This is a genomic window from Streptococcus sp. XMC (assembly GCF_021341835.1).
Lineage (GTDB): Bacteria > Bacillota > Bacilli > Lactobacillales > Streptococcaceae > Streptococcus.
Genome location: NZ_JAJTNQ010000002.1, coordinates 1 through 57,671 on the forward strand (window position 1 = coordinate 1; position 57,671 = coordinate 57,671).

Sequence of the window (57,671 nt, forward strand, 5' to 3'; positions counted from 1 at the left end):
CAATTAATAATTGCATGTCAATATTTGTATTGTGAAACTAGTTTCAGAAATATATAGTCTTAAAGTATGTCCACTGCCAATGGTTTTTTCAATATTTAAAAGGAGAGAACCAATTTGGTCCTCTCCAGGGTATAATTTTCCATCAACCCACTACAGTTGACAAAGAGCCGTTATTCTCAAATGAGACAACTCCTTTTAGTTTTTATAACCTCAGCTTCTCGGTCTCTTACCTACTTTTAATAGAAAGACTACGAAGGACGATTCTTAAAGTAGTCAGATTGTGCAATATCGAAAGATTAGATGGGCTTAACCAATTTAACAACCCAAATCCAATTAAACTTCCATTTATTACAACTGTTTCTTGAATATTTCTTTGAATTAATTTCTGCAACGATTCAGATAAAGAATTCAATTCCTCGAAGAAATCTAAACGATTATCTAATAATAAAATATCACTCATCTGCTTAGAAATATCAGCACTTTCATTCATCACAACCCCAATATCTGCAAGCGTCAAGGCAGCAGAGTCGTTTAACCCGTCTCCAACCATCAAAATAGTTCGGCCAGCTTTCTGTAATTCCTGAACCAACTGAAACTTACCATCTGGTTTTAAATCAGTATAAACGTTGTCAAATGGCAGATCTTTAACCAACTCTTCTGTTCTAGCCAACGTATCACCAGTTGCCAGAATCAGTTTTTTCCCTTGGCGCTTTAGCTTTTTCAATGCAACTTTCGCCTCGCTTCTCAAGGGAGTGTGGATACAAAACATCCCAATTAATTCTTTCTTATAAGCCAAAAACAATAAATTGTAATGAGTCTTATATTGCTCAATCAAGGCCAGCTGCTCAGAACTAATTCTTACCTGTTCGTCTTGCATTAGTACATAATTTCCAATGACAACCGATTGACCATCAATTTGCGATTTAATCCCTTTGCTTGCAACATACTGAAGCTTGCCATGCATTTCTTCGTGTTCAATGCCTTCAATTTCAGCTTGTTTAACAATTGCATTGGCAATAGGATGATAGATATGTTCCTCCAAACATGCACTTATTCTTAAAATATCTTTCTCAGTATAATCTCCGAAAGGAAGAACCTTTTCAACCAAAGGATAACTCGTCGTGATGGTACCCGTTTTATCAAACAAGAAAGTATCCACTTCCAGATATTTTTCTAATACATCACCATCTTTAATAACCATTTCTCGATTTAGACCTTCCTTTATGGCCGTAAGGTAGGCTACAGGTGTGGATATTTTTAGAGCACATGAAAAATCCACCAATAAAAAGGAAATGGCTTTTGAAAACGAACCTGTTAACAGATAAGTCAAACCAGCACCTAAGAAGTTATATTTTACAACCTTGTCTGCCATCCTAATAAAATGACGTTGTTTTGTCTTCTTACTCTCTTCAGATTTTTTCATCAGATTGATGAGTTGCAAAATACGACTGTTTATCTGATTATCAGTCACACGAATTCTTAACTCTCCTGTTTCCAAAACAGTATTCGCACATACAGAATCTCCCTCTTTCTTTTCAACAGGGAAGCTCTCTCCAGTCAAGGAACTCTCATTGACCATGCCTAATCCTGAAACCACTTGGCCGTCAAACAAGATTTCATTCCCTTGGGAGACAACTAATACATCACCTACTTGAACATCAGAACTCTTGATGCTGATGACCATGTCTCCCCGCACTAAGAAAACATCACTTTCTTTAGCAAGAAGGCTTTGTTCCAAATCTGTTGCTGTTTTTTTTAAAGACCACTGATCCAGATGATTACCCAAATCAAGCATAAACATGATGTTGCTAGCTGTCTTGGATTGGTTCATAAACAAGGACAACAAAATGGCCGAACAGTCCAAGACCTCCATGGTTAGTTCCTTGCGCGCTAAAGTTTGATAGGCTTCTTTGACATAACCCAAAGCCTGATAACAAGTCCAAATATAACGAATAGGGTAGGGTACAAAACTTCGAAACAGCAAACGCTTAATCGCTGCACCCGATACAATTGAATAAGCACTCTCTTCTCTACGAATGGGAAGAGTCATCAAGTCCGAAACTTTCCCCTTGTCAATTTTTTTTAAAAAGGCCTCTGCATTTTCTAATACAGAGAAGCCTTCTTTCATACGTAGAGTAAAGTGCTGCTGATCCATATAAAACTGAATAGAGTCGATCCCTTTTTCATCTTTAGCCAAGGAACGAAGATAATCTTGAATATCCAAGGTCAGTGAAAACGAGGACGATAATCGGATATGTTGATATCCTCTGTGTAGCACTTTAAAAGACATATTATTCACCTGTCAGGCTATCTAATTGTTCTTCTTTCTTTTCCTGTTCGTATAAATATTTAGCGTCTTGTAAAACATCATCACCGTGTTGTTTTACAACAGAAACAGATGCATCCAGTCCATCTTTCAATTTGTAAGCTTTAGCCAAGGCCTTAGAATAGCCTTTCTTAGCTTCTTTACTTGCTAAGACTTTCAAGCCAAGCGTCCCAAATGCTACCCCTCCTAAGAAGAGAGATGATTTTTTCGCAACTTTTGCGACGTTTAATACTTCTTTTAACATGTTTATTTCCTCCTTGTAACTATTGTAGCGAAAAATGACAGCAAAAGCAATTGCTGATATCTGATATATAGATAAAATTCTCTATACTGATATTTAATTATATTATGATGAAAACAATATACTTTATTTTTTGATACTGTCAATAATTATGTGTAAACACTTAAGTAGAGTTACGGAGTGTTAATTAAATAAGCTTTCAAGTGTATCAGAACATTGACCAAACCCTTTATGGATTCGTTGACTTTGCTTGAAATTATAATCTTCAAACAACGTAACTAAGTAACGTTCCAGAGCCTCCTCATTAGGAAAAAGAACCTTCTTTTTCGTTTGATGTTTGATTTCTTTGTTAAGAGACTCAATGAGGTTTGTCGAATACATGCTGTGCCAAATCTGGTAGGGAAACTGATAAAAAGTTAAAAGATTATCCGTCTTCTCCAGACTTTCCATGACTTTCCTATACTTTGGTTTCCATTCGGCGAGAAAGTCCTCTAAAGCTTGTCCTGCCATTTCTAAATTTTCAGCACGATAAATCATTATAAATTGCCCCAGAATAACCGCTCTATCTGCTCGTTTCACTTTACTAGCTAGATTTCGACTAATATGAATTAAGCAACATTGTTGTTTAGCTAATGGGTGAGCCTGACTGATAATCTGCTCAAGCCCCTTAAAGCCATCTGTAACTACAAGAGAAATCTGTTGGATTCCTTGGTTTTGAAGCTTGTCTAACAGGGTGGACCAAGAAGCATTGTTTTCTTGAGGCAACTGTGCATAGCATATCTCTATGCGACTAAAGTCGCTAGAGCTATCCTAATTGCGCACCGCCAGTTCTCATAGAAAAAAACACCTTGCAAGATGCAAAGTGTTTTCGTTTGTATTCTGCTGTCCAGTAACGAATTAACGTTTACTAAATTGTGATGCTTTACGGGCCTTTTTCAAGCCTGGTTTGGAAAGTATGAATTTCAGTTGGACTAAAAACAGCGTAATATCAAGACTTTTCTCCGCTTTTATAAAAGCTTTTTTCCAATCAAATTCAACTAATTTTATCCGAATGGTGTGGATTTTACCCCCAAAATTACAGAGAATGGAGCTGATAAACACTAAACGTTCACACCATTAGTTAAATGATTTTTTGTTCATCATTTTTCTTAGATGATAGAACTTCTAATTTATTTCTTATTCAAGCAAAAACAATCTGCTATAAGTAAGAAAGAGGAAGATACAAGAAAAACACGGCGTAAAAACCGATTCAGTTCATTGTCCTCAATCCTTGTCTGCTTCATTTTCTTTTACGAGATCGTTTTGTGAATCTTTTTCAGAGAGTTTTTGATCAATATACTTGTCAATGTTTTCATAAAATTCCTTGGTCGCTTCACTATCTAATGTTGGCGAGTTCTGAACTTGATTCACTTTCAATTGAACAGATTGAATACCGTAAGAGGCTTGTTTTTGGTGGAGTGTTTCTAATTCTTCTTCTGAAATCGGATCTCCAACAACCGTCAAGACCAATTCATTGTTACTTGACTTGTAGACTTGATTAATAACCGTATAATTGGCGAACTCTTTTCCTACAAACTGTTTGATCCCTTCTTTGCGCGCTTGTTCTATTGTCAGAGTAACTGCCGAATAGCTAGCTGGAAGAATCAACAATACAATCAAAGATATCAAGCCAATTCTCATTTTAATGCTCAGCTCTTTAAATGAAGTTAAAGGAGATTTTCTCATCAAAATTCTTGTTCCAACAATGTTGGCTAGCATGATAAAGACACAGTTGATCAAGAAAAGATAGAGAGCCCCCAATAAAAATCGTACATTCCCATTAGCTAAACCATAGCCAGCAGTACAGATAGGCGGCATCAGAGCTGTAGCAATGGCTACTCCTGGCACGATATTGTTTGCTTCTTTTTTCCTTGAACCGATCACACCAGCAATCCCACCAGCAATAGCAATGAGGACATCCCAAATGGTTGGAGAGGTTCGTGCAATCAACTCGCTACTTGCATAAGACAAGGGAGAAATCCAGAAATACAGAGTCGAGACAAGCAAACTGACCAACACTTGAGTCAATAAAACCTCTAGAGATTGCTTGATTAAACGCGTATCAAAAATAGCTAAACCGAATCCCAGTCCAACAATCGGTGTCATGAGAGGTGAAATCAACATGGCTCCTATAATGACAGCTGTTGAATTCATATTTAGTCCGATAGAGGCAATAAAAATTGCACACATCAAAATCGCTGTATCTCTCAATCGAACATGAAGGTCATCGTATAATTTCTCACGGTATTCCCGTGTTGAATAATTGGCAGTCATTTGTCCTCTCCTCTTTCCTTATTTAAATTGGTATAATAATTAAAAATAACAGCTGATAAACAGCCAAAAAATATGAGCCCATAAATCGTCAAGAAGACACTGGTAATCCTTCCAATCAAGGTCACAGCTAGGAGATCCCCGTAGCCGACAGTCGTCGAAGTCACAAAAGCATACCAAAGACCGTCTCCGTAATTTGTGATAGCAGGTTCAACTAGGAAAAGCACGCCTCCTGACCCAAAAACAAAGGTCACAAAACTCAGAGCAAACCGAGTAAAACCCGTAACCTGCATAATATGCCATAACATTTTTAAACGTTTCATTTGTTCTCCTTATTCATACTAGCTCCTGACCGAGCCGTTTTTTTCCAATAATCAAAGTGAAGATAGGACATGATCTCCATCAGAGAAAGATAGACAAACTGATAGATCTGATTTAAGCTGATTATCAACTGATATTGTTTGAAAAATGACTGGAAGAAAGACCAGATATGACTGTCTTGAATCAGTCCCTTCTTAATATCAGACAGGATATTAGCTAAAGCTCCCAAGGACTGAAACGGTAAATCCTTGACATTTATATAGATCCGGTCCACCACATCATTCAGACTGGTATCTTGGATGGCATGAAATTCTCCAAAGAGAACTCCTGCCGCTCCAAGAGTAGAAACAAATTCCACCAAATAATTTCTGAGGAAATTTTCTCAACCTTTTCCCATAATGTGTTTAGTGCCATCCATAACGATCCCAACCAGAAAAAGGAAAGAAAACAAGCAAAGAAATTTTGCCGTAAATCCCAAAAAGCTTCAAGACTTGGTGTTGTTGGTTTTTCTAACTCTAAAACCAAGATGGTCATAATAATTGCTAGAACAGCATCTGTCAATACAATTAATCTGTCTTTCTTCATCGGATTGCATCCCCTTTCTTTTTTGTAACATTCTATCTTATCGCATAATATTGGATATTCTTTCATAATCCGACTACAAACAAAAATAAACCAAAAAGTATGTCCCTATTATACTATATTTAACTCTAGAAGTATTCATCCATCTAATTAATAAATATATCATATTTCACAATAAGTGAATACTATCAAAGATTCATCCCCTTTCACTTCATCATGTAGTGTTGCTTAGATTTATCAAAAACAACCAAATTTGTATTAATTTCAAGTATCACCTAGTTACAAAAATTTGGGGTGAACAGAAAAAGCATCCCGTATTTTTGATACGAAATGCTTTCAATAAGTTTAAATAAGTTTTAACGTTTACTAAATTGTGATGCTTTACGAGCTTTTTTCAAGCCTGGTTTCTTACGTTCAACCTTACGTGAGTCACGTGTAAGAAGTCCTGCGCGTTTCAATGAATCGCGGAAGTCTGGGTCTACTTGAAGAAGGGCACGAGCGATACCATGACGGATTGCTCCTGCTTGACCAGCGTATCCACCACCTACAACGTTAACGAAAACGTCGTATGAACCTGCAGTTGAAGTAACTGCGAATGGTTGGTTGATTACAAGACGAAGGTCAGCGTGTGGGATGTACTCTTCAACATCTTTTTTGTTAACAGTGATTTTACCAGTTCCTGGAACAAGGCGAACGCGTGCAACAGCGTTTTTACGACGTCCAGTACCTGCATATTGTGCTTGTGACATACTTTATTGTTCCTTTCCTTAGATAAGTCCTGAAATATCAAGAACTTCTGGTTGTTGTGCAGCGTGAGTGTGCTCAGCTCCAACGAATACTTTCAATTTCATACCTTGAGCGCGGCCAAGAGTATTGTGTGGAAGCATACCTTTAACTGATTTCTCGATCAAACGAACTGCATTTTTAGAACGAAGTTCACCAGCAGAGATTGATTTCAATCCACCTGGGTGGTTTGAGTGAGTGTAGTAGATCTTATCAGTTGCTTTTTTACCAGTCAATTTAACTTTTTCAGCATTGATAACGATTACGAAGTCACCTGTATCAGTGTGTGGTGTGAATGTTGGTTTGTTTTTTCCGCGAAGCACGCTAGCAACAACTGCTGAAAGGCGTCCAAGAGGTACATCAGTTGCGTCAACAACGTACCATTTGCGTTCTACTTGGCCTGGTTTAGCCATGAATGTAGTTTTGTTCATGATTTCTCCTATTATGAATATCGTTTTTGTTTACAGGGCGGATGTTCCGGTCCGCAAGTTATTTGAAAGGTTCCGGGGCCTTACAAATGGGGTAAACAATACCGCCTACTATTGTATCAAATTTTTCAAATAAAAGTCAACCGATTTGAAAAATTATTTGCGATTTTCTTTTCCTATAACAAAGCCGATGAGAGAATTAGGACCGACGTGGGCAGCAATGACGGGACCTAGTGGCATGATCAAGACTTGGGAAATAGCCGGATTCTCCAACAATTGAGCCTTGAGCTCTTCTGCTCCTGTCAAATCATCTGTATAGGATACCAAAGCTGTGCTGTGACCGATATCTTCCTGTATGAGTGAGAGCATTTCCCGCATGGCTTTTTTACGTCCACGTACCTTAGCGATTGGAGCTAACTTGCCTTCTTCATCAATCCAAAGAAGGGGTTTGATGTTGACCAAGCTTCCGACGATGGCTGAACTCTTAGAGAGGCGTCCCCCGCGCATAAGATGGTAGAGATCATCCACCAAGAAATAGGTCCGCAACTTAGGAGCCACTTCCAGCAGTTCTTCCTTAACCTGATCCAAACTCTTACCGGCATCACGCGCCTCAACTGCTAGCATAGACAAGTAGCCTTCTCCAATCCCTGCTGCTTTTGGATCGATGATTTCAATCACAGCTTCTGGGTAGTCTTCAAGGACCAAGTCTCTTGCCATGACCGCACTCTGGTAGGTCCCTGACAAGACTGAAGAAAAGGCAATATAGAGGAGATCTTCCTTGCCTTGAGCGTAGCCTTTGAAAATCTCTTGGAACTGCCCAACATTGACCTGACTGGTCGTTGGTTTAGCACCCTTTTGCATCTCTGCTAATAATTGGGGGCTGGTGAGTTTGTCTGGACCTACTGTCTCATAATGAGTCCCATCAATTTGGATCGACAAACCGACGATCTCTACATCATGCTCCTTTGCCCATGTTTCATCTAAATCTGCAGTTGAATCTGTTAAAATTTTAAAGGTCATTTACTTGCTCCCATCTCTTTTTGTAGTTGACGTAGGCCCTCTTGGTCAAAAGGCCGTATCGGTGGTTTTTGATCGTTAACGACTCCTCGCGCTTGGTTCAAGTCGGCTTTGACAACGGCAACCCGTTTCTCCAACTCCCGCGCTGAGACACGAAGTGCTCCTTGAGCAAAGACCGTCCATTGCTCATTCAAGTCACTCGTCGCGACTGATACTTGGTGGAGGGGTGTATTGAGCTCTGCTGCCAAGCGTTCAATGTAGTCATCGGCGGTCTCCTCCTCAGCAGTGAAGACCACTTGGACCTGAAATTCTTCATAGGTCTGGCGAATCCCTGGCATGTATTGGGCATCAAAGACACAAATCACGCGAATGCCTTCAAAGCTAGCATAGTGACTTAGCTTCTCTAGGAGGATCGTTCGTGCAGCATCGAGCTCACTCTTCTTAAAGAGCTGGCGGGTCTCCTGCCAGAAGGCAATCATGTTGTAGCCATCCACTAGCAAAATCTTTTCTTTCATGGATTGCCCCCTTCCTCTGATTTCTTCTATTATAATTTATTGCGAAAGACCTCATACATGAGGATCGCTGCTGCGACACTGGCATTCAGACTTTGGACATGGCCCTGCATGGGAATAGTAATCATTTCATCCACTTGCTTTTTAATATTGGCCGAAATGCCCTTGCCTTCGTTGCCAATAATGAGGGCTAGCTTCCCACTGGTATTCCATTTGTGAGAGGGCGTTCCATTCATATCGGTTCCAAAGATCCAAAAACCTGCTTCTTTGAGCTTGTCCAAGGTTTGGCTAAGGTTGGTCACTCGAGCAATAGGGACATGCTCCACTGCCCCAGTTGAGGTCTTAGCGACAACGGGTGTTACCCCAACAGCACGGTGCTTGGGAATGATGACTCCTGCTACCTGAGTAGCATCGGCTGTTCGCAGGATGGATCCCAAGTTATGCGGATCGGTCAAGCCATCCAAAATCAAGAGCAAGGGATTGTCTTGATTAGCTACCTGGGTCAAGATCTCAGTCAAGTCCGTATAGGCAAATTCCGAAACCCGTAAGACAAAACCTTGGTGGACAGCTCCTTCTGTCATTTCTTGCAAGGTCTTCTTAGGGGTCCAAGAAATGGAGACCTTTTTTTCCGCTGCTAGATCTTTGATTTTTTCTACATTTTTTCCACGCAAATCATCCTGAATATACAATTTATTTCCTGTATTTGCGACTAGTGCCTCTGTAACGGCATGAACGCCATAAACAATATCGTTTTTTTCCATGAAACTAGTATAACACAATTGCCATATCTGGTGAAACATTTGGAGTAGGCCACTTTGCTTGTGGTATAATGAAACTAGTTTAGAAAAAGGAAAGAATCAGCATTATGCCACTTATTCACCGAACCATCAAGATGGTTCTCGCCACCTGTTTGGCCATCTTGCTTGCAGAGTTTTTGGGTCTGTCCTACGCCACCTCTGCGGGGATCATTGCCATTCTCAGCATTAGCGATACCCGTAGAAGTACCGCCAAACTAGCCTATAATCGCTTTATGTCCATGCTTCTTGCTCTCCTCCTTGGAAGCTTAGCCTTTCAGATTCTCGGCTTCAATCTCTGGGCCCTTGGTTTTTATCTGGCCACCTATGTGCCCCTTGCTTTCCTACAAGGCTGGGAAATTGGTATCACGCCCAGCTCTGTCCTGGTTACCCATCTCCTGCTAGAAAAATCCACTTCACTTTCTTTATTGGGAAATGAAGTAGCTATTTTCCTAATCGGAACCAGCTTTGCCCTCCTAGCCAATCTCTATATGCCTTCTCGACAGGAAGAAATTGATCGCTATCATGAAATTGTCGAGGAGCAACTCAAGAAAATTCTCTATCGCTTTGCAGAGTTTCTAGGAAAAGGAGATGGGAGCAACGATGCTAGCTTGATTCGTGAGCTAGATACCATCTTAAAAGAAGCTCTCGATTTAGTCTATTTAGACCACTCCAATCACCTCTTCCATCAGACCAACTACCATATCCACTATTTTGAGATGCGCAAGCGCCAAAATAATATCCTGCGGGACATGGCCAATAATGTAAACAACTGCCAATTAGCTGCGAGCGAGAGTCTTATTTTGGCCCAACTCTTTGCTAAAACAGCCAGCCAGCTCAGTCAGGAAAATCCAGCCCAATTCCTACTTGACGAAATCAACCGCTATCTAGCAGTCTTCCGCGAGCGACCTCTCCCTCGATCTCGTCAAGAATTTGAAACCCGAGCGACCCTTCTGCAGCTCCTCCGGGATCTTGAAACCTTTATCTCCATCAAGGTGGAATTCTATCAAACCTACCAGAAGGAACTGCAAGCATAAACCCTTCTTTAGAGACTGGGAAGATTTTCCCAGCTCTTTTTCTTTGCCATCAATCTGTAACGAATTTCAAGAGAAAAACTTCCATATATATTGAAAGCGCTGTCATAAAGTGTTATGATAGGGATATAGCAAATCAATAGGAGGTCATCACGATGAATTCTTCATACAAGAGACGTTTATACACAAACGCCCTCAGTCTCTCTACCGCCGTCCTTTTAGCCTTCCTAGCTCAGGGACAGGTAGCCGCAGATACTGTCGAGACAGCAAATCCTAGCTCGCCAGTAGAAAGTGTTCTCAAACCAGAGGCATCAAGTGCTAGTCCGGCAAGCAGTACAGAGGCCACCAGTCCTGCTCCTGCAGCAGATACGCTTGCTAGTCCTGCTAGCCCAGAAGCAAGCTCTTCTACTGCTTCAGACACTACTAGCCCTAGTGCTAAACCAGAAAACACAGGAACAGAGCGAGCAGCAAACGCAGAGCCATCTATCAGCCTTAGTGATAGTCCTGTTTACATGTCTGAAAAAGAAACGCTGACGGATACCGTTAAGGATCAAGCTCAGGCTGCTGGCAAGATTAGCTGGACTTTGGACGACAAACCACTGGAAGAGTGGAAAACTTGGGACATGGAGAAAGGAACTCTATCCAAAGATCCCTTCATCACAATTGAAGAGAACAAAAACGGAAACGATTTGGATCTGACCTTTACGGTCAAGGAACTCTTTGGCGAAGATTTAAGCCTTCGGACTCCTAATAATATCCGTCGGACCTATCGGAACTATATCGGTGACCACACTTTGGTTGGAACCAGCGCTGATCTTGGCCTAACCATTCGCAAGAATCTAACATTCCGTCCATATAAAGATTTCCATACCCACGAGGAAATGCTAGCTTCCATTGAGCAGACAAGGGCAGAAGCCAAAACAGACCGTCTAGTTCAGATTGAAACTCTGGGCAAGAGTGCCCAAGGACGGGATATGAAGATGGGAATTGTAAGTAAGGACCAAGCAAGTATTGACCATTACCTCTCATCTACCAATCCAACAGCTCTTACCAAACCAAGTGAAATGCTGGCAGCTCTAAAGGACAAGACCTTGGATTACAAACTGCCTGTCCTGGTTCATAATACGCATGCGGATGAACAACCTGGGATTGATATCATCACCGGTCTCTTCCGTACCTTCGCCACAGAAAATCAAGTCACTTTTAAAACGACAGACGAAGCTGGTAACGTCAAGAATGTGACCCTGGACATCCCAACTCTTTTAAACAAATTTATCTTCTTGTTTGACTTCACGGAAAACCCTGACGGGGATGCCCTTAACCTACGCGCTTTGGCCAATGGACTGGATCCAAACCGGGATGCTAGTTACCAAACCAACCCTGAAGTCCGCACTGTCATCCAAATGATTAACAAGTGGAATCCAATTGCTCTCTATGATATCCATGGATTTGTCAAAGAATTCTTGATTGAGCCTGCAACACCTCCACATGATCCGAACTTTGAATACGACCTCATGTCCAATCTCATGCTGGAAAATGCTCATCATATGGGACGAGCTGGAGTTGCCAATTCCAAATACGACAGCTACATCATTCCAAAACTGGATTGGGGAGATGGCTGGGATGATTCCTTCTCTGGTTATACAGGTGTCTATGCCGTTTACCACGGTATTTTAGGACATACCATCGAAATTCCAGAATCCAACCAAGAGTCCTACTATGCTGGACGCAATGCTGTCCTTGGTGGAATTGACTTCCTCAGCCAAGATCCAGACAAGCTTCTTGAGATGCGCCTCAACTTCTACCTACGTGGCCTCAACAAGATTGAAGATCCAAAAGCAGAGAACGAACTAGTTGGACCAACTGGTGAAGTTGTCGGTCGTGTGAAGAATGGTCGTCCGAAATTCTTCCCTGACTACTACGTTATCCCAATGGGCTTGGACAAGGACAATGATGCGCAAGAAGCCTTCAATATGATTGACTACTTCAAACGCAATGGTGTCCTCGTCAAAGAACTCAAAGAAGATACAGGCACCTACAAAAAAGGAGACCTAGTCATTGACATGGCTCAAGCCAAACGGGGCTATGCCAACCATATCCTTTACAAAGGTTCTAATGAATCCGCCTGGGCTGCCATGTATGCGGAACTTCTCGTTAACTTCCCTGATATGAAAGGCTTCAAGGCAGAGCCTGTGTTCAATGATGGCCTCTTTGCTGGAAAACTTGGAGAAGTCACCACCACTCGCGCGACTAGAACCTCTGAGATAGATCCAAAAGCACCTTACTACGTCATTGCCAATACCTCGGCCAGCGCGGTTCAAGCAGTAAACAAGGCGATTTCCCAAGGTAAATCTGTCTACCTAACAGATGATGGCTACATCGTTGACCGCGATACTTTTGCATCGCTCCTGCCAAACTACGCTATCTACGGCGAAGCCCTCTACAAGGTACCAAACGGTCCAACCTTGAAACCATTGAAGATCTATTCTCCAAACTATCACTACGATTGGACTGGCGTAGATGCGCCTGCTCATACTAGTTTGGTCCTCGAAAAATTAGGTTTCCAAATCGTCGATACTCCTGACGAAGCAGATGTCATTGTGCTTGAAAATAATCGCTTTGATGCCTCCATCTTCGGCAAGAAACCAACTCTCGTCATCGGCGGGGAAGCCATGCAGAAACTGGAAAAATTGGGAGTTCTTTCAGGTTTTGACGCTGAAAAACTTAAAGGTGGCAGTGACTACGAAGGCTTGATGAAAGCCATTATCGATGATCAGGATCCACTGACCAGCGGCTACAAGAAGAACGCCCTCTTCTACTCCAACTCAGGAAACTGGATTGAAAAAGTTCCAAACAACTTCAAGACCTTGATGAGCATCGCTTCAAGCGACTACTACATTGCTGGCTGGTGGCCAAAAAATGAAGTCTTAGCCAATAAGGTTATGGCCATTTCTGGAGAACTGATGGGACAACCGCTCTTTGTCTATGCCGGAAATCCAACCAACCGCCAACACCCTGTCCACTTCTTCCGCTGGGTGACCAATGCGATCTTCGGTAGCGAGTTGGCGACCTTGACAGACTACGTTCCACCGAAAGATCCAGATCGTGTAGGGGTACCAATTCATAATCAAACTCTTGTGCAAGCTGTCAACTACCAAGCTAGCCCAGCTGTCCAAGAACAAGCAAAAGCAGAACTTCTCCCAGAAACAGGAGAAAGCTCATCTGCACACTTCGTTCTTTCAAGCTTCTTACTAGCCGTAAGCGGAGGCTTCCTCCTCTTGAAAAAGAAAGAAGTTGAGTAAGTTCCAGGTGTAGACTTGGATGACATGAAAAGAACCTTCGCAGACGCGAAGGTTCTTTTTGGAGATAAAATATTTTTCAAAACTTTCCTTAGGTGAGTACGGACGTTAGGTGAAATTATCCAGTGGATGATTTCAGCAATCCAGGAAGTTCCATGACTAAATCAAGATACAAAGGGCGTCTGCGGATACAGTCAAAATAGGAAGTTTGACGCAGAATCTTTTGATTCTAGGAAAACTTATCTTTTTGACACAATCCGCAGCCCGTGTTCAATTCGTTTTGGACCCCTTCGCTTTTTAATTTTTAGGCTCAGGCTAAAACAGTTCCCCGAACTGTTTTACTCCCAAAACTCCCGAGTGCTTGAAACAATAATGTTTCAAGCACTTTTCTCACGGCGGAAAGTTTCAGTTTATACTTGACTGATTCTAAAGTATAGAAAACTTTTATAAATTTCCCCAGAATATTTAATGAAAATACTATTCTACATTAATTTCTAACACTGATGCAAAGTTTCTCCTTATTCCACCAATTCCAACACAACCGTTTGGTAAGGGGTCAATTCTAATACTTGGTCTCCTTCTTGGAATAGTCCTGCGACATTGTTTAAAATAACCGTTTTAATCGGAGCTGGCAGCTCCAAGGTGGCCTGGCGATTTTGGAAATTGCTGATCACCCAGAGACGCTTGTCCCCACGGCGTTCAAAGGCGATGATGTTCTCTCGGTCACGATAAGCTGGAATCATATCTCCAAACCGGATGGTATTTCCATAAAGGGGATGGCGATACAAGGCCGTCAACTGGCGGTAATAATTCAAGATGGAATTTGGATCCTTTTCCTGGTCTTCCACATTGATGGCAACATTTGGTTTGGGACTGATCAACCAGGCTGGCCCATCACTAAAGCCCAGACCTGGCTCTGCTGACCATTGCATGGGTGTCCGCGCATTGTCCCGGCTGTATTTGGCAATCGCTGCTAAGGCTTCTTCCTCGCTCAAATCAGCTTCTTTAGCGACATGGTAGCCATTGATGGTCGCGATATCATCAAAATCCTCCACTGATTCAAAGACTTGGTTTTCCATCCCAATTTCTTGGCCTTGGTAGATAAAAGGTATTCCCTTGCGCAAAACCTGAATGGTTCCTAGGGCTTTTTTACTGGTATCGTTTACTGGACCTTCTGCAATATAATGGGACACCCCACGAGGCTCATCGTGATTTTCGATAATGGTCGAGAGGACCCCAATACTATCTGCACGCTCATGGGCTTGGAAAATACTTTCCTTGAGTTCATCTGCTGTCGGAAGACTATGGTCAAACCAGCCTTTTCCTTCTTGCCCCAGCATGGTTTGTTTGAAGTCAAAGATGGAAGAGAAGACACCGTCTTTTCCAATAAAGAAGTGCAACTCTTCATCGGTTTCATTGAAAACTTCCCCTACAGTGAAGGCATTGTACTTGGCAAAAGTACGCTCCTTTAACTCTCGCAAGAAAGGTTCAATCGGTTGGGCATTGACCAGCGATTCCGGCACTGGGACCAGGCCATTGTCACGATCGGAAGGAAGCGAACGCCATTCTAAATCCTTTTTGATATTGATAATGGCGTCAATCCGGAAGCCTGCAATTCCCTTGTCCAACCACCAATTGATCATCTTGTAAATCTCTTCACGCAAGATAGGATTTTGCCAATTGAGATCCGGCTGATCCTTGTGGAAAGAATGGAGATAGTATTTGTTGGTGCCAGGAACCGGTTCCCAGACACTACCTCCAAAGTAACTTTCCCAGTTGTTGGGTTCCTTGTCACTTTCGATGAAGTAAAAGTAGTCTGCATAAGGGCCGTCTGGATCCGCTAAAGCTTTTTGGAACCATTCGTGATGACTGGAGCAATGATTGACCACCAGGTCCATGATGATGGAAATGCCTCGCTTCTTGCCTTCCGCAATCAACTCTTCCATGTCTTCCATGGTCCCAAAAAGAGGATCAATGGCATAATAGTCAGAAATATCATAACCCTGGTCAATAAAAGGACTCTTGTAAACAGGAGATAGCCAGAGGATATCAATCCCCAAGTCTTGAAGGTAATCGAGTTTCTCCGTGATCCCTTTTAAGTCCCCAACACCATCTCCATTGCTGTCTTTGAAGCTTTTTGGGTAGATCTGATAAGCGACCTTCCCCTTCCACCAGTCTTTTTCCATGTTTTGTCTCCTTAAAATGAAAGAGACCGAGACACATTGTCTCAGTCTCTATAGCGTCAGTAGATATTAGTATACTGTCTTTTCAGTTTCTTTGTCGAAGAAGTGAGCTTTGTTCAAGTCAAAACCAAGCTCGATGGTTTCACCAGTTCCAAGATAGTCACGCGCATCCACTTTTGCGATGAATTCGTTGTCACCAACTTGGCAGTACAAGTGAGATTCTGAACCGAGCAACTCAGATACAGAGATGGTAGCTTTTACGACTGATTCAGGGAAAGTTTCAAGGAAAGCAGCTTCTGTATTCACGTCTTCTGGACGGATACCAAAGATCAATTCTTTACCATCATAGCCTTTTTCTTTCAAGACTTTCAAAGCACCTTCTGGAACTTTCAAATTCAAGCCGTTAGTAACGATGTGGCCACCTTCCAACTTCACGTTGATGAAGTTCATGGCAGGACTTCCGATGAATCCAGCTACGAATTTGTTAACAGGGTTCTTGTACACTTCTTGCGGAGAACCAATTTGTTCCACACGTCCAATTGTACCAGTACCAGCTGGGTTTTTAGTAGCTGACATGATAACGATACGGTCAGCCAATGTCATCGCTTCTGTTTGGTCGTGAGTTACGTAGATTGTTGTAGCTCCGATACGGCGGTGGATTTTCGCGATTTCAGCACGCATGGATACACGAAGTTTCGCATCCAAGTTTGACAAAGGTTCGTCCATCAAGAACACTTTTGCATCACGGACAATGGCACGTCCCATAGCCACACGTTGACGTTGACCACCAGAAAGGTCAGCTGGTTTACGATCCAAGAATTCTTTCAAGCCAAGGATTTCAGCTGCTTCTTGTACACGTTTGTCGATATCTTCTTTGCTGTATTTACGCAATTTCAAACCGAATGCCATGTTATCGTAAACAGTCATGTGTGGGTAAAGAGCGTAGTTTTGGAATACCATGGCGATGTCACGGTCTTTAGGTGCTACGTTATTTACAACAGTACCATCGATGGAACATTCACCTTCTGTGATATCTTCAAGACCAGCGATCATACGAAGAGTAGTTGATTTACCACATCCTGAAGGACCTACGAAAACGATAAACTCTTTGTCTTTGATGTCCAAGTTGAAGTCTTCAACTGAATAGTGTTCGCTGTTTGGATATTTTTTGTAAATATTTTTAAGATTTAATTCTACCATGATGGTACTCCTTTGATTTTTATAGTTCTATTGTAAATGAAAACGCTTTACAAAGCTACGGCAAGTCTCACAAAAAATAAAAAGAGTTTTGTGCAAGTTGCACAAAACTCTCAATTCATTCCGTTAAATCACATCTTGTAAGACCAAATGGTAACAAAGGGCTAGATCGGTCAGATTTTTTAACTGGAGACCCGTCAGCTCTTCCCATTTGTCCATCTTGTATTGAAGGGAATTGCGATGGAGATAAAGTTGCTGGGCCGCCTTGGTTACAACTGCCCCATTTTCCCAGAGGGCGACAATGATGTCCTGCAACTGGTCTTGACTTCCAATCAACTGATGCAAACGTTCTTTGATAGGATGGAGATCCAAATCTACCTGCTCGATTCCCCACAGGTAGAGTTGAGAAAAGCGGTAAACACCTTGATGTCCTTCTCGGATCCAGGCTCGAAAGGCTACCCGTTCTGCTCGGATGACAGGAGATACTTTCCCAGCTTTTGACTCGGTCCATACCTGCCCGACCATGATGGATAAACGAATGTTAAAATCATACTCCATGGCAGAGACGGTATCTTTTAAGATATCAGCCACAGCCAGCGACTGCTCTTGATCTAGAATGAGTACATAGTCCTGTCCACTCAGTTGCAAGACTGCCCGAAAGTTGGGCAAAAGCGTCTGCATCATCTCTAACCAGGAAGCCGTTCCTTCCGCTGTCGAGTGCGAGAGGTGGCAATAGACAAGTTGCATTTTTTGGATAACTTGAGGGGCTTCTCCCTTTCCATCGATCAGGTATTGGTACCAAGGATTGGGAACAAGATCTTCCTCACTAGCCAACCAGGCAATCAATTGTTTTTCTCGCTCGGTTAGCTCTTCTTCCCTCAGTAGCAACCATTGCTGGGCCTGCAGGGGAATGGCTACATAACCAACTGGTGGATTGGGGTGATCCGTCACCTCTGCCTGAGGGAACCACTCTCTGATATTTTTCACTATTTTGTTCCTTCTTCCACTTTTTGGATACACCAAGCTACCAATTCCTCTAAGCGATTGATTTCATCTGTCAGATGCAGGTAACCCATGACCGCTTCAAAACCCGTCGATATGCGATAGGTCACGACATCCGCATTTTTGGCCTTGGTATGGCTATTGGTATTGCGACCGCGCTTATAGATCTCGACTTCTTTCTCTGTCAAAAGCTCTTCTTCCAACATCATCGCAATCAGACTAGCCTGAGCCTTGGCAGAGACGTAGCGGGTAGCTGCCTGATGAAGTTTATTGGGCTTGGTCATCCCTTGCAAAATCAGGTGCTTGCGAATATACATAGAATAGACCGCATCTCCCTCAAAGGCCAGGGCAATCCCATTGATTAGATTGACATCAATCACGAGTCCACCTTACACCTTCTTTTGTATCCAAGAGCTTGATTCCTTGCGTAGCCAATTCATCGCGAATGGCATCTGCTCTCGCAAAATCTTTCTTAGCCCGCGCTTCCTGGCGTTCAGCGATCAAGGCTTCAATATCTGCATCCAAGACTTCTTCGACAAAGACCACTCCAAAGACTTCTAACATCTTGGTCAAGGCATCCTTGACGTCTTGATTGTAGTGACCTGAATTGATCCATTTAGCCAATTCAAAGACGACAGTAATTCCGTTCGCTGCATTGATATCTTCATCCATCGCCGAGATAAACTTGTCCACAAAGCCTTGCAAGTCTGCTGGATCCACTTCTCCTGTGAACGGTTGCTCATAGGTATTTTTCAAATACTTGAGGTTGGTCTCCGCATCGCGTACCGCTTTTTCTGTGAAGTTAATGGGCTTGCGGTAGTGCTGGGTCGCAAAGAAGAAGCGAAGGACTTGGCCGTCGATGGTCTTCAATGCATCATGCACAGTAATGAAGTTACCTAAGGACTTGGACATCTTGACATTGTCGATATTGACAAAGCCATTGTGCATCCAGTAGTTGGCAAAAGTTTTGCCTGTTTTGGCTTCAGACTGGGCAATTTCATTGGTATGGTGTGGAAACTCAAGATCGGCTCCACCACCGTGGATATCAATGGTATCGCCTAAAATCCCCGTTGACATGACCGAACACTCGATGTGCCAACCAGGACGACCAGGACCCCAAGGACTGTCCCAAGAAACTTCACCCGGCTTCGCAGCTTTCCAAAGGGCAAAGTCGACTGGATTTTCCTTGCGGGCAGTCTCTTCATCTGTCCGACCAGAAGCACCTAACTCCAAGTCTTCTAGAGTTTTGTTGGCTAACTTAGCATAGTTGTGGGATTTTTCCACACGGAAATAAACATCCCCTTGGCTCTCGTAGGCATAGCCTTTTTCGATCAAATCAGCGACAAAACGGATGATATCGTCCATAAACTCGACCACACGAGGGTGGCGAGTTGCAGGTTTCACGCCGAGAGCCGTCACATCCTCACGAAAGGCTGCAATGTACTTGTCTGCCACTTCCTGAGGAGTAATACCTTCTTCTTTAGCACGGTTGATAATCTTATCATCCACATCTGTAAAGTTGGAAATATAGTTAACCTCGTAGCCACGATACTCAAAATAGCGACGAATCGTGTCAAAGGCTACCGTTGAACGGGCATTCCCTACGTGGATATAGTTGTATACTGTTGGCCCACAAACATACATGCGGACCTTTCCTTCTTCGATTGGGACAAATTCTCGCAAATCACGAGACATGGTGTCATAAATTTTAATCATGTGGTCCACTCCCTTCTCTATTTCTGACTTTTTCGGCTGAAAACCAGCTCTGCAAAAGGGCCAAATTGTCTGAGACTATCCAGTTGATAAAAGCGCTGCCCTTCCTCTTGGGTAAAGAGGGGAACCCCCTTTCCTAGGATAAGAGGCGCTATCTGAATAATGAGGTGGTCGAAAAGATCCGCATCCAAGAGCGGTCCTACCAAGGAATTACCACCAATCACAAAGACATTTTTGCCTTTGTCAATCTGGCGAACAAAGTCCACCACATCCCCAGCTACTGGCTGGTAATTGCTGACAGGCAGGTGCCTATCATGCGTAAAGACATAGTTTTCCGTAGCTTGATAAAAACTTTCTACATCTTGCAAATCTTGGATTTCCTCAAAGGTCCGCTTGCCCATGATGGTGATATCCATTTGCCTGTAAAAGTCATCATAGCCTGTATCCTCTACAGAACCAAGCTGATGCAGCCAGTCTATCCTGTGCTGGCTGTCTGCCAAGTAGCCATCCATGGTGATACAGCCGTAAAAATAAACTGCCATTCTTGTAGTTACCTTTCTAGTTCCTTTGCTATTGTCAAAGCGATAGTGAAAAAAGTCATGGCATCAGCTGTCCGCTCTTCATGGCGGGCACCCCAGGTTCGGTTATGATGATCTACATAGTCAGCTGTATAGAAGAACTGATAGACTTTACTCTTGCGAAATTGACTCCAAGCCTTCTTTCAGTTCAAGGACTACCTGGTTCAAAATAGCATCTGATAAATATGACAGGTCGGTTCCTCCTGTCATATTTCACTTCGATAACTTTGCCAACCTTTTCTAAAGACTTGATGAATGGTGACTGGCTTCCTTGGCGTGCTCCATCTTATTCACATAGTATTCACGCTTTTCTTCTTCCTGGTGAATGACCGGTTCATCTTTTCGACCGTGCACCCGAACAATCTTGGCAGGAACACCGACAACGGTCACATCACTCGGTACATCGGAGACAACGACCGCCCCCGCTCCTACTTTGGCCTTGGCTCCAATCTCAATCGGACCGATGACCTGAGCATGAGCGGAGACCAAAGCTCCCTCACGAACCGTTGGATGGCGCTTCCCTGTATCCTTTCCAGTTCCACCGAGCGTCACCCCATGGTAGAGCATGACGCCTTTTTCAACAATAGCTGTTTCCCCAATAACGAGGCCCGCTCCATGGTCGATAAAGACACCCGAAGCAATTGTCGCACCTGGATGGATTTCGATCTGGGTCCAAAAGCGCCAGAACTGACTGTGCATCCGAGCTAGAAGCTTAAAGCCATGATTCCACAAAAAGTGAGAAACACGGTGAGCAGCTAACGCTTTAACGCCTGGATAGGTCAAGAGGACCTCCAGCGAGGTACGTGCTGCTGGGTCATTTTCTTTTACAATATCAATGGTTTCACGCCACCATCCCATACCGTGCTCCTTTCTTTTAAATGCTTATTCTTTCGTTGCTTGACCTGCATCTTTGGCAAAGTCTTTTCTAGGTTTGTGGTGACGAGGACGATCGCCATGATGATGCCCCTTATCACCTTTTTCTTCTGCATGTTCCGGTTTTGGCGGACGAGGAAGAAGTGCCTTCATAGAAGCATCGACACGACCTTTTTCATCGATCTTGATAATCTTCACATCGACTTCATCACCGATAGCTACCAAGTCTTCGACACGGTTGGTACGAGTCCAAGCCATTTCAGAGATGTGTACGAGGGCATCTGTCTTGTCAAAGAGGTTGACAAAGGCACCAAATTTCTCGATCCGAACCACTTTGGCATGGTAAACTTCGTCCACTTTTGCTTCACGAACCAAAGCAGCAATGATTTCCTTAGCACGGTTAATAGCCGCTTGGTCGCTCGAGTAGATCGATACGTTCCCTTCTTCGTCGATATCAATCTTAACACCTGTTTCAGCAATGATCTTATCGATGGTTTCTCCACCCTTACCGATAACAATCTTAATCTTGTCGACATCAATCTTGATGGTATCAATTTTCGGAGCAGTTGGCGCCAATTCTGGACGGACTTCTGGAATGGTTGCTTCGATGACATCAAGGATTTCAAAACGAGCTTTCTTGGCTTGGGCAAGCGCTTCTGTCAAGATTTCCGCAGTAATCCCTTGGATCTTGATATCCATTTGAAGGGCTGTAATCCCATCACGCGTACCTGCAACCTTAAAGTCCATGTCTCCAAAGTGGTCTTCCAAACCTTGGATATCTGTCAATACGGTGTAGTTGTTTCCATCTGAGATAAGACCCATGGCAATACCAGCTACTGGTGCCTTGATTGGTACACCACCAGCCATAAGGGCAAGCGTTCCCGCACAGATAGATGCTTGAGATGAAGAACCGTTTGATTCCAATACTTCTGCTACCAAACGGATGGCATATGGGAATTCTTCCAAGCTTGGCAAGACTTGAGCAAGGGCACGCTCACCGAGAGCACCGTGACCAATTTCACGACGACCAGGTGCACCGTAACGACCTGTTTCCCCTACAGAATATTGTGGGAAGTTATAGTGGTGCATGAAGCGTTTCTTGTACTCTGGATCCAAACCATCGATGATTTGCGTTTCACCCATTGGTGCTAAGGTCAAGACAGAAAGGGCTTGCGTTTGTCCACGCGTAAAGAGACCTGAACCGTGAACGCGAGGAAGGTAGTCCACTTGTGCATCCAACGGACGAATTTCATCGACCTTACGACCATCTGGACGAACCTTGTCTTCTGTAATCAAACGGCGCACTTCTGCGTGTTCCATTTGTTCCAAGATTTCAGCCACGTCCCGCATGATACGGTCAAATTCTTCGTGGTCTGCATATTTTTCTTCGTAAACTGCTGTGACTTGGTCTTTGACTGCTTGAGTTGCAGCCTCACGAGCCAATTTTTCTTCTACTTGAACCGCTTTTTGAAGGTCGCTGTTGTAGGCTGCGATGATTTCAGCTTGCAAGTCAGCATCCACATGAAGCAATTCTACTTCTGCTTTTTCCTTACCGACTGCCGCAACGATTTCTTCTTGGAAGGCAATCAATTCTTTGACAGCTTCGTGTCCTTTGAGAAGGGCTTCCAACATGATTTCTTCTGACAATTCTTTGGCACCAGACTCTACCATGTTAATAGCGTGCTTGGTACCAGCTACTGTCAATTCAAGAAGCGATTGCTCAGCTTGTTCTTGCGTTGGGTTGATGATGATTTGACCATCAACATAGCCTACTTGTACCCCAGCGATTGGGCCGTCAAATGGAATATCTGAGATAGACAAGGCTAATGATGAACCAAACATAGCTGCCATTGGTGCAGATGCATTTTCGTCATAAGAAAGCACAGTGTTGATGACTTGCACTTCATTACGGAAACCTTCCGCAAACATTGGACGGATTGGACGGTCAATCAAACGCGCTGTCAAAGTCGCATCTGTTGAAGGACGTCCTTCACGTTTCATAAAGCCACCAGGAAATTTCCCAGCCGCATACATTTTTTCTTCGTAGTTGACTTGAAGTGGGAAGAAATCCCCAGTTGCCATCTTCTTAGACATAACGGCAGCAGTCAAGACAGTTGACTCACCATAACGCACGACAACAGAGCCATTTGCTTGCTTAGCAACCTGACCAGTCTCTACGATCAACTCACGACCCGCAAAAGTCGTTTGAAACACTTGTTTTGTCATTTTAATCCCCTTTGGATTGATAAAATTATACGACTTGCCTACAAAGATCAAGATACTAAGGCCGCAAAAAGCAAAGTAAAAATAGGAAACTGGCGAAGTCTTCGATGAAGACAAGACAGTTTATCTTTTTTACACAGCTTTTCGGCCGAGTTCAATTACGCATGATAGCATGGATTGACGCAGTGTGCCTCGCACACCAGGAAATCTATCTTTTTCACTAGGGATTTAGCCCGTGTTCAACTATCAAGATACTAAGGCCACCCAACTCAACGAGATCGGGATTTCAACAGCCTATCTGTATGTTATATCCTCATCTTTGTATCCAAGCACGTATAACCTTTATTTTACCATATTCAAGCCCAAAAGAAAAAGGCTTTAAAAGCCTTTTTCGAGGAATATTTGATTTCCACTTATTTTAAAATTCTAGAGCTAGATATAGCTACCGTCTATTTTCCATTCCACACATTTTCTTTACTAATGACATAGAATCGCGTTTTGTGTTCTCCACCTGAATAGTCTTTCTTGCTCCGCTTCAACACATAGCGCTCAAAAGGTTGAGAAGAGGTCTTAACTCTAGTTGTTACTGTAACTGTATCATTCTCAACGACCCACTCATCTGCTGAAGGAATAACAACCTCTGGGCCAGCACCTCCACGTCCACCTGGAACGAATTCAAAAAACTTCTTATCTTTCGAAGAGTATATCCAGCCTTGTTTTCTTTCTTTTGCAAGTTGAATTAATTGATCTGTTGTCATAGATTGAATGGATTCTGATGTTTCTTGAGCTTCCAATTTTTTAATGACATCTGCAAGTTGATAAGTGCCTGGAGTATAAGTATTGAAATAATCTAAGAACATGCCTTCTGTATAAGAATAGATACCGCTATGATCATTTGATAAATCTAATATAAAGGTTGGTTTGACCAATCTAGAATACATTAAAGAATAGCCATTCTCTACTACCGAGTGAATATCCTCTTGATCTTCCGCACTCAATCCTTTAACAGTGGATGCATTTTCCCCTTCCACTCTCGTCGTAAATTCAAGCGCGATCCAGCCTTGGCCAGATTGGAGCTTGCCCCAGGTATAACCGTCAGCTGACACCGTCTCAGTTATCGTGTAAACACCTTGCGGGATCATTCCAACTTCTTCCCCCTTGATCGATGCTTCTTTACGAATTCGAAGATCTGAAACTGCTACACGGACTTGAAAACTACTTGTTTGCTGTTCTGAGTTACTTGCTTGGCTCGTCGCCTTCTTTCCGGTCTCTAGTTCTTTCCATCCAAGTTTTGCTTGATCCAATTCTTTTGCTGTAATCCCTAAGGCTTTTTCTGGCTTCTGACCGTCCCCATTTTTTATTTGGATCTTATTGACAGTTTCCAGTTTTCCTTTTTGGAACTTGTAATGAATTAAATCTACTTCTGGTTGAAGAGACGAAAAGCTAGCATAGATGACCGAGCCATCCTCAAAAATTTGAAAACCTGAACGAGAGCCACCAGAGGAAGCTACAAAAGCTGTATGCAGCAATTCTGGTTGCTGGCCTTTCAGATAGTAGATTGCTGAGACTGTTTGGCCATTCCCAATCAAGAGTTCATCCCGGCCATCCTTATCCAAATCTGTATAAAAATAGGAAAGATTTGGTTTACTACCCAAAGTTTGAAGATACAAGGCATAGACATACTCATCCGATTGAGGATCTATTTCTTTTAGTTTTGTCTCTAGACCTGCACTATCACCTGCTTCGATAGCCCTAGAGTAGGCCTGGTAACGTTCAAGCACTGTTTGATAGTACTCATGCCCAGACGATGCTTTCTTGGAACTTTTTCCATCTGTTACTTCGCTCTGAGTTGTAGAGGGTTGCGTCCGAGGACGTCGCTTAGGTCCACATGCCACCAAGGTTAGCAAGGTCATCGCTGCCAAGCTAACTTTATAGATTTTCTTCATCGTATACTCCCTAAAACTTTCTCCACTTTATTATACCAAAAGAAGGTAAAAAAGCTAGAAAATCCTTGGCTTCTTATTGGATCCAGCTAGCTTTGATAAGTTCTCCTTTCACCTATCATTCTCCCCTATTTTCTGCTATACTGAGTATAGTTATTTGATCAAAAGGAGAACACTATGGAATTAAAAAAACGTTCTGAATTTCCTGAGAACGAACTCTGGGACCTCACAGCCCTCTACCAAGATCAGGAAGACTTCTTGCGCGCCATTGAAAAAACACGCGAAGAAATCAATGAATTTGTCCGCAACTACAAGGGCAAGCTCCACACTTTTGAAGACTTTGAAGCTGCCTTTGCGGTCTTTGAACAAATTCAGATCCAACTCAGTCACATTGGCAACTACAGCTTTATGCCACAAACGACTGACTTTGGCGATGAAGCTTTTGCGGAAATTGCCCAAGCGGGGATGGATTTCGAAACTTGGGCGAGCGTCGAACTTTCCTTCTTTGATGATGCTTTGGTAGAAGCGGATGAAGAAGTCCTCGAACGCCTCGGGCAACTCCCTCACCTCACTTATGCCATTCGTCAGGCTAAAATCAAAAAAGCCCACTACTTGGGAGCTGATGTGGAAAAAACTTTGACCAACCTGGGTGAAGTCTTCTACGGACCACAAGACATCTATACCAAGATGCGGGCTGGCGACTTTGAAATGGCTGATTTTGAAGTGGATGGAAAAGTCTACAAGAATAGCTTTGTCACCTATGAAAACTTCTACCAAAACCATGAGAATGCGGAAGTCCGTGAAAAAGCCTTTCGTTCCTTCTCAGAAGGTCTCCGCAAGCACCAAAACACGGCTGCTGCTACCTATCTAGCTCAAGTTAAGTCTGAAAAACTGATCGCAGATATGCGAGGCTACGACTCTGTCTTTGACTATCTCCTAGCTGAGCAGGAAGTGGATCGTTCTATGTTTGACCGTCAGATTGACCTGATCATGAAGGATTTCGCTCCAGTCGCTCAAAAATTCCTCAAACACGTAGCCAAGGTCAATGGTCTTGAGAAAATGACCTTTGCCGATTGGAAGTTGGATTTGGACAGTGCGCTCAACCCAGATGTTACTATTGATGATGCCTATGACTTGGTCATGAAATCTGTGGCACCCCTTGGAGAAGAATATTCCCGTGAAATTGCTCGCTACCAAACCGAACGCTGGGTCGACTTTGCGGCCAATGAAGGCAAGGATTCCGGTGGTTATGCCGCTGACCCATACCGTGTCCACCCTTATGTCCTCATGAGCTGGACAGGACGCATGAGCGATGTCTACACCCTGATCCACGAGATCGGACACTCTGGTCAATTCATCTTCTCAGACAACAACCAAAGCTACTTCAACGCCCACATGTCGACCTACTATGTGGAAGCTCCTTCTACCTTTAACGAGCTCCTCCTCAGCGACTATTTGGAACACCAGTTTGACGACCCTCGTCAAAAACGCTTTGCCTTGGCTCACCGTTTGACAGATACCTACTTCCACAACTTCATCACCCACTTGTTGGAAGCGGCTTTCCAACGCAAGGTCTACACCTTGATCGAAGAAGGTGGCACCTTCGGCGCTAGCAAGCTCAACAGCATCATGAAGGAAGTCTTAACCGAATTCTGGGGAGATGCCGTTGAAATCGATGATGACGCAGCGTTGACCTGGATGCGCCAAAGCCACTACTACATGGGGCTTTACAGCTACACCTACTCAGCTGGCTTAGTTATCTCAACAGCGGGATACTTGCATTTGAAGAACTCCGAAAACGGAGCCAAAGATTGGCTGGACCTTCTCAAATCAGGTGGTAGCAAGACACCACTGGAGTCAGCTATGATTATCGGAGCAGATATCTCGACTGACAAACCACTTCGCGATACCATTCAGTTCTTGTCTGATACGGTTGATCAGATTATTGCTTACAGTGACGAGTTAGGTCAGTAAGAATTCCTCCAGTGTGGTTTTCTTAATTTTGTTAATCATTTACATAAAAAGTCACCAATTTTTGCTGACTTCAGATTGAAGAAAGAGTTCAAAATGGACTCTTTCTTCAATCTTTTTCTTTTTCTAGAGAAAATTTAAAAAACTCAAGAATAGCATTAAATCAGTATTTCCAAAAGTTTTCACTATATGGTGGGATATCTCTATTAGGGCAATTTAAAAATTAGAGATTCATTCTTAGTTTACTGTGCCCGATTTTTTTATAAACACTCTACTTTAACCAAAGATGTTCCTTGAGGAGTGTTTATGATAAAATAAGGATTATGGACAAACCATCCAGCTGCAAAAACTATCATTACAGAAAAATGAGAAACCATATTCGGTAAACAAACAGTGTCTTCAAAGACAAGTTAAAGAGAAAATATGACTGATTTTTTTCTAGGATGAAAGGATCAATAGGTTCAGAGGGGAGAAATACGCTAAATATCTTTGTATTAGAAGATGATTTTCTACAACAAACACGTATTGAAACAGCAATCAAGAAATGTATGACAGATCATCATCTAAAGTATAAATACTTAGAGGTATTTGGGAAGCCAACACAATTGTTAGAGGCCATCAAAGAGACAGGAAATCACCAATTCTTTTTTTTAGATATTGAAATTAAAGGGGAAGAAAAAAAAGGAATGGAAATTGCGCGTGAGATTCGTGAAAAAGATCCTAGCGCTTCAATCGTATTCGTAACGACTCACTCAGAATTCATGCCCGTTACCTATCGTTATCGCGTCTCCGCTTTGGATTTTATTGATAAAGGATTAAATGATCAGGATTATCAGGAAGCGATCTCATCTGTTTTGATACATGCTGCTGAGAACATCAATAAGACAATAGGGGAGGATTCCTTCAGCTTTAAATCAGAGCATTCCCAGATTCAAGTCCCTTTCTCAGATATTCTATATTTTGAGACATCTTCGACCGTTCATAAGGTCGTTTTAACAACTAAAAAAGGACACATGGAATTTTATGGTAAAGTCTCAGATATTGCTAAAACCGACAAGCGACTTTACCAAAGTCATCGAGCTTACGTTGTAAATCCAGAGAATGTCGTTCGTATTGATAAAGCAAATCATATTGTTTATTTTGAAAACGATGAATCATGCTTTGTATCACGTTTAAAACTGAAAGGGCTAGTTGAAAAGGTAGATAAAAAATGACTCTAGAGTTTGAAGGTGTGTTTTTTGTTAGTTGGTTAATAAGGTTAGTTATTTTTCAACAAATTAGTTATTCAAAATTTAAATTACCATATTTATTTTTAATACCTGCCCTACTGACATTGATTGAATACTATTATTATGATGTTGTCTTTTGGGGAGAAATATTATTTTTACCTTCCATCACTTTCTTTCTAAAATCTCGAGAAAGATGGAATTGGTTACAATACATATTCTACTGTTTTTTTACTTTAACAATTTTTGATATGTTGAGCAGTCTATCATCTATCTATTTCCAGTTTTTATTTAGAGTATCAGCGGAGGTTTTAGATAAAAATATATGGATGGATTGGATACCAATACTATTAACCTTTCCTGTATACATTATATTTTTTAAAATATTTCGAATTAATATCGAGTTACTTTCACAAGAGGTTAGAAATAATAAATTTTCAATGGTAGTAAAGATTTTTAGTATAACGATGATAATCTATTACCTCTTAAGTTATATACTCTCAAGTATACCTACACTTGAATATGCTGGTTTATTTCCTACCCATATAGACGATATATACTACAAAAGAATAGTTATCTTCAGTTACGTCCCTATCTTTTTAGGTTTTCTATTTTATATCCAACACATTATTAAAGAAAAAATCAATATAGAAATTCAAAAGATGAAAGATTCACAGATAGATTCAATAAGTAAATATAGCAATCACATTGAATCTCTTTACAAAGAAGTGAGAAGTTTTCGTCATGATTATACAAATATATTAGTCAGCTTAAATGAATCGATAAAGAAAAGAGATATAGATGGGGTAGAGAGGATCTATAATGCTGTACTAAAAGACTCTGATAAATCCTTTTACAATAGTCAATACGACATTGCTAAACTTGTTCATCTAAAAAACCTAGCAATGAAATCGGTTGTATCTGCAAAATTGATTGAAGCACAAAATCGAGGAATTGATGTCTCTGTAGAAATAGCTGAACCTATCGGAACTCCTCAAATTGATTTAGTCGATTTTATTACGATACTATCTGTCTTTTTAGATAATGCCATAGAAGCTGCAGTTAACGCAGAAGCTCCAAGAATTAGTTTTACTTATTTTCAAGAGAATGAAAATAAAATTTTAGTTATCTATAATACCACTGCTGACTATAAGATCCATACTAAAAATATTTTCCAATATGGAGTCTCAACCAAAGGAGAGGGACGAGGTATCGGTCTTTCCAATGTCAAACAAATCCTTTCCAAATATCCTAAAGTCACTTTAGAAACAAAAAGTATAGATCATGAATTTACTCATGAATTAAAGATGTACGAAGGATAACTTTAAAACTAGAATAAATGGTCTGTTTTTTATAATTCCATTCATTATAAAAAACAGACCATTTATTAGATTGATCATTTCTTTTATTAAATTTGAAATATACTGTTGTGTGTAAGAACTTAGAAAACGAAAACCGAGTTACAATTGTTTAGTGAACTCACCCACATTCTGTTTATGATTATAGTTAGGAGAACTAGCCCATGTTTAATAGATTAACAAGCTCTGTCTTTCAGTCTATCTTGAAAAGGAGAGATACGAAGATCTTCTTATCCTTTTGTCTATTACCTATCCTTGTTCCATTTTTGGCAGGAAATATGGAAGATATGAAAACCGACTATACAAATAGTTTTTTATCTTTCTTTGATATCACTCTTTTAACACAGTATCGTTTAACAATCCCAGTACTCATTTTTTCCATATTGATTTCTTCCGTTTTTAGAGATGAAATTGATAGCAAGATCATGTTTTTATACAAAGATATTAAGCGTTCTAAAATTTTCAACGCAAAAATACTCGGACTATTTTTAGTTTATATCCTCTATTTATTTGGAACTTTTTTTGCAACTTTCATTACTTATTATGGCATTATGTTACCTAGATTTGGAGTTGATTCTAACTTCTTACCTTCAAGCTCGATTTTAGTAGAGAAATCTATCTTGTCAATTCTTTCTGTTGCTTTACTTAATCTTATAACAACCGTCATGGTTGCGATGGTTTCCATTAAATCTAAGACCTTAGTGGCTGTTTTAGTAGGAATCTTCTTAACTTTATTTGCCTTCACAGCTCCCTTACTGATTGGAGTAAAGTATGTGATTCCAACCACTTATGCAAATGCTTTACAAGCAGGTGAGTTCGGTTTAACGCTGTTAATCATCATTGGATTGTCTTGCATTTACTTCTTACCTAGCTATTTCTCAGCTAGAAAGAATTTTGAAAGAATAGAGTTTTAAAAAGAGCAAGCTGACTCATTTATTATTTATAAAAATTGAAAGGAAACTAGATATGCTAAAAATTGAGAGTATTTCAAAAAAATTTATTGGGAATGACTTTTATTCACTCAAAGACGTCAATATGGAAATCAATAAAGGGGAAATTGTCGGTTTGATTGGTAGAAATGGTGCGGGTAAATCGACACTCATGAAGCTGATGGCAAAATCACTAAAACCAACTTCTGGACTTATTACCTATAATGGGATCGATATTCATAGTAAAGACAATGTATTAACAGACTTTGGTATTATGATCGATCCAGTATTCTATCCTGAAATGTCCGTTATTGATAACTTAAAATTTTATCTACGTTTACATGGGAAAGAGGAGCTTTTTTCAAATATTGAACCAACTCTGAAATTGGTAGAACTATGGGAAGCTAGAAATAGAAAACCAAAAGGATTTTCTTTTGGTATGAAGCAAAGGACAGCCTTGGCAATTGCTTTGGTTGCCGAACCAGACTTCCTTATTCTAGATGAACCATTCGTTGGACTAGATCCGATTGGTGTTCAGAAATTAATTGATATTTTGAAAAAATGGTCTGATGAGAGACAAATTTCAATGCTTATTTCTAGCCACCAATTAGGAGAGCTAGAAGCCTTGTGTGAACGTTATGTCTATATTGAGGCAGGGCAGTTAGCAGACGCTTTTGACGGGGCAGCTTCTCCTAGTTTGCTTGTGTACTTGAAGGAGACTAAGAATCTTGAAGGGATTCAGTCTTTATTAAGTGATGATGTCATTCTAGAAGGCAGCGTTTTAGACATTTCGACAAACATATCCTCTGAACAGGTTAATGAGATTTTTAAAATATTAGGAAATCATACCTTGATTGAGAAGATAGAGGTGAAAGAGAACCACCTAAAAGAGATCTTTACGAAAGGACAGTAACATATGAAACAAATATTACCTGCCATTTTCACATCTGTCTGGAAGCGTAAAGAAACCAAGATTTACCTGCTGTTCGTTTTATTTCCAGTTATCTTTCTTCTAGCTTCCTTTTTTGGAAAATCTAATTTCATGCAAATTTCCGTAATAGGAGATAATAGAGTAAGTGGGATAGCCTTTCTAGATATGATGATCAGTTCAGCAGATTCATTTATCTTACCTACTCTTGCAATCTATTTCTTGACAATTTCTGTCTTTAGACGAGAGATAGATGATCATACTATGTTCCTATATAGAGATTTAAGCCGTAAGAACATATTTTTTTCAAAATATCTTAGTTTACTCTCAATCTTGGTACTATTTTATATTCTATTTACTTGTGTTTCTACAGCAGTCTATTTTACCAGGGTCGTTCAGTTTCCTTTTGCGTCGAATACCTTTTTTGATAACGATTTATCTATTACTTTATCAACCCTAGAGGATATTTTTGGAATCTTTTTAAAAGACATTTTTTCAGTAACTGTCGCCTCTGTGTTATGCCTTTATTTAAAAACAGGCTCAACCATAGTGGTAGCTATTATTTTAACAATTGCAAGCATGATGACTTCCATGATTGGCGGAGGCATTGCAATGCTTTTCCCGAATGGATATAACAGATTGCTTAATGACGACATTTTGTCCACTCCACAAGCATTCTTGGGATCACTGGGCATTACCCTCGTCTATGCCTTTATTCTCCTAATCATTGGTTCTAAAAAGTTTCAAAATTTGGAGTTTTGATGTGATAGGACTTGGCCTGCTACCTCTAATCTAATGACGTATACCTTGTCTACAATGTACGATTGAAAGATACACTTTTCTCTTTATCATCAAAAAAAGATTGGAACATAGCTCCAATCTTTTTTCTTAACTCAACTCAGCAATAATTGCCTTAATTTGGTCTGCAGTGTGTACACCTGCTACTTGTTTGACAACCTGCCCATCTTTTTTGAAGAGCAAGGTTGGGATAGACATAATTCCGAAAGCACGTGCTGTATTTGGATTTTCGTCAACGTCCATTTTAACGATTTTCAAGACATCTTCTGAAAGTTCTTCAGACAATTTATCCAAGATTGGTCCTTGCATACGACATGGACCACACCAGGTCGCCCAGAAGTCTACCAAGACCAATCCTTCTTTCGTTTCCGCTTCAAATGTTGCGTCTGTAATTGCTTTTGCCATTGTTTTTCTCCTTTAGTTTTTGTATTGATTGAGGTCTTGCTTCATCAAATAGAAGAAGACATCTCCGTAAGTTCCATGGTAATCGAGTTCGTGCCCATTATAGGTCAATTTTTGTACGGGATAGTAATCCGCTACACCGATCAAGCAGGTCTGTTGGGAGCGTTCAAATTCTTCATAAGAATCAAAATGCATGACTCTTTCTTGTTTTGCACCATCTAGATATGTAATATCAATCATATCGATAACCTCTATTTCTTAAGATGTATCTATTGTAACTCTGTCAATTACATCTGTCAAACAAAACGTCTTACTCAGAATAATGAATCTTGTCCGAAAAAATTAACAAAAAAGCCCTCTGAATTCAGAGGGCTCCATTCTTGCTGGATAAAACGTTTCTAGACAAGGCGACGAACCGAAGATTGTACTAGATTTCTTCTGAAAACAAAAAATCTCCTCGAAGGGAGATAGATCTGGTCTATTTTACCTTACGATGCTAGGAACCGCAGCCGAAGATTATACTATAATTCTAGTGAAAAAGAAAAGCTACTCTACAATAGAGTAACTTAACTTTTTTGTATTCAATTGAACACGGCCTAAGCACTTGGCAAAAAATAACAGCCCTCTGAATTTAGAGAGCTGTTTTGAGCTCGGGCTAAAATCCTAGTGAAAAAGATGAAACTCCTTGTGTTCATCGAACACTGTGTCGTTTCCCTATTTTCATACGGATTTTTGGCGCCCTTAGCATCATGATTAACGACGAAGTCCAAGAGAGTTGATCAACTCACGGTAACGGTTAACGTCGTTCTTACGAAGGTAAGCCAACAAGTTACGACGGCGACCGATTTTCTTCATCAAACCACGGTAAGTAGCGTGGTCTTTTTTGTGTTGTTTGATGTGGTCGTTCAAGTGGTTGATTTCCCAAGTAAGGACAGCAACTTGTACTTCTACTGAACCAGTGTCACCTTCGTGACGTGCGTATTGTGCAATGATTTCATTTTTTTTCTCTTTTGAGATTGCCATGATAAGCTCCTTTTCTTTATGCTCTATCTGAGTGGCAGGTTTGGCATAGCCTGCTACCAAGAAAGAGTTAGTTGTCTATTCGACCTATTCATTCTACCAAGATTTCATCTTTCTGTCAAACACTTCTGCTTTTTCCAACAGAGTTCTTCAAACCCAAGACTACAATGACTTCTCATTATAGGTTGACCCGAAAGTCAGTTAAGAGCTTTATTTCTTCTGCTGTCAATCTACGCCACTCCCCCAATTCGAGACTAGGATCCAAGCTCAAGGGTCCCATGGAAATCCGCTCGAGATCGGTGACTTCCTTGCCACAAGCTGCGACCATGCGCTTGACCTGGTGGAATTTTCCTTCAGCGATGCGGATCTGAACCAAGCAACTATTAGCTTCTCGATCAACTTCCAACATTTCCAACTCCGCTGGCAGGGTGGTGAAATCCTTCAATTCTATTCCTTCTTTGAAGCGGACGACATCTTCCTGGGTCATGATGCCAGCTACTTGGGCACGGTAGACCTTGTCCACATGTTTCTTAGGCGATAACATGGCATGAGCCAACTTACCATTATTGGTCAAGAGGAGTAAACCATGGGTATCGATATCTAGCCGTCCGACAGGAAAGACTTCCTTGTGTCTGGCCGTGTCATCTAGCAAATCTAAGACTGTTTGATGGTGGTCATCTTCCGTTGCTGAAATGACCCCTTTGGGTTTATTGAGCAGATAGTATACAAACTCTTCATGGAATAAACTTTCTCCCAGATAGGTCACTTGATCCTTATCTGGATCAATATGGACCTTGGCAGAGGTTTCCACCTTTCCATTGACCTGAATCTTTTTTTGCTTGAGGACTTGCTTGACTTCTGTCCGACTTCCCACTCCACAGTCCACTAAATATTTATCTAGACGCATGCTTGCCTCCTTCATTCTTCTTATTATTATACCATGAACCGGACTAGGATTCTTTCCTTTTCTAGTATACAGTCCATCCGGTCCATTAGCACCCCCTTAATCAATTGGGAAACTTTCATTCTAAAAGGAATTATGATATGATGGTTTCTAGAAAAAAGGAGTGAATGAGAACATGTCTGCAATCGAAACCATTACAAAAGCTGCCCATCTAATTGATATGAATGATATTATCCGCGAAGGCCACCCAACTTTACGTGCTATCGCTGAAGAGGTCACTTTCCCACTGTCAGATCAAGACATCATCCTAGGGGAAAAAATGATGCAATTTTTACACCATTCACAAGATCCTGTCATGGCAGAAAAATTGGGTCTTCGAGGTGGAGTTGGACTAGCGGCCCCTCAGTTGGATATTTCTAAACGCATCATTGCCGTTCTAGTCCCAAATCCAGAGGACGAAGAAGGAAATCCTCCAAAAGAAGCCTACTCCATCCAAGAAGTCATGTACAATCCTAAAATTGTCTCCCACTCAGTCCAAGATGCGGCGCTAGGAGATGGTGAAGGGTGTCTCTCTGTTGACCGCAATGTTCCTGGTTATGTAGTCCGCCACGCGCGCGTAACGGTAGACTACTATGACAAGACAGGAGAAAAACACCGTATCAAACTCAAAGGCTACAACTCCATTGTGGTCCAGCACGAAATCGATCACATCAATGGCGTTATGTTCTACGATCGGATCAATCCGAAAGATCCTTTCGCTGTTAAAGATGGCATGCTTATTTTAGAATAAGAAAAAAACATAGATCTTTTACAATGGAGACAAACTATTGTTTTACATAAAAACAGTTAGATGATTACCAAAAAATGACTTTTATTTTTTAGTTATTTAAGAAGATCAAAAACTTTCCGCTGTGAGAAAATGCCTGAAACATAATTGTTTCAGGCATTCGGAATTATTGAGACCTTAGGCTCAATAATTAGTCATGGAACTTTGAAGAAGTTCGCTGACGTCCGTACTCACCTAAGGAAAGTTTTTCAGAAGACTTTATCTTCAATCTGAAAGACCAATAGGTCTTTTTTTGTTAGGGTGTGACAGAGAAAGTGGTTGGAATCTCGATGCCATTTTGTAAGAGGGCATCATGATAGAGTTTGTAATAAAGATGGTAAATGGCCACTTGGCTTCCCGACTGGACCATCATGGCGACGCGGAAGGAATAGCGACCCGTTCCCTTTTCGATTTGAGGCCCTAAAATCGTCGGACCATCTAAGATTTCTGGGTGCTTTTGAGCTTGTTCATCATTGACCTGCTGGAAGATTTGATAGATTTTATCTAAATCAGTTTGAGCAGAAATCGGCATATCGATGAGGACGCGCTGGTTCCCCCGAGAGAGATTGCTGACAACCATAATATTGCGATTGGGTACATAATGCAAGGTCCCATCTGCGTCTCGCACCTGAGTCGTCCGAATGCCCACACTAGAGACAGTTCCAGCGATGGTAATCGGACCATTGGTCAAACGAACGGTATCTCCGACGTCTATCTGACGTTCCAGAAGAATAAAGAACCCATTGACCAAGTCTGATAGGAAGCCCTGTGCTCCTAACCCAATGGCAACTCCGGCAATTCCTGCACCTGCTAAGAGACTGGAGACTGGTAAGCCCAAGATAGAAAGAATCCAGTAGATCAGGATAAAATAGAGGCAGTAATTCAACAAACTCTCTACCAAGCGCAAGATGGTATTCTTACGCGCTTCATCTTGGCCTACATAATTCAGAGATGGCTTCAAGATGCGTTTCACCAAACTATGGAGCAGTTTTTTTGCAAGAAAAAATAAAACGAATAAAATAGCTAACGAAATCAATTTTGAAACCAAGTCATCCATAATCTTGGTCCAATCAAACTGACTGATATAGCGGGAAAAAATATTCTTCATACCTTCTATCAATCTCCTTCTCTTTTTCTAATGGTTTGATTATATCAGATTTTAGGCTATAGAACCACTAACCTCCTCTTATACTCACCTTGATTTTCAAACTTATCTATCGTATAATGGACGGTAAACTTTCAATAAAGGAGGTCCTTATGGTCAAACGACTCATTCAAACTTGGAACAAAACCAACCTGATGAAGCGGATTGCAATCGGAATCTTCGTTGGAGCCCTTTTAGCTCTGTTGCTTCCTAAAGCATCTGCAATTGGTCTGTTAGGGGAAATCTTTGTAGGAGGCTTGCGGGCTATTGCTCCTCTTCTAGTCTTCGCCCTTGTCGCTAACGCCCTCTCCCAGCACCAAAAGGGAACCCAAACCAATATGAAATCAGTCATTGTCCTCTACCTCCTGGGAACTTTTGCGGCAGCCTTGGTAGCGGTCCTGGTGAACTATCTCTTTCCTATTACCATTTCTTTAACAGGAGCTAGTGCTGAAGGAACTTCTCCCGATGGACTAGGGGAAGTCATCAGCAACCTTCTCTTAAAAATCGTGGACAATCCGCTCAATGCCCTTATTCAGGCCAATTATATCGGGATTCTATCCTGGGCCGTCGTCTTTGGTGTTGCTATGAGAGAAGCGAGTGAGCACAGCAAGGACCTCCTTCAAACCCTGGCAGATATCACTTCCAAGATTGTCGAATGGATCATTAACCTTGCGCCATTTGGGATTCTTGGCTTGGTCTATACAACGATTGCAGGACAAGGCTTTGATGGACTTAAAAGCTATGGCCTCCTCTTACTTCTCTTGGTTGGCACCATGTTCTTCGTCGCTCTAGTCATCAACCCGATTTTTGTCTACATCATGATTCGCAAAAATCCTTATCCGCTCGTCTTCAAATGTCTACGAGTCAGTGGACTGACTGCCTTCTTTACTAGAAGCTCTGCTGCTAACATCCCTGTCAATATGAAGCTATGTAAGGAACTAGGTCTCAACCCTGATACTTACTCGGTCTCTATCCCTCTAGGATCTACTATTAATATGGCCGGAGCTGCCGTTACCATTAATACCTTGACCCTAGCTGCTGTCAACACCTTAGGCATCCAGGTCGATTTTGGGACTGCCCTGGTCCTCAGTATCGTTGCAGCCATCTCAGCTTGTGGGGCTTCTGGAGTAGCCGGTGGCTCCCTCCTCTTGATCCCTGTCGCCTGCAGCCTCTTTGGTATCGACAATGATATCGCTATGCAAGTGGTTAGTGTAGGCTTCATTATCGGTGTTATCCAAGATTCTTGTGAAACAGCCCTTAACTCATCGACAGACGTCCTCTTTACAGCCATTTCTGAAATGAAAGATTGGCCCAAAGAAAAACGCTATTAAGACAGAAAGACCAGATCACACGATCTGGTCTATTTCTTTTTCTTAAAATATCGTTTGCTTTCCTTTATAACAATAGGCGATAAGGCTAACAAGGCGATGAGGTTCGGCAAGGCCATCAGTCCATTCACAATATCGGCAATGATCCAGACCAACTCTAACTGAAGAAAGCCTCCTACCCCCACCATCAGGATAAACAGAAGACGGTAATAGGGGATGAGTTTGACACCCGCCAAAAATTCGACACAGCGTTCACCATAATAAGACCAACCCAAAATGGTCGTCGTCGCAAACAAGACCAAACAAAGAGTCAGAATGATCCCACCGATGTGGCCAAAGGTCGAGATAAAGACCTGTTGGGTCAAATCACTCCCAACTTGCGCCACTGTTGTCCACTGGCCAGATACTAAAATAGCTAGACCAGTTAGGCTACAAATAATTATGGTATCGATGAAGGTCCCGGTCATAGAAATCAGACCTTGCTCCACTGGTTCTTCCGTCTTCGCTGCAGCAGCTGCAATCGGCGCCGATCCCAGTCCTGACTCATTGGAGAACACTCCACGCGCCACCCCTTTTTGAATCGCCTCTTTCACCAAGGCTCCAGAAAAACCACCGATAGCCGCGGTTCCTGTAAAAGCACCTTGGAAAACTTGGGATAGAACGGTCGGCACTTGATCCATATTCAAGACAATAATATAAACTGTCGCAAAGATATAGGCTGCAGCCATAAAAGGAACCACCTTTTCGGAAACCTTGGAAATCCAATGAATTCCCCCAAATATGACAGCCGAAACGATTCCTGCAATGACCAGACTAGCGACTTGAGGGGAAAGTTGAAAACTAGTCTTCAAAGCGCCCGTAATGGCATTCACCTGGGTCATGGTTCCAATCCCAAAGAGAGCCACCAAGACACCTGCCAGGGCAAAGAAGATGGCAAGGGGACGCCATTTTTCCCCCATCCCATGGAGAATGTAGTACATGGGCCCTCCTGAAATATGACCATTGTCATCCTTGGTTCGGTAGCGAATGGCCAACAAACCTTCTGCATACTTGGTCGCCATCCCAAAGAAGGCCGCCATCCACATCCAAAAGAGGGCACCTGGACCTCCTGTCTGAATAGCTGTCGCTACTCCGACAATATTTCCTGTCCCAACTGTCGCCGCCAAGGCCCCGAAGCTAGAGATATCCCCTTCTCCTTGATCTTCTGTAAAAATGAGTCGAAAGGCTTGGGGTAAACGAAAAACTTGAAGCAAGCCCAAGCGGAAGCTCATATAAATCCCAGTCCCCACCAAGAGGATCAAAAGGGGAGCCCCCCAGACCACATTATCTACTTGTTTAAAAAACGCCAACCAATTTGTCATCCTTATCTATTTCTCCTTTTATCATTTGTCTAGCTTTAGAAAGGGATAGCCATCCACTTCCTCCACATCATCCAAGCAATCATCCAAGGAGAAAAAGAAAGAGCACATGTCAAAACATGTACTCTGGTGCTCCAAATAAAAACCAAAAAGGCTTCTATCTTTTGCTCTGTCCTTTTACCTGAGAGTTTGAGTAGAATGCTCTACCTTGCCCCTTCGGTGCCTTTACGGTCTCTCCAGAGTTCCGTCCATTTCACAGTCATAGGAAGGCCCTACTTCTGAAAAACTTCATCCGGTATGATGTTCAATTTGTTCTATTTTAGCATAATTTGAAAAGAAGGTCAATATTTTCAGAAACTATCCTGAAAATAGTACAACTTAGCCCAACTAGTCACTCAAAGAGAAATGGTTGGTCATCAGGTTGCTAGCATCCAACAAGATCTTGTCCAATAAGTGATCCGTCGCTTCTTGAATCTGATCACTCATTTCCTGATTTTCTCTTTCGAAGTCAACAGTTTGTCCTGCTACCAAGGCTTGATCCACTCGTCCAATCCGGGCATGGCCAAGGGCCATAGTGCTTTCTTGGTAATCTTCTAAATCTCCAACATGATGACTATAGTGGGCATCTGCCAGACCAGCAATGATTCGATTGGTCCAATAGAAGGAATCTGTCGTCACTTTTTCTGTCGTGTTGGCAAAATAATCCGGTGTCGTATCGACCTGGGTAAAGAATGGAACCGCCGTATTGAAGGGCATTGACCCATAGCAAAGCCATTGAATCCCGGTTGTCTCTTGAGGACGATTTGGCCGCAATTGGAGAATGGCCGTCTGGCTGGTCCGGTTAATGCCAATGGTACGGAAGGTCCGACGACTATGACTATCTCCTTCTAAACCGTAAGGATCATAGGCTGAATCCTGGTAGTGACTGCTGAGGACATATTTGATATCTTCAATCGTAATCTTGCGGTAAGGTTTTTGACACCAAGGAAGGAAGAAGGAACGAGGATCTTGCTCCACTTCTGGGGTGAGGAACCGTTGAATATCCCAAGCCCGTGGTGTATTGTAATGACGGTCCTTGTCTCGTTGGCTCCCAAAAGCATAACGAGGGTTAAAGGACGAACCGTCAAAATCCAAGGCCAGGTGATGGCGTTCCACAAAATCTTTCAAATCTGGATCACACAAGAATTCTTCTGGGCGATCAAACTCAAAGCGATCACTTCCCAATTGATTGGGATTGGTCACATAGGCATCGTCTGGCACACGGCGGGCCATCCAGTGATGACCTCCGATAGTTTCCAACCACCAGATTTCATTGACATCGCTGATAGCCACTCCATTAGACTCATAGGTTCCGTATTCCTCTAAGATTTTCCCCAAGCGAAGCACTCCTTCTCGGGCAGTCTGGACATAAGGAAGAACCAAGGTCAGCATGTCTTCCTCCCCGATTCCACTTTCCACCAGAGGATCCGCTCCCAAGACCCGGCTATTGGTCGTAATGGTCTCTGTCTCACTCATGGCTACATTGTAGAGATTGATCCCTGCTTCTCCCCAGATACCATCCTTAGGAATGGCATCTGGAACAGCTGTGTAACGAACAGGGTTATCAGGCAGGTCTATCTCAAAAGGAGATAGGACCGACCGATAATGACGGGGTTGATCCTCTGGCTGAACAACGATAAATTTCTTAGGGGTAAACACTCCATTTTGAGAGTCTTCCGTGCGAGCCACAATGGTTGAACCATCATAGCTGGCATCTTTTCCGACGAGTATGGTGGTGCAAGAATCCGACGAACGATTAGGGGTCATATGCTTTCCTACTTTCCGTTTAAACTGACTGTATTATAGCAAAAAGCGTGCCTGATTAAAAGGCACGACTGACTCTTTGCTTATTTAAAGGTCACAATTGTCGCTCCGCTTCCTCCTGCATTTTGAGGAGCGTACTCGAAGCTTTTGACATGTTTATTGCGACGGAGGTACTTGGTAACTCCTTCCCGGATGACCCCTGTTCCGATACCGTGGATGATATCGACTTGGGCCATATTATTGAGAAGGGCTTGGTCGATAAAGCTGTCCAATTCTTCCATGGCTTCCTCATACCGTTTGCCACGAAGGTCCAAGCGAGCCCGAGGCCCATTGGCGTTGGAACGTTTGACTACGTGGACCTGGCGTTTTTTCGGTTTTGAAGCATCTTTGTCAGCTTTTAACAGATTAAATTCTTTTTCTTCCAAGGTCATCTTGATCAGTCCCACTTGGGCTTCCCAGCGACCATCCTTGAGCTGTTTGGTAAGACTTCCTCTTTGTCCATAGCTGATGACCAAGATCTCGTCTCCGACTTTTGGAGCACGGGATTTCTTAGCCTGTTTCAAGACCTTGTTTTTCGATAGGTCGACTGTTTCTGGGGCCAATTTTTTCAACTGAGACTTGGCCTCAATAATTTCATGGGGCTTGAGTTGCGATTTGGCATGGAGACCTTGTAAGATCTGATCGCTTTCTGCTAGAGCAAGATCCACAATTTCTTGCGCTTCTTTACGCGCCTTGTTGAGCTCTGTTTCCCGCTCTCGGGTCAACTCATTGTACAATTTCTTGAGGACGCGGTTGAATTTCAGATTTTCCTGTTCAACATCTCGGATGGACTCGAGTCGTTTGCGACTTTCTAGGGTCTGAGCTTCCAACTTTTCAATGATGCGGTTGACATCCCTATCCTGATTGGTCAACCCCTGCGCTTGACGAACAATCACTTCTGACAAGCCTAGACGACGCGCGATTTCAAAGGCATTGGAACGTCCTGGTACCCCCTGCATAAAACGATAGGTAGGACGCAGGCTGTCCGTATCAAATTCCATGCTGGCATTTTGAACACCGAGAGTCTCAATCCCATAGGCCTTAAGTTCTGGATAGTGGGTGGTTGCCATGGTCTTGATCCCTCGTAAGCGGAGATCTTCTAGGATGGCGATCGCCAGTGAAGCTCCTTCCTGAGGATCTGTTCCAGCTCCCAACTCATCCAGCAAGACCAAGGATTCCTCATCAACCTGCTCCAAAATAGAAACAATATTGGTCATATGACTGGAGAAGGTAGACAAGCTCTGCTCGATCGACTGCTCATCTCCGATATCAGAGAAGATTTGCGTGAAGACAGCCACCTTACTCCCAGCATCCGCTAGGACTGGCAAGCCCGACTGGGCCATTAATTGGGCTAGTCCCAGGGTCTTGAGCATGATGGTCTTCCCACCCGTATTCGGTCCGGTAATCACAATCTCTGTGAGGTCTTTGCCAAAGTGGATATCATTGGGAACAGCCTTCTCAATCAAGGGATGGCGAACCTGCAAGAGCTGAATCTCCCCTTGATCTGACAAGGTTGGAATAGTCCCTTTTCGGTCCTGTAAAAATCGATGTTTGGCCCGAACGAGGTCAATATGACCAATCAGCCAAGCATTGTTCCGAATTTCCCCCGCATGAGGCCGAAGGAGATTTGAAATTTCTTCCAAGATCCGGAGCATCTCGAAGCGTTCATCCGCACGATGGTTGGCAATCTCTTCATTAAGATTGACGACCGCCCGAGGTTCGATATAGACGGTATTTCCACTAGCTGAAATATCGTGCACCACACCGGCAATCCGATTGCGGTAGGTGTTTTTGACTGGCAAGACATTCCGTCCATTCCGACTCGCTACGACCTGATCAGCCAGCATTTCGGACTTGGTCTTCAACAATTCTTGTAGAATGTCTCTGACTTGGTGTTCATTCTCTTGAATACGCCGACGAATTTTTGCCAAGGTTTCACTGGCAAAGTTTTCAATAAATCCTGCCTCATTAATGGCATGGAGACTTCCCTGCAACTGTGGAAGGTCGACTAGATTTTCAAATATCCGATCCAGTTTTTCCAAGCGGACATTTTCTAATTCATCATAAAAATCTCGCAATTCATGGGTCACGCGCAGGACTTTCTTCACCGCTAACAATTCATCGATATTGAGCGATGTTTCTAGTTCTAAACGCTTGGTCACTGGACGAATTTCTTGGATGGTGGGCACGCTAAAGTGCGGATGCTCGACAAATATCTGAGCCATATCCGCCATTTCAAGAAAGGCGGTTTCAATTGCTTCTTTTTTTGCAAGTGGGGCTAATTCCTGCAACTCCACTTCGCCCTGTTCCGTTTGCAAATAAGGCTCTACTAAGTTTTTGACTTTTTGAAACTCTAAGGTTTCGAGAATTTTTTGATTCATGTTTCTCCACAACAGAAAAGGAGGCTGATTTTGGTCTGAGCCTCCCCTTCCTTTCTATAATATCTCTCATGAACTGTTAGACATGATGAGAAGTGATTACGCACCTAAGATTTTTACAACCCAAAGTTGTTTCAAGAGGCCTGCTGTAAGGGGGCTATACTGCACCATAAATCGAATGAGGAAACTTCCATGGAGTCGATCTTGAATGGCCGCCATGGGGATGGTTGACAAAATCGTGAATCCCATTTGCAGAACAAAGTAGGTCACAAGTACAGCTAACACACCACTGGTAATCTGAAACGGATACTCCTCCCATTTTTCAGGCGTTGGAATTAAGGGAATAAAGAGTCCAATCACTCGACCCATCGCATAGACTAAAACAAACAAGATGAAATAAGCCAAACCAGCGTAAAAAACTTTGTCTAAGTGAAAGAGTTGATCTGCACCATAAAAATAGGTTTTTGAAGCTTGTGTTGCACTCGAAAATGGGATCCATAGACTAATGGTTTTTGCCAAGGACTGATAGCCTGATCCTGCGACCAACATGGCCACAATCATGGTTAAAAAATAATATCCTTGGAGCAAAATCCCTCGTGAATACCCAATATAAAAACTCCAAGCTAGGATGAATAAAATCAGGATTGAAAACATGCAACTCCCCTTAATTAGATGATCTACCGACCAGGCCATCTAGGGCCTTGCGACGAAAATCTTCCAATTCTTTTTCCTTATCGTCAAACTCAATCTCACGACTCAATTGTGTTGATAAACTATTGATTGCTAGTAAAATGGCCAGGGTCTCATCATCAGCAGCTGGCATTTGTTCTTTAATCGCTTCATATTTTTCCTTCGCGACCCGTTCAACCTCTTCCATAAAGAGATTATCATGATTGGTTGTAAGAGTCAGCGATTTATTACCGAAAGTAAATTTGTATCTATTTAAGCTGGACATAAAAATCACCTCACGATATTATATCAAAATCTAGCCCGCTTGTCAGTAGGAAAATCCCCTTCCCATAGGAAATACCAAAGCACTAGGGCCACGGTTTAACTTTTTTCGACTCAAGCATGATACAATAGAGAAAGTAGGAAAGGACGTGTAAAATGACTATCTATGATTTCACCGTAATGGCCCAAGATGGGAGCCCCTTCTCCCTCGAAGCATATCGAGGCCAAGTACTCCTCATCGTCAATACAGCAACTGGTTGCGGTCTGACGCCTCAATACCAAGGATTGCAAGAGCTCTATGAGCGCTACCATGACCAAGGATTTGAAATCCTTGACTTTCCATGCAATCAATTTATGGGCCAAGCACCGGGAAGTGCGGAGGAGATTAATCAATTTTGTAGCCTCCATTACCAAACCAGCTTCCCACGTTTCGCAAAAATAAAAGTCAATGGGAAAGAAGCCAGCCCCCTCTACCAATGGTTAAAAGAACAAGCTAGTGGTCCCTTGGGCTCCCGCATTGAATGGAATTTCGCCAAATTCTTGATCAATCGCCAAGGCCAAGTCATCCACCGCTTCTCTTCAAAAACTGATCCTCAAGCAATTGAAGCTAGCCTAAAAGAAGTTCTTTCAGACTAAATTTGGCTGGTCTTTTTCTGGCCTTTCATCTAGCTTTTATGATACAATAAGGGCTATGGAAACAATTACATTGTCCCCTCAAAACGAGGACATCCAAGCATTTGTTCGTCAGCACCAAGACCACCTGCTACCTTCAAAAAATCCTTATATCCGTTATTTTTTTAAGGCTCCTGGTGCAACCATTTCGATTTACACATCAGGAAAAGTTGTCCTACAAGGTAGTCAGGCAACGCGCTATGTTGCCTTCTTCGGTTACCAACAAGATCCGATAGACCAAGCACTTGCTGGACAAGACTTCCCCTTAATCGGAACGGATGAAGTTGGAAACGGTTCTTACTTTGGAGGGCTTGCCGTCGTGGCTTCACTGGTCAGCCCGGAGCAACATGCCCGCTTAAAAAGTCTAGGAGTTGGAGATTCTAAGACCTTAGATGATCGAAAAATTCGAGCTCTCGCACCGATCCTCAAAAAAGAAATCCCACATCAGGCCTTACTGCTGACACCTAAAAAATACAATCAGGTCATCACTTCTGGCTACAATGCAGTTTCTGTCAAGGTTGCTCTTCACAATCAAGCTATTTATTTACTCTTGCAACAAGGGGCAAAAGCTCAAAAGATTGTAGTCGATGCCTTTACGACCAAGAAAAACTATGATCGCTATGTTCAAGCAGAAGCGAATCAGGTCCCACAAGTCGTCACCCTAGAAGAGAAGGCCGAAGGAAAATACCTAGCGGTAGCTGTGAGTTCCATTATTGCCCGTGACCTCTTCCTCCAAAATCTGGAAGATTTGAGTCAAGAACTCGGCTATACCCTTCCTAGTGGAGCTGGTACGCCCTCAGATAAGGTAGCTGCTCAACTATTAAAGGCCTATGGCATTCAAGCCCTTGACTACAGTGCCAAACTTCATTTTAAAAATACAGAAAAAGCAAAAAAATTGATAGAAAGATAAAGCATGAAACGTTCAAAAAAATCAACTAATCCAGTCCGTTCTTTCCTGAAAGAATGGGCACTCTTCGGCCTCATTATTGGAGGCATTATTCTCTCTCGTATTTATCTGTGGACGCCTGTCCGTGTCGATGGCCATTCTATGGATCCGACCTTGGCAGACAGTGAATACCTTCTCGTTATCAATAAACTGCCTATCGACCGTTTTGATATCGTAGTTGCTAGTGAAACAGAGAATGGTAAAACAAAAGAAATCGTGAAACGGGTCATTGGACTCCCTGGTGAAACCATCGAGTACAAAAACGATGTCCTCTATATCAACGGCAAAGAAACGGACGAGCCTTATTTGAAAGAATACATTCAAAAATTTAAAGAAGATAAATTGCAATCAACCTATTCTGGAAAAGGGTTCGAAGAAAATGGAGAGCTCTTCCGCCAAATGGCACAGATAGCCGAAGCTTTCACCGTTGATAAAGATGGAAGTGCGACCTTCACGAAAAAGCTCTTGGATGATGAGTATCTACTCCTTGGTGATGATCGAATCGTTTCAAAAGATAGCCGCCAGGTGGGGGCTTTCAAGAAGGAACAAATCAAAGGGGAAGCCGTCCTTCGCCTCTGGCCACTCCTTCCATTCCAGACGTATTAACCCATGATGAGGTTGGGACTCTTGTTCCAATCTCTTTCAATATCTTCATGAGAGATAAGCTCTCTCAGACCATTACTTAAAAGGAAACTCTGCATGGAATACTATTTCTCAGGAACCATTGAGCGGGTCATTTTTGAAAATCAAAGTAGTTTTTTCCGTATCTTATTGTTGGATATCAATGATACAGATGCAGAGGACTATGATGACTTTGAAATTATCGTCACTGGAACGATGGCAGATATCGTCGAAGGAGAAGATTATACCTTTTGGGGAGAACTGGTCCATCATCCGAAATATGGCCAACAGTTGCAAATGAATCGCTATGAACGAGCCAAACCCACTAGCAAAGGCTTAGTGAAATACTTTTCTAGCGACCATTTTAAAGGGATCGGACTCAAAACGGCCCAAAAGATCGTCGATCTCTATGGTGAGGATACCATTGATAAAATTCTGCAAGCACCTGAAAAGCTAGCCTCCATCTCCGGACTTTCTAAAAAGAATCGCGAGGCCTTTGTCGAAAAACTACAGCTCAACTATGGTACGGAACGGGTCCTCGCCCAACTTGCTAACTATGGCATCCCTAATAAACTAGCCTTCCAAATCCAAGATTTCTACAAGGAAGAAACCTTGCAAATCGTCGAATCGGCTCCTTATCAACTGGTCGAAGATATTCAAGGCATGGGCTTTAAAATTGCTGACCAATTAGCAGAAGAATTAGGGATTGCCAGTGATGCACCTGAACGCTTTCGAGCTGGACTGGTTCATAGTCTTTTAACCCTCTCCTTAGAAACAGGGGACACCTACGTTGAAGCCAAAGAATTGCTCCAGGCCACCATCCAACTCTTAGAAGCATCTCGTCCAGTCGAGCTCGATCCAGCCAGCGTCGCCCAAGAATTGGCCAGTCTCATCGAAGAAGACAAGGTGCAAAACATTGACACTAAGATTTTCAACAACAGCCTCTTCTTTGCAGAAGAAGGGATCCGAAGCCATATCGGTCGCCTGCTAGAAAAAGGAAAGCAAGAATCTTTCGAAGCAGAAATAATCGAACAAACGATCGATGACATTGAAGAAAATCTCCACATTCACTACGACCCCATCCAACGGAAGGCTATCCAAGAAGCCATCCAGCAAAAGGTCTTTGTCCTTACAGGTGGACCAGGAACAGGGAAAACAACTGTTATCAATGGGATCATCGGGACCTATGCCCGCCTGCACCAATTGGATCTTCGAAAGAAATCTCAATTACCAATCCTCTTAGCTGCTCCAACCGGTCGAGCAGCCCGTCGAATGAGTGAACTGACGGGTCTTCCGAGCGCCACCATTCATCGTCACTTAGGAATGACGGGAGACGACGACACGAGTCACTTGGACGATTATCTCGATGCGGATTTTATCATTGTCGATGAATTCTCTATGGTGGATACTTGGCTGGCCAATCAGCTTCTCAGCAATATCTCTTCCAATACCAAACTCTTAATCGTTGGAGATGCCGATCAGCTTCCTTCTGTGAGTCCTGGACAAGTCTTGTCCGATCTCCTACAGATCCCAATCATTCCTCAAGTCAAACTGGAACACATCTTCCGTCAAGGTGAAGATTCGACCATCGTCACTTTGGCCAGTCAGATTCGTAAAGGCCACCTACCTTTAGATTTCACAGAGAAAAAACCTGATCGTTCCTACTTTGAAGCGCCGAGTGAACTCATCGCTCCCATGATTGAAAAAATCACCAGCGCTGCCCTTCGCAACGGCATTCCGGCCCGATACATCCAGGTCCTCGCTCCGATGTATCGAGGTTCTGCAGGCATTGATCAAATAAACAGTCTCATGCAAGACCTCCTCAATCCATTAGAAACGGATGCTCTATTCTTTCAAGCACTGGACTGCCAGTATCGAAATGGTGACAAGGTCATCCACCTGGTCAATGATGCCGAAAGCAATGTCTTTAACGGAGATATTGGCTACATCACCGACCTCTTGCCAGCTAAGTATACCGAATCCAAACAAGATGAACTCACCATCCAATTTGATGGCAATGAATTGGTCTACCCCCGCAATGAATGGTACAAGATTCGCCTGGCCTATGCTATGAGCATCCACAAATCACAGGGAAGCGAATTTCCTGTGGTCATTCTTCCCTTGACAAATCAGAGTCGGCGCATGCTCCAACGCAATCTGATCTACACGGCCATCACCCGCTCCAAAAGCAAGCTCATTCTCCTAGGAGAATACACCGCATTTCACTTTGCGACACAGAATACCGGAACCGCACGAAAAACATATCTGATTGAACGCTTTTCTGATGTGCTTCCTCAAGGTGGAGAGTCTTCCTCAGCCAGCACCACCCATCTGAAAGAGACTTCTGAAACAACAGAGCCCCAAAAGGAGCTCATCTCAGTTGAAAACCACTCTGACTTATCTGCTTCCCAAACTCCTCAACAAGGCTATCGATTAACAGAGGACAATTACTTAAGCATTGATCCCTTGATTGGCCTCACTGAGGAAGAGATTCAACACTTCTTCAAAAACTAGTTAAAAATTCCCCGTAAGCATACTAACTTACGGGGTTTTTTCTATTAGAAATCCTTCATAGGATTCCTGAGACTCGGAAGAAAAATTAGTGAGGGTCACCCCTAAGAGGCGAATACCTGAGGGATTAGTCTCCAAACTCTGATAAAGCTCCTGAGCCACTCTCTGAATGACTGCTGGGTCACTGGTTGCTTCCTCTAAACTTCGTCTCTTGGTCAAGGTCGTAAAATCTGCATAACGAATCTTGAGTACCAAGGTCTTACCAATTTTCTGATGCTTGGCCAAACTGCTCGCCACTTTTTCAGATAGGTTGGCTAGTTCTTTTAGCACATCATCCTCAGCCACCAGCAATTTTCGATAGGTGCGTTCCTTCCCAATGGACTTGCGAATGCGATTACTCTTAACTGGACTGTTATGAATCCCTCTAGCCTTTCGATAGAGATCAAAACCAAAGCGACCAAAGTAATCGATGAGAGTCATTTCCGGCACTTCTAAGAGATCTGCTCCTGTATAAATCCCCAAATCATGTAGTCGCTCTACTGTCCGTTTCCCCACACCATGAAACTTAGCCACGTCCAGCTGACTCAAAAACTCTTGAGCCTGCTCGGGTAAGATGACAGTCAGCCCACGAGGCTTCTGGAAATCACTGGCGATTTTTGCTAGAAACTTATTGTAGGAAACTCCGGCAGAAGCGGTTAAGTGCAATTCATTCCAAATATCATGCTGAATTAAACGAGCTACCTTTACAGCAGATTGAATACCAAGCTTATTGTTGGTCACATCCAGATAGGCTTCGTCGATGCTCATAGGCTCAATTAGATCTGTATAGCGTTTAAAAATTTCTCTGACTTGGAGACCGACTGCCTGATACTTCTCGTAGTTACCAGGGATGAACACTGCCTGAGGACACCGTTCATAAGCTTCTTTGGAACTCATAGCCGAATGGACTCCATATTTTCTGGCTTCGTAATTGCAGGTCGATACCACTCCCCTTCCACCGGACAAACGTGGATCGTGGCCAATGATGACAGGCTTTCCCTTCAATTCAGGATGGTCGCGCTCTTCAACGGACGCAAAAAAGGCATCCATGTCGATATGAATGATCTTACGGCTCGTATCATTTACTAACGGAAATATGAGCATTAGAAACCTCCTTTTTCATTATATCCTTATCAACGATTTTTTCCCACTAATTTCCACCTTTCCCAAGGCAAAAATATAATACAGTTTATTCATCTACACCTTTCTGTATTATAAAAGAATCCAAAATCTTTTTGCTATTCCCTTTGTGAAACCGATTTCTATGTGGTATACTACTATTGTAAGTGCAACAGATTTGTTGCTAGAAAGATATAAGAGGATTTAAACATGGTTGTTAAAACAGTTGTTGAAGCACAAGATATTTTTGACAAAGCCTGGGAAGGCTTCCAAGGGGAAGACTGGAAAGAAAGAGCCAGCGTCTCACGCTTTGTACAAGCTAACTACACTCCATATGATGGAGACGAAAGCTTCCTAGCTGGACCAACTGAACGTTCTCTTCACATCAAGAAGATTGTTGAAGAAACAAAAGCACACTACGAAGAAACTCGTTTCCCATACGATACTCGTCCAACTTCTATCGCTGATATCGCAGCTGGATACATTGACAAAGAAAACGAAGTCATCTTCGGTATCCAAAACGATGAGTTGTTCAAATTGAACTTCATGCCTCGTGGTGGTATCCGTATGGCGGAAACTACTTTGAAAGAAAATGGATTTGAGCCAGATCCAGCTGTGCATGAAATCTTCACTAAATATGTAACAACAGTTAACGATGGTATCTTCCGTGCTTATACTACAAACATCCGTCGTGCACGTCACGCTCACACAGTAACTGGTCTTCCAGATGCTTACTCACGTGGACGTATCATCGGGGTTTATGCTCGTTTGGCCCTTTACGGAGCTGACTACTTGATGGCTGAAAAAGCAAACGACTGGAACGCAATCACTGAAATCGATGAAGAATCAATCCGTCTTCGTGAAGAAGTAAACCTTCAATACCAAGCACTTCAAGAAGTTGTTAAATTGGGTGACCTTTATGGTGTAGACGTACGTCGTCCTGCCTTCGATACAAAAGAAGCAATCCAATGGACAAACATCGCCTTCATGGCTGTCTGCCGTGTGATCAACGGTGCTGCTACTTCTCTTGGACGTGTGCCAATCGTTTTGGATATCTACGCTGAACGTGACTTGGCTCGTGGCACTTACACTGAGTCTGAACTCCAAGAATTCGTTGACGATTTCGTTATGAAATTGCGTACTGTTAAATTTGCTCGTACAAAAGCTTACGACCAATTGTACTCAGGTGACCCAACCTTCATCACAACTTCTATGGCTGGTATGGGTAACGACGGACGTCACCGTGTTACTAAGATGGACTACCGTTTCTTGAACACTTTGGACAACATCGGTAACTCTCCAGAACCAAACTTGACAGTTCTTTGGACTGACAAATTGCCATACAGCTTCCGTCGCTACTGTATGCACATGAGCCACAAACACTCTTCTATCCAATACGAAGGTGTTACAACAATGGCTAAAGACGGATACGGTGAAATGAGCTGTATCTCATGTTGTGTATCTCCACTTGACCCAGAAAACGAAGAACAACGCCACAACATCCAGTACTTCGGTGCTCGTGTAAACGTGCTTAAAGCTCTTCTTACTGGTTTGAACGGTGGATACGACGACGTTCATAAAGACTACAAGGTATTTGACATCGATCCTATCCGTGACGAAGTTCTTGAATTCGAATCTGTTAAAGCAAACTTCGAAAAATCACTTGACTGGTTGACTGACACTTACGTAGATGCTTTGAACATCATCCACTACATGACTGATAAGTACAACTACGAAGCAGTTCAAATGGCCTTCTTGCCAACTCACCAACGCGCAAACATGGGATTCGGTATCTGTGGTTTCGCTAACACTGTTGATACCTTGTCAGCAATCAAATACGCTACTGTTAAACCACTCCGTGATGAAGATGGCTACATCTACGATTACGAAACAATCGGTGAATACCCACGTTGGGGTGAAGATGACCCACGTTCTAACGAATTGGCAGAATGGTTGATCGAAGCTTACACTACTCGTCTTCGTAGCCACAAACTTTACAAGAACGCTGAAGCAACTGTGTCACTTTTGACCATCACTTCTAACGTTGCTTACTCTAAACAAACTGGTAACTCACCAGTCCACAAAGGGGTATACCTCAACGAAGATGGTTCTGTAAACACAAGCAAATTAGAATTCTTCTCACCAGGTGCTAACCCATCTAACAAAGCGAAAGGTGGATGGTTGCAAAACTTGAACTCACTTGCTAGCCTTGACTTTGGTTACGCAGCTGACGGTATCTCACTCACTACTCAAGTTTCTCCTCGTGCTCTTGGTAAAACTCGTGATGAACAAGTAGATAACTTGGTAACTATCCTTGATGGATACTTCGAAAACGGTGGACAACACGTTAACTTGAACGTTATGGACTTGTCAGACGTTTACGAAAAGATCATGAGCGGTGAAGATGTTATCGTACGTATCTCTGGATACTGTGTAAACACCAAATACCTCACTCCAGAACAAAAAACTGAATTGACACAACGTGTCTTCCACGAAGTTCTTTCTATGGATGATGCATTGAGCTAAGATTCAAATAGATTTTTCAAACCAGTCGGAAACGGCTGGTTTTTTCTTGTCCTGTCTTGACTAAATCCGTGGTAACACTAGTACAAATCAGTGAAATTTTGATATAATGGAGACAATCTATTAACAGAACAGGAAGAACAATGGAAGCGTCTAAAGATATGGACCGCGTGATTGACGTCCTCATGTTGGCAGGAACCCTCCTTTTAGAGAGCGGTTCTGAAATCCATCGGGTGGAGGATACCATGATCCGGATTGCTCATTCTCAAGGAATCGATGATTGCAATGCCTTAGCGATGCCAGTCGCTATTTTCTTTTCAATCGAAAATGCCAATATCACGCGGATGAAACGGATCCTGCGAACCAATTACAATATCGAGAAGGTCTGTGATGTCAACCAGATTTCTCGCCAATTAGTCTCTGGGTACATCAATCTCGAAGAAGCCTATCAAGCTTTGATCCAATTAAAACAAAAGGCAGTCCCTTATACCAATCTGCAGTTAACCATCGCGGCAACTCTTAGTGCCCCTTTTTTCTCCATCATGTTTGGCGGGAACTTTTATGATGCCATTGGAGCAGGTATTGCGACCGTCTTTGCCTTTGCTTTCTCTCTAGTAGTTGAGAAATACGTGCGCATCCCTTTTGCTACTGCTTTTGCGGCAGCCTTTGTCTTTGGCTTTTTGGCCCATATTTGGTCTCAATATAGTGGTTTTCCTTCCAATACCGATCTTATCATTGCTGGCTGTGTTATGCCCTTTGTTCCTGGTATTGCCATGACCAATGCCGTCAGGGATCTGATGAACAACCACCTCAACTCTGGGATGAGTAAACTCTTTGAGACCCTACTCATTACCCTTGCCCTTGGTGCCGGGACGACCGTCGCTCTTGTCCTTATGAAATAGAATCATGAATCTAATCGAATTTTTAATCCAAGCGGTGGCTAGTTTGATTGCCATCATTACCTTTTTAATCGTCCTCAATGTGCAACGTTCCATGCTCATCCCTGGAGGAGTTCTAGGGATGGCTATTTGGTTGCTCTACTATATCTTGAAAGGACCTACCAATGTTATCATTGCGACTTTTATTGCAGCAATCGTTGGTTCTTGTATCAGTCAAATTTTAAGTATTATCTATAAGACGCCTGTCGTTGTCTTTATGCTGGCTATTCTTGCCCCTTTGGTTCCTGGATACATTTCCTATCGGACCACTTCCTTCTTTGTCAGTGGCCAATATCAACAAGCAGTGACCAGCGTAACCTTGGTTGTTATTCTGGCCTTGGTCATCTCTATCGGGATGGCTAGCGGGTCTGTCGTCTTGAAACTCTACCATTCTTACCAACACCATCAAAAAAGAAAAATGACCAATGCCAACTAGCATTGGTTTTTCAAATAGTTTATATGTAATCTCTTGCATTTTCGCTTAAAAGGAGTACAATAATAGTGGAAAAACAAATTCTTTAAAGGATGCGAGGTGTTGCATGATGGTACACAAGTATGTCAAGTATCTTCCTTGGGTGATTCTTGGAGCAATTTCCTCCTATCTAGAAGCGACTCACTATGCCCGCAATTCATTTGACTTGTTCTATCTGACCTTGAACTTTCTGATTGTGTACATCGCTTTAATCGTCTTCTACGAAAAAGTTCTAAGAGACAAATGCAAAGAACTCTTCATACGAATCATGAGTAACCCTAAGAAAGATAAGCAAGGATAAGAGTTGAAGAGAGTGGGACAGAAATCGGTAATTCGTTAGAATTCGATTTCGTCGTCCCACCTCCGCACAGTTGAGTAGGGCTGTAAAAGCTGATGAAATCAGCGTAGTAGAGCCCACTCAACCACTGCGTCTTTCTCGACAATCCAAAGACAATTGAGAGGCTAGGACTTTTGTCCCAGCCTTTTTTGTTTTTCGTCCTCTCTTTTTCAAACAATCCCCTTACCCAACTCGGTCCTAAGAATGATTTCCAGACTGTTCTGGCTTTTTCAAGGGAGTTTTGCTCTCAAATATGGTAAAATAGTAACGAAATATACTAGTAGATATCAAATTAAAAGAGGTTATTTATGACAATCGGTATTGATAAGATTGGATTTGCGACCAGCCAGTATGTCTTGCGCTTAAGTGAGCTAGCGGCTGCTCGAAATACAGATCCAGAAAAACTCAGTAAAGGGCTCTTATTGAAAGAACTGAGTATTGCCCCTATTACAGAGGATATCGTCACACTTGGAGCAAGTGCTAGCGATAGTATTTTAACCGAAGAAGAAAAAGAAGAAATCGATATGGTCATCCTGGCAACCGAGTCAGGAATTGACCAGAGTAAGGCTGCTGCTGTTTTCGTTCACGGTCTTCTAGGAATCCAACCCTTTGCCCGTAGCTTTGAAATGAAGGAAGCCTGCTATGCTGCTACTGCCGCTTTGGACTATGCTAAACTTCATGTTGAAAAATTTCCACAGAGCAAGGTCTTGGTTATTGCCAGCGATATTGCAAAATATGGAATCGACACTCCTGGTGAGCCGACTCAAGGTGCCGGATCTGTCGCTATGTTGGTGACGCAGAACCCACGTATTCTAGCCTTTAATGATGATAATGTAGCTCAAACCCGTGATGTCATGGATTTCTGGCGTCCCAACTACTCAAGCACTCCCTTTGTCAATGGGATCTATTCGACCCAACAGTACTTGGATTGCTTGAAAACAACTTGGACAGAGTATCAAAAACGGACTGGTCTGACATTGGATGATTTTGATGCGATCTGCTTCCACCTACCTTATCCCAAGCTTGCTCTTAAGGGCTTAAAAAAGATTCTTGATAAGAGTCTTTCTCCTGAGAAACAAGCCCAATTGCAATACAATTTTGAACAGTCCATTCTCTACAGCCAAAAGGTTGGGAATATCTATACGGGTTCCCTCTTCCTAGGTTTGCTTTCTCTCTTAGAGAATCAGCCTCAACTAGTGGCTGGCGACCGGATCGCCCTCTATGGATATGGAAGTGGCGCAGTCGCTGAGATTTTTAGTGCTCACTTAGTCGAAGGATATGAGCAAATGCTCCATCCAAATCGTATGGCAGAATTGGATCAGCGAAAAGCTCTTACGATTGCCGAATATGAGAAGATCTTCTTCGAAGAGGCACAATTAGATGCTGAAGGCAATCAAACCTTCCAAGGTTACCAAGATCAAACCTTTGCCTTATCAGAAATCAACGAACACCAACGAACCTATGTAAAGGTAGAACACCATGGTTAAATTAACTGGTTTTTCAAAAGCAAGTCCAGCAGAGCGTATCGAGAAACTGGCTCAGGCCGGACTCCTTTCAGAAGAAGGACTACAAACAGTAAGGGACAATGACACATTGCCCCTTTCTCTTGCCAATGAAATGGTCGAAAATGTCCTCGGCACCTTAGCCTTGCCCTTTGGTATAGCTCCTGGCTTCCAGATAGATGATCAGGAAATTCAGGTCCCAATGGTGACGGAAGAACCCTCTGTCATTGCTGCTGCTTCTTATGCTGCAGGGTTGATCAAGCGTTCAGGTGGGTTTCAGACCCAGGTTCACAAGCGTCAAATGATTGGGCAAGTGGCTCTCTATGATGTCAGCAATAAAGAAAAGGCCAGTCAGGCGATTACAGAAGCTAAAGAAGAACTGCTCCAACTGGCCAATCAAGCCTATCCTTCCATCGTTAAACGGGGAGGTGGGGCACGAGATCTCTGGACAGAGGTGAAAGGTGACTTTCTCATTTGCTACCTATCCGTTGATCCAAAAGAAGCCATGGGGGCTAACATGCTCAACACCATGTTGGAAGCTCTGGTCGACCCTTTAGAAGAGTTATCCGGGGGCCAAGGCTTAATGGCTATTTTGTCCAACCTAGCAACAGATGCCCTCGTCACTGCAAGGTGTCACATAGACTACCGCTTTCTCAGTCGTGATCCCAAGGAAGCTGCCGAAATTGCTCAGAAAATAGCTCTGGCCAGTCAATTAGCGGCTGTTGATCCTTATCGAGCAGCGACTCACAACAAGGGAATTTTCAATGGCATCGATGCTGTCGTCTTAGCAACTGGAAATGACTGGCGGGCGATTGAAGCAGGTGGCCATACCTATGCCAGTCGATCCGGACAAGCTCTAGGACTATCTAACTGGATGGATCATCCAGAACAGCAAGTCCTAGAAGGTCAGCTGACCCTTCCCATGCCTATCGCTACCAAGGGAGGCTCCATCGGACTCAATCCAAGTGTTCAAGTGGCTCATGAACTACTTGGAAATCCTGACGCCCAGACTCTTGCACGGATTATTGTATCCGTTGGCCTAGCTCAAAACTTTGCAGCGCTTAAGGCCTTGGTCAGCACCGGTATTCAACATGGGCATATGAAACTCCAGGCTAAGTCACTCGCCCTACTTGCTGGAGCTACTCCGTCAGAGGTGGCTCCGGTGGTGCAAGCATTGCTAGAGGACAAACCCTTTAACCTGGAAAAAGCCCAAGCTGTTTTAGAGGAAATTCGTCAAAGTAAGTAAAAAATCCTTCCGTGTAAACGGAG

Annotated in this window: 51 protein-coding genes, 3 pseudogenes and 1 riboswitch; of the genes and pseudogenes, 20 read left to right on the forward strand and 34 right to left on the reverse strand. The window is 42.6% G+C overall.

Translation table 11 applies throughout. The features are described from left to right. Nucleotides 1-226 precede the first annotated feature (226 nt). The 12 genes and pseudogenes from LXO72_RS04955 to rlmB all read right to left on the reverse strand — a co-directional run bounded on the left by LXO72_RS04955 (nucleotide 227) and on the right by rlmB (nucleotide 9,281). Entirely contained in the window at nucleotides 227-2,290 is a 2,064-nt protein-coding gene (locus LXO72_RS04955; protein ID WP_002893754.1) for a heavy metal translocating P-type ATPase, read from the reverse strand. A gap of 1 nt (nucleotide 2,291) precedes the next feature. Next, the gene (locus tag LXO72_RS04960) at nucleotides 2,292-2,570 is read right to left on the reverse strand and encodes a DUF6110 family protein (RefSeq protein WP_002893755.1); all 279 of its coding nucleotides are present in this window, start codon (nucleotides 2,568-2,570) and stop codon (nucleotides 2,292-2,294) included. Between the two features lie 180 nt (nucleotides 2,571-2,750). Continuing rightward, nucleotides 2,751-3,341, reverse strand: a pseudogene (locus LXO72_RS04965) (IS256 family transposase); the annotation flags it as partial. Between the two features lie 489 nt (nucleotides 3,342-3,830). Continuing rightward, nucleotides 3,831-4,880 (reverse strand): DUF389 domain-containing protein, encoded by a 1,050-nt coding sequence (locus LXO72_RS04970; protein ID WP_000126416.1) that lies wholly within the window; start codon nucleotides 4,878-4,880, stop codon nucleotides 3,831-3,833. Next, the gene (locus LXO72_RS04975; protein ID WP_000825751.1) at nucleotides 4,877-5,200 is read right to left on the reverse strand and encodes a potassium channel family protein; all 324 of its coding nucleotides are present in this window, start codon (nucleotides 5,198-5,200) and stop codon (nucleotides 4,877-4,879) included. The genes LXO72_RS04970 and LXO72_RS04975 overlap by 4 nt, the downstream gene beginning before the upstream one ends. Beyond that, the gene (locus LXO72_RS04980) at nucleotides 5,197-5,556 is read right to left on the reverse strand and encodes a hypothetical protein (protein WP_000397555.1); all 360 of its coding nucleotides are present in this window, start codon (nucleotides 5,554-5,556) and stop codon (nucleotides 5,197-5,199) included. Before LXO72_RS04980 ends, LXO72_RS04975 begins: the two co-directional genes overlap by 4 nt. After that, nucleotides 5,481-5,783 carry a TMEM175 family protein gene (locus tag LXO72_RS04985; RefSeq protein WP_006151097.1) on the reverse strand — a complete coding sequence of 101 codons (303 nt, stop codon included), beginning with the start codon at nucleotides 5,781-5,783 and terminating at the stop codon, nucleotides 5,481-5,483. Before LXO72_RS04985 ends, LXO72_RS04980 begins: the two co-directional genes overlap by 76 nt. Nucleotides 5,784-6,136: 353 nt before the next feature. Further along, the gene (gene rpsI / locus LXO72_RS04990; RefSeq protein WP_002893764.1) at nucleotides 6,137-6,529 is read right to left on the reverse strand and encodes a 30S ribosomal protein S9; all 393 of its coding nucleotides are present in this window, start codon (nucleotides 6,527-6,529) and stop codon (nucleotides 6,137-6,139) included. Between the two features lie 18 nt (nucleotides 6,530-6,547). Continuing rightward, a complete protein-coding gene (gene rplM, locus LXO72_RS04995) occupies nucleotides 6,548-6,994 on the reverse strand; it encodes a 50S ribosomal protein L13 (RefSeq protein ID WP_002876943.1) in 447 nt (148 codons plus the stop codon). A 153-nt stretch (nucleotides 6,995-7,147) separates the two neighbouring features. Beyond that, the gene (locus LXO72_RS05000) at nucleotides 7,148-8,011 is read right to left on the reverse strand and encodes a DegV family protein (protein WP_233331711.1); all 864 of its coding nucleotides are present in this window, start codon (nucleotides 8,009-8,011) and stop codon (nucleotides 7,148-7,150) included. Then, nucleotides 8,008-8,523, reverse strand: coding sequence for an NYN domain-containing protein (locus tag LXO72_RS05005; RefSeq protein WP_129822478.1), 516 nt, complete (start codon nucleotides 8,521-8,523; stop codon nucleotides 8,008-8,010). The genes LXO72_RS05000 and LXO72_RS05005 overlap by 4 nt, the downstream gene beginning before the upstream one ends. A gap of 29 nt (nucleotides 8,524-8,552) precedes the next feature. After that, nucleotides 8,553-9,281, reverse strand: a complete 729-nt coding sequence (gene rlmB, locus LXO72_RS05010; protein ID WP_048688495.1) for a 23S rRNA (guanosine(2251)-2'-O)-methyltransferase RlmB — start codon at nucleotides 9,279-9,281, stop codon at nucleotides 8,553-8,555. Nucleotides 9,282-9,385: 104 nt separating this feature from the next. Between rlmB and LXO72_RS05015 the strand changes: the two genes are divergently transcribed. Continuing rightward, nucleotides 9,386-10,351 (forward strand): aromatic acid exporter family protein, encoded by a 966-nt coding sequence (locus tag LXO72_RS05015; RefSeq protein WP_048715146.1) that lies wholly within the window; start codon nucleotides 9,386-9,388, stop codon nucleotides 10,349-10,351. A 152-nt stretch (nucleotides 10,352-10,503) separates the two neighbouring features. Next, complete coding sequence (locus tag LXO72_RS05020; protein WP_233331712.1) at nucleotides 10,504-13,650, forward strand: LPXTG-anchored zinc carboxypeptidase; 3,147 nt, start codon at nucleotides 10,504-10,506, stop codon at nucleotides 13,648-13,650. A gap of 515 nt (nucleotides 13,651-14,165) precedes the next feature. Here LXO72_RS05020 and LXO72_RS05025 read toward each other — a convergent pair. From LXO72_RS05025 to LXO72_RS05070, 11 genes and pseudogenes are all read right to left on the reverse strand, one after another. After that, nucleotides 14,166-15,833 (reverse strand): alpha-glucosidase, encoded by a 1,668-nt coding sequence (locus tag LXO72_RS05025; protein ID WP_233331713.1) that lies wholly within the window; start codon nucleotides 15,831-15,833, stop codon nucleotides 14,166-14,168. Between the two features lie 66 nt (nucleotides 15,834-15,899). Next, nucleotides 15,900-17,030: an ABC transporter ATP-binding protein gene (locus tag LXO72_RS05030; RefSeq protein WP_048715153.1), complete on the reverse strand. Its 1,131-nt coding sequence runs from the start codon at nucleotides 17,028-17,030 to the stop codon at nucleotides 15,900-15,902. A gap of 123 nt (nucleotides 17,031-17,153) precedes the next feature. Next, nucleotides 17,154-18,014, reverse strand: a complete 861-nt coding sequence (locus LXO72_RS05035; RefSeq protein WP_233331714.1) for a helix-turn-helix domain-containing protein — start codon at nucleotides 18,012-18,014, stop codon at nucleotides 17,154-17,156. Further along, entirely contained in the window at nucleotides 18,014-18,409 is a 396-nt protein-coding gene (locus tag LXO72_RS05040) for a Mini-ribonuclease 3 (RefSeq protein WP_195550311.1), read from the reverse strand. Before LXO72_RS05040 ends, LXO72_RS05035 begins: the two co-directional genes overlap by 1 nt. Further along, nucleotides 18,402-19,745 carry a cysteine--tRNA ligase gene (gene cysS / locus LXO72_RS05045; RefSeq protein ID WP_195550310.1) on the reverse strand — a complete coding sequence of 448 codons (1,344 nt, stop codon included), beginning with the start codon at nucleotides 19,743-19,745 and terminating at the stop codon, nucleotides 18,402-18,404. The genes LXO72_RS05040 and cysS overlap by 8 nt, the downstream gene beginning before the upstream one ends. A gap of 17 nt (nucleotides 19,746-19,762) precedes the next feature. Continuing rightward, nucleotides 19,763-20,284 (reverse strand): dihydrofolate reductase family protein, encoded by a 522-nt coding sequence (locus LXO72_RS05050; protein WP_000301981.1) that lies wholly within the window; start codon nucleotides 20,282-20,284, stop codon nucleotides 19,763-19,765. 8 nt (nucleotides 20,285-20,292) lie between these two features. Next, a pseudogene (locus LXO72_RS05055) lies at nucleotides 20,293-20,457 on the reverse strand (nucleoside phosphorylase); the annotation flags it as partial. Further along, a pseudogene (locus tag LXO72_RS10190) lies at nucleotides 20,435-20,530 on the reverse strand (YdeI/OmpD-associated family protein); the annotation flags it as partial. The pseudogenes LXO72_RS10190 and LXO72_RS05055, both read right to left, overlap by 23 nt. A 30-nt stretch (nucleotides 20,531-20,560) precedes the next feature. Beyond that, entirely contained in the window at nucleotides 20,561-21,178 is a 618-nt protein-coding gene (gene cysE, locus LXO72_RS05060; protein ID WP_125329200.1) for a serine O-acetyltransferase, read from the reverse strand. A gap of 24 nt (nucleotides 21,179-21,202) precedes the next feature. Further along, nucleotides 21,203-23,419 (reverse strand): polyribonucleotide nucleotidyltransferase, encoded by a 2,217-nt coding sequence (gene pnp, locus LXO72_RS05065; RefSeq protein WP_325167119.1) that lies wholly within the window; start codon nucleotides 23,417-23,419, stop codon nucleotides 21,203-21,205. 446 nt (nucleotides 23,420-23,865) lie between these two features. Next, on the reverse strand, nucleotides 23,866-25,362 hold the full coding sequence (locus tag LXO72_RS05070) for a hypothetical protein (protein WP_233331716.1): 1,497 nt from the start codon (nucleotides 25,360-25,362) through the stop codon (nucleotides 23,866-23,868). Nucleotides 25,363-25,536: 174 nt separating this feature from the next. Here LXO72_RS05070 and pepF point away from each other — a divergent pair, with 174 nt between their 5' ends. The 6 genes from pepF to LXO72_RS05100 all read left to right on the forward strand — a co-directional run bounded on the left by pepF (nucleotide 25,537) and on the right by LXO72_RS05100 (nucleotide 32,533). Beyond that, nucleotides 25,537-27,333, forward strand: coding sequence for an oligoendopeptidase F (gene pepF, locus LXO72_RS05075; RefSeq protein ID WP_233331717.1), 1,797 nt, complete (start codon nucleotides 25,537-25,539; stop codon nucleotides 27,331-27,333). Nucleotides 27,334-27,773: 440 nt separating this feature from the next. Next, nucleotides 27,774-28,544, forward strand: a complete 771-nt coding sequence (locus LXO72_RS05080; protein ID WP_233331718.1) for a response regulator transcription factor — start codon at nucleotides 27,774-27,776, stop codon at nucleotides 28,542-28,544. Beyond that, nucleotides 28,541-29,878 carry a sensor histidine kinase gene (locus tag LXO72_RS05085; protein ID WP_233331719.1) on the forward strand — a complete coding sequence of 446 codons (1,338 nt, stop codon included), beginning with the start codon at nucleotides 28,541-28,543 and terminating at the stop codon, nucleotides 29,876-29,878. Before LXO72_RS05080 ends, LXO72_RS05085 begins: the two co-directional genes overlap by 4 nt. 200 nt (nucleotides 29,879-30,078) lie before the next feature. Continuing rightward, on the forward strand, nucleotides 30,079-30,828 hold the full coding sequence (locus LXO72_RS05090) for an amino acid transporter (RefSeq protein ID WP_233331720.1): 750 nt from the start codon (nucleotides 30,079-30,081) through the stop codon (nucleotides 30,826-30,828). A 52-nt stretch (nucleotides 30,829-30,880) separates the two neighbouring features. After that, a complete protein-coding gene (locus LXO72_RS05095; RefSeq protein ID WP_233331721.1) occupies nucleotides 30,881-31,756 on the forward strand; it encodes an ABC transporter ATP-binding protein in 876 nt (291 codons plus the stop codon). 3 nt (nucleotides 31,757-31,759) lie between these two features. Further along, the gene (locus tag LXO72_RS05100) at nucleotides 31,760-32,533 is read left to right on the forward strand and encodes a hypothetical protein (RefSeq protein ID WP_233331722.1); all 774 of its coding nucleotides are present in this window, start codon (nucleotides 31,760-31,762) and stop codon (nucleotides 32,531-32,533) included. 126 nt (nucleotides 32,534-32,659) lie between these two features. Here the strand turns inward: LXO72_RS05100 and trxA are convergent, their stop codons facing one another. The 4 genes from trxA to LXO72_RS05120 all read right to left on the reverse strand — a co-directional run bounded on the left by trxA (nucleotide 32,660) and on the right by LXO72_RS05120 (nucleotide 34,898). After that, the gene (gene trxA / locus LXO72_RS05105; protein ID WP_233331723.1) at nucleotides 32,660-32,974 is read right to left on the reverse strand and encodes a thioredoxin; all 315 of its coding nucleotides are present in this window, start codon (nucleotides 32,972-32,974) and stop codon (nucleotides 32,660-32,662) included. 12 nt (nucleotides 32,975-32,986) lie between these two features. Continuing rightward, nucleotides 32,987-33,211 (reverse strand): DUF4649 family protein, encoded by a 225-nt coding sequence (locus LXO72_RS05110; RefSeq protein ID WP_125334940.1) that lies wholly within the window; start codon nucleotides 33,209-33,211, stop codon nucleotides 32,987-32,989. A gap of 513 nt (nucleotides 33,212-33,724) precedes the next feature. Then, nucleotides 33,725-33,994, reverse strand: a complete 270-nt coding sequence (gene rpsO, locus LXO72_RS05115; RefSeq protein WP_004193424.1) for a 30S ribosomal protein S15 — start codon at nucleotides 33,992-33,994, stop codon at nucleotides 33,725-33,727. A 175-nt stretch (nucleotides 33,995-34,169) separates the two neighbouring features. Next, complete coding sequence (locus LXO72_RS05120; protein ID WP_125334942.1) at nucleotides 34,170-34,898, reverse strand: pseudouridine synthase; 729 nt, start codon at nucleotides 34,896-34,898, stop codon at nucleotides 34,170-34,172. A gap of 172 nt (nucleotides 34,899-35,070) precedes the next feature. Here LXO72_RS05120 and def point away from each other — a divergent pair, with 172 nt between their 5' ends. Continuing rightward, nucleotides 35,071-35,685 carry a peptide deformylase gene (gene def / locus LXO72_RS05125; protein ID WP_048688441.1) on the forward strand — a complete coding sequence of 205 codons (615 nt, stop codon included), beginning with the start codon at nucleotides 35,071-35,073 and terminating at the stop codon, nucleotides 35,683-35,685. Nucleotides 35,686-35,977: 292 nt separating this feature from the next. On the opposite strand, the gene LXO72_RS05130 is transcribed toward def, so the two are convergent. Further along, nucleotides 35,978-36,829, reverse strand: a complete 852-nt coding sequence (locus tag LXO72_RS05130) for a mechanosensitive ion channel family protein (protein ID WP_233331724.1) — start codon at nucleotides 36,827-36,829, stop codon at nucleotides 35,978-35,980. Between the two features lie 149 nt (nucleotides 36,830-36,978). On the opposite strand from LXO72_RS05130, the gene sstT reads away from it, so the two are divergent. Next, nucleotides 36,979-38,196, forward strand: a complete 1,218-nt coding sequence (sstT, locus tag LXO72_RS05135; RefSeq protein ID WP_233331725.1) for a serine/threonine transporter SstT — start codon at nucleotides 36,979-36,981, stop codon at nucleotides 38,194-38,196. Nucleotides 38,197-38,225: 29 nt separating this feature from the next. Here sstT and LXO72_RS05140 read toward each other — a convergent pair whose 3' ends face one another. The 5 genes from LXO72_RS05140 to zapA form a co-directional block, all read right to left on the reverse strand. Then, on the reverse strand, nucleotides 38,226-39,554 hold the full coding sequence (locus tag LXO72_RS05140) for an alanine/glycine:cation symporter family protein (RefSeq protein WP_233331726.1): 1,329 nt from the start codon (nucleotides 39,552-39,554) through the stop codon (nucleotides 38,226-38,228). Between the two features lie 156 nt (nucleotides 39,555-39,710). Beyond that, nucleotides 39,711-39,801: riboswitch (glycine riboswitch) on the reverse strand. 137 nt (nucleotides 39,802-39,938) lie between these two features. Further along, complete coding sequence (locus LXO72_RS05145) at nucleotides 39,939-41,357, reverse strand: C69 family dipeptidase (RefSeq protein ID WP_233331727.1); 1,419 nt, start codon at nucleotides 41,355-41,357, stop codon at nucleotides 39,939-39,941. A gap of 80 nt (nucleotides 41,358-41,437) precedes the next feature. After that, nucleotides 41,438-43,774: an endonuclease MutS2 gene (locus tag LXO72_RS05150; RefSeq protein WP_233331728.1), complete on the reverse strand. Its 2,337-nt coding sequence runs from the start codon at nucleotides 43,772-43,774 to the stop codon at nucleotides 41,438-41,440. A gap of 96 nt (nucleotides 43,775-43,870) precedes the next feature. Further along, entirely contained in the window at nucleotides 43,871-44,425 is a 555-nt protein-coding gene (locus tag LXO72_RS05155; RefSeq protein ID WP_233331729.1) for a CvpA family protein, read from the reverse strand. A gap of 10 nt (nucleotides 44,426-44,435) precedes the next feature. Beyond that, nucleotides 44,436-44,726, reverse strand: coding sequence for a cell division protein ZapA (gene zapA / locus LXO72_RS05160; protein ID WP_023024429.1), 291 nt, complete (start codon nucleotides 44,724-44,726; stop codon nucleotides 44,436-44,438). A gap of 152 nt (nucleotides 44,727-44,878) precedes the next feature. Here zapA and LXO72_RS05165 point away from each other — a divergent pair, with 152 nt between their 5' ends. From LXO72_RS05165 to recD2, 4 genes are all read left to right on the forward strand, one after another. Beyond that, nucleotides 44,879-45,358, forward strand: a complete 480-nt coding sequence (locus LXO72_RS05165) for a glutathione peroxidase (protein ID WP_233331730.1) — start codon at nucleotides 44,879-44,881, stop codon at nucleotides 45,356-45,358. Between the two features lie 55 nt (nucleotides 45,359-45,413). Next, nucleotides 45,414-46,304, forward strand: a complete 891-nt coding sequence (gene rnhC, locus LXO72_RS05170; protein WP_233331731.1) for a ribonuclease HIII — start codon at nucleotides 45,414-45,416, stop codon at nucleotides 46,302-46,304. Between the two features lie 3 nt (nucleotides 46,305-46,307). Next, on the forward strand, nucleotides 46,308-46,946 hold the full coding sequence (gene lepB / locus LXO72_RS05175; protein ID WP_233331732.1) for a signal peptidase I: 639 nt from the start codon (nucleotides 46,308-46,310) through the stop codon (nucleotides 46,944-46,946). A gap of 93 nt (nucleotides 46,947-47,039) precedes the next feature. Then, nucleotides 47,040-49,475, forward strand: coding sequence for an SF1B family DNA helicase RecD2 (gene recD2 / locus LXO72_RS05180; RefSeq protein WP_233331733.1), 2,436 nt, complete (start codon nucleotides 47,040-47,042; stop codon nucleotides 49,473-49,475). A 27-nt stretch (nucleotides 49,476-49,502) separates the two neighbouring features. Here the strand turns inward: recD2 and dinB are convergent, their stop codons facing one another. Continuing rightward, nucleotides 49,503-50,615, reverse strand: coding sequence for a DNA polymerase IV (gene dinB, locus LXO72_RS05185; protein WP_233331734.1), 1,113 nt, complete (start codon nucleotides 50,613-50,615; stop codon nucleotides 49,503-49,505). A 225-nt stretch (nucleotides 50,616-50,840) separates the two neighbouring features. Between dinB and pflB the strand changes: the two genes are divergently transcribed. The 6 genes from pflB to LXO72_RS05215 all read left to right on the forward strand — a co-directional run bounded on the left by pflB (nucleotide 50,841) and on the right by LXO72_RS05215 (nucleotide 57,648). After that, nucleotides 50,841-53,156: a formate C-acetyltransferase gene (gene pflB, locus LXO72_RS05190; RefSeq protein ID WP_233331735.1), complete on the forward strand. Its 2,316-nt coding sequence runs from the start codon at nucleotides 50,841-50,843 to the stop codon at nucleotides 53,154-53,156. 140 nt (nucleotides 53,157-53,296) lie between these two features. Further along, nucleotides 53,297-54,055 carry a threonine/serine exporter family protein gene (locus LXO72_RS05195; RefSeq protein ID WP_126404856.1) on the forward strand — a complete coding sequence of 253 codons (759 nt, stop codon included), beginning with the start codon at nucleotides 53,297-53,299 and terminating at the stop codon, nucleotides 54,053-54,055. A 4-nt stretch (nucleotides 54,056-54,059) separates the two neighbouring features. Further along, complete coding sequence (locus tag LXO72_RS05200) at nucleotides 54,060-54,527, forward strand: threonine/serine exporter family protein (protein WP_195214184.1); 468 nt, start codon at nucleotides 54,060-54,062, stop codon at nucleotides 54,525-54,527. A gap of 106 nt (nucleotides 54,528-54,633) precedes the next feature. Continuing rightward, the gene (locus tag LXO72_RS05205) at nucleotides 54,634-54,864 is read left to right on the forward strand and encodes a hypothetical protein (protein WP_195214279.1); all 231 of its coding nucleotides are present in this window, start codon (nucleotides 54,634-54,636) and stop codon (nucleotides 54,862-54,864) included. A 344-nt stretch (nucleotides 54,865-55,208) separates the two neighbouring features. Then, the gene (locus LXO72_RS05210; protein WP_129269971.1) at nucleotides 55,209-56,387 is read left to right on the forward strand and encodes a hydroxymethylglutaryl-CoA synthase; all 1,179 of its coding nucleotides are present in this window, start codon (nucleotides 55,209-55,211) and stop codon (nucleotides 56,385-56,387) included. Then, on the forward strand, nucleotides 56,380-57,648 hold the full coding sequence (locus tag LXO72_RS05215) for a hydroxymethylglutaryl-CoA reductase, degradative (RefSeq protein WP_125334964.1): 1,269 nt from the start codon (nucleotides 56,380-56,382) through the stop codon (nucleotides 57,646-57,648). Before LXO72_RS05210 ends, LXO72_RS05215 begins: the two co-directional genes overlap by 8 nt. Nucleotides 57,649-57,671 lie beyond the last annotated feature (23 nt).

What these genes read in the sequence shown, in the direction of transcription:
- LXO72_RS05205 (WP_195214279.1), top strand. Translation starts at nt 54,634, where the DNA reads ATGGTACACAAGTATGTCAAGTATCTTCCTTGGGTGATTCTTGGAGCA.
- LXO72_RS05005 (WP_129822478.1), bottom strand. Translation starts at nt 8,523, where the DNA reads ATGAAAGAAAAGATTTTGCTAGTGGATGGCTACAACATGATTGCCTTC.
- LXO72_RS04955 (WP_002893754.1), bottom strand. Translation starts at nt 2,290, where the DNA reads ATGTCTTTTAAAGTGCTACACAGAGGATATCAACATATCCGATTATCG.
- LXO72_RS05150 (WP_233331728.1), bottom strand. Translation starts at nt 43,774, where the DNA reads ATGAATCAAAAAATTCTCGAAACCTTAGAGTTTCAAAAAGTCAAAAAC.
- LXO72_RS05165 (WP_233331730.1), top strand. Translation starts at nt 44,879, where the DNA reads ATGACTATCTATGATTTCACCGTAATGGCCCAAGATGGGAGCCCCTTC.
- LXO72_RS05130 (WP_233331724.1), bottom strand. Translation starts at nt 36,829, where the DNA reads ATGAAGAATATTTTTTCCCGCTATATCAGTCAGTTTGATTGGACCAAG.
- pepF (WP_233331717.1), top strand. Translation starts at nt 25,537, where the DNA reads ATGGAATTAAAAAAACGTTCTGAATTTCCTGAGAACGAACTCTGGGAC.
- LXO72_RS05080 (WP_233331718.1), top strand. Translation starts at nt 27,774, where the DNA reads ATGAAAGGATCAATAGGTTCAGAGGGGAGAAATACGCTAAATATCTTT.
- LXO72_RS05025 (WP_233331713.1), bottom strand. Translation starts at nt 15,833, where the DNA reads ATGGAAAAAGACTGGTGGAAGGGGAAGGTCGCTTATCAGATCTACCCA.
- rpsO (WP_004193424.1), bottom strand. Translation starts at nt 33,994, where the DNA reads ATGGCAATCTCAAAAGAGAAAAAAAATGAAATCATTGCACAATACGCA.
- LXO72_RS04985 (WP_006151097.1), bottom strand. Translation starts at nt 5,783, where the DNA reads ATGAAGAAAGACAGATTAATTGTATTGACAGATGCTGTTCTAGCAATT.
- LXO72_RS05050 (WP_000301981.1), bottom strand. Translation starts at nt 20,284, where the DNA reads ATGGCAGTTTATTTTTACGGCTGTATCACCATGGATGGCTACTTGGCA.
- LXO72_RS05090 (WP_233331720.1), top strand. Translation starts at nt 30,079, where the DNA reads ATGTTTAATAGATTAACAAGCTCTGTCTTTCAGTCTATCTTGAAAAGG.
- cysS (WP_195550310.1), bottom strand. Translation starts at nt 19,745, where the DNA reads ATGATTAAAATTTATGACACCATGTCTCGTGATTTGCGAGAATTTGTC.
- pflB (WP_233331735.1), top strand. Translation starts at nt 50,841, where the DNA reads ATGGTTGTTAAAACAGTTGTTGAAGCACAAGATATTTTTGACAAAGCC.
- LXO72_RS05145 (WP_233331727.1), bottom strand. Translation starts at nt 41,357, where the DNA reads ATGACCCCTAATCGTTCGTCGGATTCTTGCACCACCATACTCGTCGGA.
- sstT (WP_233331725.1), top strand. Translation starts at nt 36,979, where the DNA reads ATGGTCAAACGACTCATTCAAACTTGGAACAAAACCAACCTGATGAAG.
- LXO72_RS05140 (WP_233331726.1), bottom strand. Translation starts at nt 39,554, where the DNA reads ATGACAAATTGGTTGGCGTTTTTTAAACAAGTAGATAATGTGGTCTGG.
- rnhC (WP_233331731.1), top strand. Translation starts at nt 45,414, where the DNA reads ATGGAAACAATTACATTGTCCCCTCAAAACGAGGACATCCAAGCATTT.
- LXO72_RS04975 (WP_000825751.1), bottom strand. Translation starts at nt 5,200, where the DNA reads ATGAAACGTTTAAAAATGTTATGGCATATTATGCAGGTTACGGGTTTT.
- pnp (WP_325167119.1), bottom strand. Translation starts at nt 23,419, where the DNA reads ATGACAAAACAAGTGTTTCAAACGACTTTTGCGGGTCGTGAGTTGATC.
- LXO72_RS05110 (WP_125334940.1), bottom strand. Translation starts at nt 33,211, where the DNA reads ATGATTGATATTACATATCTAGATGGTGCAAAACAAGAAAGAGTCATG.
- rpsI (WP_002893764.1), bottom strand. Translation starts at nt 6,529, where the DNA reads ATGTCACAAGCACAATATGCAGGTACTGGACGTCGTAAAAACGCTGTT.
- recD2 (WP_233331733.1), top strand. Translation starts at nt 47,040, where the DNA reads ATGGAATACTATTTCTCAGGAACCATTGAGCGGGTCATTTTTGAAAAT.
- cysE (WP_125329200.1), bottom strand. Translation starts at nt 21,178, where the DNA reads ATGGGATGGTGGCGTGAAACCATTGATATTGTAAAAGAAAATGACCCA.
- lepB (WP_233331732.1), top strand. Translation starts at nt 46,308, where the DNA reads ATGAAACGTTCAAAAAAATCAACTAATCCAGTCCGTTCTTTCCTGAAA.
- def (WP_048688441.1), top strand. Translation starts at nt 35,071, where the DNA reads ATGTCTGCAATCGAAACCATTACAAAAGCTGCCCATCTAATTGATATG.
- LXO72_RS05000 (WP_233331711.1), bottom strand. Translation starts at nt 8,011, where the DNA reads ATGACCTTTAAAATTTTAACAGATTCAACTGCAGATTTAGATGAAACA.
- rlmB (WP_048688495.1), bottom strand. Translation starts at nt 9,281, where the DNA reads ATGGAAAAAAACGATATTGTTTATGGCGTTCATGCCGTTACAGAGGCA.
- LXO72_RS05100 (WP_233331722.1), top strand. Translation starts at nt 31,760, where the DNA reads ATGAAACAAATATTACCTGCCATTTTCACATCTGTCTGGAAGCGTAAA.
- LXO72_RS04960 (WP_002893755.1), bottom strand. Translation starts at nt 2,570, where the DNA reads ATGTTAAAAGAAGTATTAAACGTCGCAAAAGTTGCGAAAAAATCATCT.
- LXO72_RS05070 (WP_233331716.1), bottom strand. Translation starts at nt 25,362, where the DNA reads ATGAAGAAAATCTATAAAGTTAGCTTGGCAGCGATGACCTTGCTAACC.
- LXO72_RS05200 (WP_195214184.1), top strand. Translation starts at nt 54,060, where the DNA reads ATGAATCTAATCGAATTTTTAATCCAAGCGGTGGCTAGTTTGATTGCC.
- trxA (WP_233331723.1), bottom strand. Translation starts at nt 32,974, where the DNA reads ATGGCAAAAGCAATTACAGACGCAACATTTGAAGCGGAAACGAAAGAA.
- LXO72_RS05155 (WP_233331729.1), bottom strand. Translation starts at nt 44,425, where the DNA reads ATGTTTTCAATCCTGATTTTATTCATCCTAGCTTGGAGTTTTTATATT.
- LXO72_RS05095 (WP_233331721.1), top strand. Translation starts at nt 30,881, where the DNA reads ATGCTAAAAATTGAGAGTATTTCAAAAAAATTTATTGGGAATGACTTT.
- LXO72_RS05085 (WP_233331719.1), top strand. Translation starts at nt 28,541, where the DNA reads ATGACTCTAGAGTTTGAAGGTGTGTTTTTTGTTAGTTGGTTAATAAGG.
- LXO72_RS05020 (WP_233331712.1), top strand. Translation starts at nt 10,504, where the DNA reads ATGAATTCTTCATACAAGAGACGTTTATACACAAACGCCCTCAGTCTC.
- LXO72_RS05120 (WP_125334942.1), bottom strand. Translation starts at nt 34,898, where the DNA reads ATGCGTCTAGATAAATATTTAGTGGACTGTGGAGTGGGAAGTCGGACA.
- LXO72_RS05210 (WP_129269971.1), top strand. Translation starts at nt 55,209, where the DNA reads ATGACAATCGGTATTGATAAGATTGGATTTGCGACCAGCCAGTATGTC.
- LXO72_RS04970 (WP_000126416.1), bottom strand. Translation starts at nt 4,880, where the DNA reads ATGACTGCCAATTATTCAACACGGGAATACCGTGAGAAATTATACGAT.
- LXO72_RS05015 (WP_048715146.1), top strand. Translation starts at nt 9,386, where the DNA reads ATGCCACTTATTCACCGAACCATCAAGATGGTTCTCGCCACCTGTTTG.
- dinB (WP_233331734.1), bottom strand. Translation starts at nt 50,615, where the DNA reads ATGCTCATATTTCCGTTAGTAAATGATACGAGCCGTAAGATCATTCAT.
- rplM (WP_002876943.1), bottom strand. Translation starts at nt 6,994, where the DNA reads ATGAACAAAACTACATTCATGGCTAAACCAGGCCAAGTAGAACGCAAA.
- zapA (WP_023024429.1), bottom strand. Translation starts at nt 44,726, where the DNA reads ATGTCCAGCTTAAATAGATACAAATTTACTTTCGGTAATAAATCGCTG.
- LXO72_RS05030 (WP_048715153.1), bottom strand. Translation starts at nt 17,030, where the DNA reads ATGGTAGAATTAAATCTTAAAAATATTTACAAAAAATATCCAAACAGC.
- LXO72_RS05215 (WP_125334964.1), top strand. Translation starts at nt 56,380, where the DNA reads ATGGTTAAATTAACTGGTTTTTCAAAAGCAAGTCCAGCAGAGCGTATC.
- LXO72_RS05195 (WP_126404856.1), top strand. Translation starts at nt 53,297, where the DNA reads ATGGAAGCGTCTAAAGATATGGACCGCGTGATTGACGTCCTCATGTTG.